This window comes from Streptomyces sp. NPDC021749 (genome assembly GCF_040640655.1).
Taxonomy (GTDB): domain Bacteria; phylum Actinomycetota; class Actinomycetes; order Streptomycetales; family Streptomycetaceae; genus Streptomyces.
In genome coordinates, this window is sequence record NZ_JBFACE010000010.1 from 56645 (window position 1) to 111974 (window position 55330).

Below are 55330 nucleotides of genomic sequence, written 5' to 3' on the forward strand. Positions count from 1 at the left end.
CCTGCGCCCGCAACGGCTTCACCCCCGCCGCCGTCCGGCACGGGCAGGGCGCGAGTTTCGTCCGCGGCCTGGTGCTGTCCGCCGGAGCGGTGGCCTTCGGCCCGTACGACACCCAGCCCGCGGACGTCCGCGACGTGGGCGCGGACGCCGGACCGGGTGTCGTATGGCGTCCGCTGGCCGGTGCCCCGCTGGCCTGGCGGCACTCCGTCGCCTGGCCGAAGGGCCGTGGCGACGCCGCCGTCGGCGCGTTCGCGGACGCGGCCACGCACGCGCTGCGCACCACCGCCGGGGCGCGGGCCGAGGCGCCCCCGCGACCGCTGCACCTTCGCCCGGCATCGGAGTACTGGCTGTGACCGACACCTCCGCCCGCATCCAGGCGGCCTTCACCGAAGCCGGCGTCACCGGCTGGCTGCACGCCCTCGACATCGACTCCGGCGCCCAACTGGGCTCCGGTGCCGACCAGTTGGTCTGCACCGCCAGCGTCCACAAACTCTGTCTGCTCGTCACCCTGCACCAGCTGGCCGCCGCGGGCGCGCTGGACCTCGGCGAACAGGTCGACTGCCCGCCGGCCGGCCGCACCGCGGGTCCCACCGGGCTGGCCGCGATGCTCGACCCCGTCCGGATGTCCCTGCGCGATGTCGCGTACCTGATGATGGCGGTGAGCGACAACGCCGCCGCCGACCTCCTGCTGGGCCGCGTCGGCCTCGACGCCGTCAACCGCGTCACGGCCCGACTCGGCCTCCCACGCACCCACGCCGTCCACACCTTCGGCGAACTCCTCGCGACCATACGCGAGGACGCCGGCCCCGGCGGCGCCGGGGCACTGACCGACCCGCACGTCATCACCCGGCTCCGGGCCCTCGATCCGGCGCGCACCAACCGCAGCACTCCGCGCGACATGACCCGCCTGCTCGGGGCCGTCTGGCGCGACGAGGCCTGCACGCCCGAGCACGGCGCCGCCATCCGCCGCGTCCTCGGCCTCCAGGTCTGGCCGCACCGCATGGCTTCCGGCTTCCCCTTCGACGACGTGCACGTGGCGGGCAAGACCGGCAGTCTGCCGACCGTGCGCAACGAGGTCGGCGTCGTCGAGTACCCCGACGGCGGCCGCTACGCCGTCGCCGTCTTCACCCGCACCGCCAACACCGCCGCCACCCTCCCCGCGGCCGACGCCGTCATCGGCACCGCCGCCCGCATCGCCGTCGATGCCTTGCGGGCCCCGTAGCGGGTCTCTCCCCTCGGCCGCTTCCCGGCCTTTGTCTGGACCTTACTTGTTCATATCCCATAACTCGCAGGTCTCCGAATCGGTCGACTTCCCGATCTTTCCGCTGGTCAGTCACTGACATCATCGACAGGGGTCGTCGTAGACCTTGTCAGTTTCCTATGGCCTTTAAAGGAGCAGGGATGGCCGCGATGGAGCAGGTGCTGGTGACCGGTATCGGTGCGATAACGCCCTTGGGCGGTGACGCGCCGTCGACCTGGGCGAGCCTGCTGGCGGGGAAGTCCGGTGTGCAGGCCCTGAACGAGGAGTGGGCCGTGGACCTGCCGGTCCACATCGCCGCCGGGCTTGCCGACGATCCGGCGGCCGCGCTGCCCCGGGCGGAGGCGCGGAAGCTGGACCGCGTGGAACAGATCGCCCTGGTCAGCTCCCGTGAGGCCTGGCAGGACGCCGGCGCCCCGGACGTCGACCCGGTACGGCTCGCCGTCGTCATCGGCACCGGGACCGGCGGCATGCTCACCACCCTCGGCCAGGACGACCTCTTCGAGACGTCCGGCGCCCGCCGGCTCTCCCCGTTCACGGTCCCCATGCTCATGCCCAACGGCCCCGCCGCCTGGGTGAGCATGGACCTCGGCGCACAGGGCGGCGCCCGCACCCCGGTCAGCGCCTGCGCCTCCGGCGCCGAAGCCCTGGCCATGGCCCTGGACCTGCTCCGCGCCGACCGGGCGGACGTGGTGGTCGCCGGCGGCGTGGAGGCCTGCCTGCACCCCTTCACCCTCGCCGCCTTCGCCCAGATGAAGGCGCTCTCCACCCAGTACGAGCATCCCGAGTCCGTCTCCCGGCCCTTCGACGCGGCCCGCAGCGGTTTCGTCATGGGCGAGGGCGGATGCCTGATGGTGCTGGAGCGCGCCGAGTTCGCCCGCGCCCGGGGGGCCCGCACCTACGGCACGCTGGCCGGTGCCGGCATCACGTCCAGCGCGGACCACATCACCGCCTCCCACACGGAGGGCCAGGTGCACGCCATCGACGCCGCACTACGGGACGCCGGGGTGAGCCCCCGGGACATCGGCCATGTGCACGCGCACGCCACCTCCACCGAGTCCGGCGATCTGGCCGAGGCGCAGGCCATCGGCCTCGCCGTCGGGGACCACGCCCCGGTCACCGCGACCAAGTCGATGACCGGTCATATGCTCGGCGCCTCCGGCGCGGTGGGTGCCCTCTCGGCGCTGCTCACCCTCCGGGACGGTGTGGCACCGGCCGTACGCAACCTCGAACGGCTCGATCCCCGGGTCGAGTTGGACGTGGTGCGGGGCGAGAACCGGACCGGCCGGTGGCATGCGGCGCTCGCCAACTCCTTCGGCTTCGGCGGCCACAACGTCAGCCTCGTCCTGACCGTTTGAGGTCGGCCGGGTGATCAGACGGTGCGGGGCGGACGGCCGCGCCGGGTGAGCACCAGGATGGCCATGTCGTCCTCGTGCGCGCCCTCCGTCCAGCGGCCGACGTCCTCCGTCAGGGTCTCCACCAGCTCCTCGGGGCCCTCGAACCGCCGGTGCAGGCGCTCCGAGGAGACCGGGTCGTAGAACGTCCCCCGGCCGTTGCGCGCCTCGGTGACGCCGTCGGTCACCAGCAGCAATGAGGCCCCCACGGGCAGCCGTACGGCATCGACCGGCACGGAGCCGGCCGGAGCGAGATCGCCCAGTCCCACACCGAGGGGCAGTTGTGGCGCGGTCGGGTCGAGCCGCACGACCCGGCCGCCGTGCAGCAGATACGGCGGAGGATGCCCGCGGTTCACCAGGTTCAGCACCTCGCCGTCGGCGGAGACCTCGGCCAGCACCGCGGTGGTGAAGCCCTCCGTCGAGATCAGCGGGCCGCTCCGGGCCGCCTCCCTGGCCAGCGCCTCGTCCATCCGCTGCGACAGCGCGGCCAGGGTGGGGGCGTACTCGGCCTCCTGGCGGAACGCTCCGATCGCCACCGACACCGCGGCGACGGCCGCGATGCCCTTGCCCCGCACATCCCCGATGATCACCCGCACTCCGAAGGGCGTCTCCTGCACCGCGTAGAGATCGCCCCCGATCCGCGCCTCGGCCTGCGCCGCCGTGTACCCCGCGGCCACGGCCACCGGCCCGACCTCCCGCGGTGGATCCGGGAGCACCGCCCGCTGGACCGCCTCCGCGACGTCCCTGGCCCGCGCCAGGTCACGCCCTTGCCGCACGATGAGCCGGTTGACCACGAGGGCCAGCACACCGACCAGGCCGACCACGGCCAGGTCGACGAGCAACGGCGTCGCCGGGCGCTCCCGTTCGACGTCCACCGCCACCGAGACCACACACGTGACGCACACGACGGCGAACGCCGAGCGGAAGGACAGCGTGGCACCCGCGATGAGCGGAGCGGCGGCCAGCAGCGGAAGCCCCGTGTACGGCTCGGGCGCGAGAAGGTCCAGCAGGACGCCGGCCATGAGGACCAGCGCCGCGAGCATCCACGGCACCTTCGTCAGCGTGGGGTGCAGGACTTTCACCGCGCCTCTCCTGCGGCCGGGCCGCGCTCGCGAACCGGAGAGAACGGGACCACTGCCCCGAGTGCGGCCGGGCAGGGCCCTCATGCCGGGCAGGGTCCCTCATTCCGGCAGGCGGCGCATCTCCTCGACGCGTAGCCCGAGGTCCTGGAAGCGGGCGAGGAGTCCGAACAGCTGGGCTTCGTCCGTGACCGTGCCGAAGAACGACGTCTGCCGGGGGACCGGTTCCGTCTCCAGCTCGGGGAACGCCTCGGTCAGGAGACGGGAGACGTCACCGGTCACACGGAATTCGTAGCGCATGGTCGTGCTGCTCCCCACGGCTGGGGCACCTACAGGAGCAGCCTGCGGCCGGCGGCGGCCGTCGCCACCACCCGGAACAGGTGGGTCCGGGCCGCCGGCCACGGCGTCAGAGCACATGCAGTTCCCTGGCCCGCTCCACCGCGTCCCGGCGCCGGGAGACGCCCAGCTTGCGGTAGACACTGCGCAGGTGGGTCTTGACCGTGTTGACGGAGAGGCTCAGCTCGGCGGCCGTCTCCTCGGCGGTCAGCATCCTCTGCACACACCCGAGCACCTCGCGCTCCCGGCTGCTGAGGGGCTGCACCGGACCGGCGACGGCCGGGCCGCCACCGGGTGCGGTGAGCCAGGCACCGGGGGCCGGTGCGGCAGCGGTGCCGTCCATGCCGCCCAGCAGGTGGCGCAGCCAGGGGCCGGCGTCCGTGAAGGGCCGGCGCAGCCGCTCGGGCCGGGCGGAGTCCAGCGCGTCGACGAGCAGCTGCCGGGCGGCCGTCCGGTCGTCCGCCAGTACGGCCGCATGGGCGCGTACCAGTTGGACGGCCACCCGGTCCGGCAGGCTCAGGTCCGGCGAGCCGCCGGCACGGTCCAGCAGCCGCCGGGCACGGTCCGGGCGCCCGGCGGCGAGATGGGCGCCGGCCAGGGCGATGAGAGGGGCCGGTCCGTCGGCGGGGACGTCGTGCACGGCGGCCACGGCGGCCCGGTGATCCCCGCGGGCCAGCGCCACGACCGCGCGGGTGAGGGCGAGCCGCTGGGCGGGCCACGGCTCGTCGGCGGCTTCCGGACGGGGAAGCGCGCCGAGGGCCGCCGCCCAGCGCCCGCAGGACAGTTCCAGGCGGGCGCGCAGCACCGCCGCCTCGGCGGCCAGCACCGGGTCGTCGGGCACGTCGGGGCAGGCGAGCGCCTGGTCGAGGCGGCGGTGCGCGCCGTCCCGGTCGCCGCGGTCGAGCGCGACCGCGGCCAGCGCCAGGCAACCGGCGCCCGAGCGGTCCTCCGGGGCGGCGCCTTGCTCGTCGGCGTGGGCCAGGGCCCGCAGCGCGTGGTCCTCCGCACCCGTCAGGGCGCCCTCGGCGCTCTCGGCCAGCGCGAGCAGACCCAGCGCCCGATGGCGTAGCGGCAGGGCCGCTCCGGTCGTGCAGGCGTCGACGGCCTCGGTGCTGAGGCGGCGAGCCTCGCCGAGACGACCCGATCCGAGGAACGCCCGGGCGAGCCCGTGCAGCCGCAGCGCCTCGATCTCGGGATGCGCCCGGACCAGCTCCGGCGGTACCTGCCGCATCAGGTCCGAGACGGCCCGGGCGGCCTCCTCGGCCGCCGCGAGCCGTGGGCCGGCACCGCCCCCGTCCTGCTGAGCGTGCTCGTCGTCCGCACCCCGCTCGTCCCGCCCGCCGTCCCCCGGCCCGCACAGCAGGCGGAGCAGGGCACGGGTGAGCTCGACCTCCGGGGCCGGCTGCGGGTCCTTTTGGCGGGGGCGCGACCCGGCCGGGCGTCGTTCGGCCCTCCCCGCTTCGGGCCCCGCTCGTCCGGCCAGGGCGAGGTGGGTGCGGCAGCCGGCGCGGTCCTGCTGCGCCAGCCGGCACGCGGCGGCCACCAGGGCCGGTTCGGCTCCCGGCACGGAGGACGGCATACCGGCGAAGGCGCCCGCCACCCGCCCGGCCTCCGGCGTGGCGAGCAGGGTTCCGACCAGCAGTTGGCGGACGGCCAGCGCGGCGGCGTAGTGCCAGTCCCCGGCCTGCGCGGCGTGCTCCAGTGCCTCCGTGACGCAGCCCGCCCCGGCCAGCCAGCGGGCGGCACGGGCATGGAGCCGCGGGGCGAGACCGGGATGCCGGATCCGCAGCTGGGTGCGGAGCACCTCCGCGAACAGGGGGTGGATCCGGCACCAGGCGGTGCCGGGCACGGGCTCGACGAAGGCGTTGTCGTGGGTGAGCCGGGCCAGGACCGCCTCGGCGTTCCCCCCACCGCCGAGGGCGTTGGCCAGCTCCGGGTGGATGCGGTCGAGCACGCTGGTGCGCAGCAGCAGTTCCGCGGTGGCGGCGGGCTGGGCGTCGAGCACCTCCGCGAGCAGATAGCCGGAGACAGCCTGCTCGGAGTGGACGAACGAGCGGGCGAAGGCGGCCGGATCGCCGGTCCGGGACATGGCCAGGGCGCACAGCCGCAGCCCGGCCGCCCATCCCTCCGTGCGCCGGGTGAGGGCCCGCACCACGTCGTCCGGCGGCCGGAGTCCGTGCCGGCGCAGCAGCACGTCCGCCTCGTGCGGGGTGAAGGCCAGATGGGCGCCCCGGATCTCGGTGAGCCGGTCCTCGGCCCGGTAGCGGTGGAGCGGCAGCAGGGGTTCGACACGGCTGGTGACGACCAGTCGCCACAGCGGCCCGGCGTGCTCCAGGAGGAACTCCAGACCGGCCGGGACGCTCCGGCCAGCCACCTTCTCGAAGCCGTCGAGGACGAGGACCACGGGTGCGGGCAGCCGCTCCGTCGCGGCGGCGAGCCGGGTCAGCAGGGAGGTGTCGGCGTCGCCGGGCGAGGAGGGCATCGCGATCCCGTCGGGCAACCGGTGCAGGGCCCGCCGCAGCGCCTCCACGACGTAGCTCCAGAAGACGCCCGGCGTGCGGTCGTACGTGTCGAGCGCCAGCCAGGCGACCGGCCCGGGCGGCCCGGCGCTCAGCGCCCAAGCGGCGGCGAGGGTGGTCTTTCCGGTGCCGGCCGGACCGGTGATCACGGTCAGCGGCCCGGCCGCGCCCGCGCTGAGCCCGTCCAGCAGCCGGTGCCTGGGGACGTGGGCCCGTGGCGCGTCGGGCACCGTCAGTTTGGCGTCGAGCAGGGGGTCGCCGGACCAGGGCAACGTCGGCCGCGGGCCGGCGTCCGGGAACGCGTGTCCGGTCGAAGGCATCCGATCACCACCGTGCGACGGGGCCCACGGCCCCGGCTGGCCCCCGTGCACCACGCCGGGCCCGGCTGCCTCGGCGAATCCGGACCCGTCCTGTCCCCTTCCGTTCTTCACGTCCTTGCACGTCCATCTTCGCCACGGCCGGCCGGTGATCGCACAGCGGGCCGCCCGGCCGATGGCCCTGGCCGGGCGGGTGACACGCCCCGTGGCCCGGCGGCCGTGGGGCACCGGGCGGCTCTAGGGTGCGATCAAGAGTCGCTCGCCCCTCATCGGGGAGCACCGGAACGCGGAGAGGTGCAGACGTGCAGCGATGGCGGGCCCTGATCGTGCTCGGGACGGCCCAGTTCCTGATGGTGCTGGACACCGCGGTGATGAACGTGTCGATCAGCCGGCTGGTCGACGACTTCGACACCGAGGTCACCGCGATCCAGGGCGTCATCACGCTCTACACCCTGGTCATGGCCGCCTTCATGATCACGGGTGGGAAGCTCGGCGACGCGTTCGGGCGCCGCCGGATCTTCACCGTGGGCCTGATCGTGTACGCGGCCGGCTCCGCCCTCACCTCGCTGGCGCCGTCGCTGTGGGTGCTGGCCCTCGGCTGGTCCGTGATCGAGGGGCTCGGCGCCACACTCGTCCTCCCGGCCCTCGCGGCGCTCGTCGCCGGCGCGTACCGGGGCCGGGAGCGGTCGGTCGCCTACGGCGTCATCGGCGGCCTGGCCGGTGCCGGCATCGCGGTGGGACCACTGCTCGGCGGGTGGGTGACCACGTACCTGACCTGGCGGCTGGTGTTCGCCGGCGAGGTCGTGGTGGTCGTCGCCATGCTGTGCCTGATCCGGTGGATCCCGGACGTCCCGCCGGGGCCGCGGACCAGGCTGGACGCGGTGGGCGTCGCGCTGTCCGCGGCCGGGCTTGCCCTCGTCGTCCTCGGGGTGCTGCAGAGCAGTTCCTGGGGATGGCTGCAACCGCGCAATCCTCCCTTCACCCTGTTCGGCTTCGCCCCGACCCTGTTCGTCCTCGCCGCCGGGGCCGCCGTGCTGTGGTTGTTCGGCTGCTGGGAGCGGCGCCGGCAGGAGCGCGGACGGATCCCGCTGGTCCGCCTGTCCCTGTTCGGCGTTCCGCCGCTGCGCTCCGGCCTGACCATGCTGCTCTGCCAGAACCTCGTCCTGCTCGGGCTGTTCTTCGTTATCCCCCTGTACCTGCAGGTCGTCCAGGGCCTGAACGCCTTCGAGACCGGACTCCGCCTGCTGCCGGTGTCGGTCACCATGCTGCTGTCGGCCATGAGCGGCCCGCTCCTCGGCCGGATCGCGGCACCCCGCACGGTGGTGCGATGCGGCCTCCTCGTGCTCGTCGTGGCGGCCGGGTGGCTCCTCGCGACGATCGAGCCCCGGATCGACAACCTCTCCTTCGGCCTGGCGATGGCCGTCCTCGGCCTGGGCATGGGGCTGCTCGCTTCCCAGCTGGGCAACATCGTGCAGTCCAGCGTCGGGGAGACCGAACGCAGCGAAGCGGGCGGCCTGCAGTACACCGCGCAGAACCTCGGGTCGTCCCTGGGCACCGCGCTCATCGGATCCCTGCTCATCGGAGCCCTGGTCAGCGCCTTCACCACGCAGATCGAAAACGACCCGAAGATCTCCGACGCGGCGCGCCACCAGGCCGGCATCGCCATGGAGGCCGGGATCAGCTTCGTGAGCACGGACCAGGTGCGCGCGGCGGCGGAACGCGCCGCGCTGCCGCCCGCCGAGACCGATGCCCTCGTCGACTCCTACGCCACCGCGCAGCTGAACAGCCTCAAGGCCGCCGTCCTGGCCGCCGCGGCCGTGCCGCTCGTCGCCTTCCCCTTCACCCGCCGGCTGCCGGCCGAGCGGCCGACCAGGGAGGCCGTCCGCTCAGCGGGCGGCTGACCCACGGCCGGCAGGAAGGGCGAGGGTGCCCAGCCGCCGCCAGTCCAGCCGCGGCCGCGCGGGAGGGACGCCCGGACGGTGGCGCGGCACCCGGACCCGTAGCGCCGCCCGCTCCGAGACACAGCGCACGGGAGTGGGCAGGGCCAGCGACTCGCCGTCGACCCCGACCATCACCTCCGGCCGGTCGGCGTCCACCACGAGCGCCTCGGCGGTCAGCGAGACCAGCCCCTGCGCGTGCCGGCCGCGCAGCAGACCGGCCGCCTGCACCGCACTGTCGACCGTCACGCTCAGCATGCCCAGCACACCACCGTCGAGCCGGTCGCGGCGGCCCAGCCCCGCCCGATCGCCGACCCGGTACGGGTTGTTGCTGACCAGCACCGCCTGGGGAGCGTCCACGCTGACCGCCCCGGCCCTGACCGACAGCCGCGGACCGTGCTGGTGGGTCAGGACATCGGGCAGCAGCCGCAGGAGGGTGCCGACCTTGTCGTCGCGGTACGCCGGGCTCTGCACGACTTCCGCGTACGCACCGAAGGACGCGTTGTTGACGAAGGCCCGCCCCCCGACCCGCCCGAGGTCCACCCGGAACTCCACCCCGTCGGTCAGCGCCTCCAGGCTGTGCGACGGGTCGTCCCGGTCGAGCCCCAGATCCAGCGCGAAGTGGTTGCGCGTCCCGGCCGGGATCACCACGAACGGCACGTCGTGCTCCGCGGCCACCGCCGCGACCAGCGCCTGCGTCCCGTCGCCGCCCGCCACTCCGAGCAGGTCGGCACCACGGGCGAGGGCGTCGCGGGCCAGCCCGGCCACGTCCCCGTGGCGGGCGGCGTCGAGCAGCAGCACCTCCGCACCCAGCGCCTCCGCCTTCTCCCGCAACCCGAAACGCCCCACCTTCCCGCCGCCGGAGCGCGGATTCATCAGCAGGCAGGCACGCTCGGGCGGCCGGACCGGCCGGCCGGGGGCCGCCCGGGCGACGGTGTCCGCGCGCAGCGCGGCCCACCCCGCGGCGGCCGCGAGCATCCACAGCGCCAACGAGACCAGCACGAGCCAGAGCAGGCGCGCCGCCACGTACGACACCAGCACCGCCACCGGCGCCAGCACGGCCAGGAGCAGCGCCACACCGCGCACCACGCCCCGGCGGGACAGCGCCCACCAGCCGGCCCCCGCCGAAACCGCCAGGCCCGCCAGCCCCATGGCCACCAGCACCAGGCTCCGGAGCCCAGCCACGGACAGCAGCAGCACCGTCGCGCCGACCCCGGCCACGACCGCCAGCCGCGCGCTCCAGCGCTGCCCCGCCCGCCCGGGCGCGCCGACACGTCTCATGCCCTCTCCCGGACTCGTGGCATCTGCCGCGCCACTCGGGGTCCTCCGGGCGCGCGGCCGGTGTACCCAGCGGCTCGCGGCCCGTTCGTCGTCCCATGGTGGCGGCCCGGTGCGGTTGCCACCGTCACCCGGAACGGGTGAGGCAGGGCGGTCGGGCGGCCCGCAGAGTGGCAGTGCCGCCGGGTGCAGGGAGGACCGGTGACGGCGGGCCGTTCCCGTGGGAGAACCGGATCGGCCCACCACCACGGCGGAGGGCGAGCCCGGCGCCACGAGACAGCGGAGGAACTGGAGCCGGATGAACGGCGGCAGACGGACCACCGACGGGTCGCAGCCGGCCCGGCCGGACGACTCGGCAACGGTGCAGGCCCAGGCGCTGTTGCCGATGATCTGGGCCGATCCCCAGCACATGCCCGAGCAACTGGCCTTCTTCGCGGTGCGCCGGTTCGGTCCGCGGGCCGCGGCCGCCATGGCCCGTCGCAAGCAGCGCAAGCCCGAGGCGGGGGACGACGAACTCGCCGCGGACGTCATCGCCCACGGCACGCGGATGACGATCGCCGACGGCGCCGTACTCGGCGGGCCCTTCGTGGTCCTCATGCCGCTGAGCTTCGTGGCGGCCCTGCTCGCCCAGGCGCAGATGCTCCTCGAACTGGCCGCGCTCGCCGGACACGACCCCACGAGCGAACGACGGGTGGCGGACCTGCTGGTCCTGCAGGACGTGTACCCCTCGACCGAGGCCGCCGAGGCCGCCCTGCCCGACGTGCCGCGCCACCCACCGGGCGGCCACGGCCGGCTGCCCCGCCGGACCCGCTGGTCACTGCTCGTCAGGATGGCGGCGATCCTCGGCATCACCGGCGGCGGCGAGAAGCCGAGCAAACTCCAGCGGGTGGTGTCGACGGCCGTGATCGGGGCGCTCTTCCTCGTGGGCATGGTGCTGCCGTTGATCTGGGTGCCGGCCCTCGCGTGGATCTACCGGCAGAACTCCTCGCGGCTCGGGGCGAAGGCCGTGCAGTACTACACCCCGGGTGCCACGGGGGACCGGGTCCGGCACCGGCGTGGGCTCACCCGCGTGCCGAGGGCGGCCGGCATCGCCGCCATCCTGCGCTTTCTCGCCCTCACCGTGGTGCCCTTCCTGGCCGCGGCCGCGGTGTTGCTGGCCGGAATACGGGTCGTCGGCGGGTTCTGGGGGACCGCCCTGCTCGTCCTCTTCGCGGTCTCCCTCCTGGCGGCGGGCGCCTGGTTCGTATGGCATCGGTCACGGCTGGCCGGGGAAGGAAGGAACGAGATATGAGGACAAAAGCATCCCATCCGACACCGGCCGAACGCGCCAGGCGCGGCAAGGCGGCGCGCGCACACGTGCCGCGCTCGTCCCACGCCGAGTTCGAGCCCCGGCCGGACCGGCCCGATCCAATCGAGGTCCTCGACCGGCAGAGCGACGGACGCGTGGCGGACCTGGTGCCGCTCCGCTACGGGCGGATGCTGGAGTCGCCCTTCGCCTTCTACCGCGGCGCCGCGGCCCTCATGGCAGCGGACCTCGGCGCCCGCCCGCACACCGGGATCGAGACCCAGCTGTGCGGCGACGCCCACCTGCAAAACTTCGGGCTGTACGCCTCGCCCGAACGCCACCTGGTCTTCGACGTCAACGACTTCGACGAGACCCTGCCCGGCCCGTGGGAGTGGGACGTCAAACGGCTGGCCGCCAGCGTGGCCGTCGCGGGCCGCGACAACGGCTTTTCGGCCGCACGGCGCCGGGACGTCGTCCGCGCCACGGTCCGCTCCTACCGGGAGGCGATGCGCGGCTTCGCCGGTATGCGCCACCTCGACGTGTGGTACGCGCAGACCGACACCGAGCAGTTGCGCACGCTGTTCGCCGACCGGCTCGGCAAGCGCGGGCGCCGCCGGCTCGCCCGGACGCTGGAGACCGCCCGCAGCCGGGACCACCTGCAGTCCTTCGAGCGGCTCACCGAGGTCGTCGACGGCACCCGGCGGATCGCCGCCGACCCGCCCCTGATCGTCCCGCTGGGCGACCTGCTGACCGGCACCCACCGCACCGAACTCGAAGGCCACCTCCGCCTCCTCATCGCACGCTACGGCCAGAGCCTCCCCGCCGACCGCCGGCACCTCCTGCGGCAGTTCCGGATGGCCGACGCCGCCCGCAAGGTCGTGGGCGTCGGCAGTGTGGGCACCCGCTGCTGGATCGTGCTGCTGCTCGGCCGGGACGACGACGATCCCCTGTTCCTGCAGGCCAAGGAGGCCGGCCCGTCGGTCCTGGCGCCCTACGCGAAACCGACCACCTACGCCAACGAGGGCCAACGCGTGGTGAGCGGACAGCAGTTGATGCAGGCCGTCAGTGACATCTTCCTCGGCTGGGAGCGCATCAGCGGCATCGACGGGCGTCAACGCGACTTCTACGTGCGGCAGTTGCACGACTGGAAGGGCAGCGCCCGGACCGAGCGGATGTCCCCCGACCGGATGCGGCTCTACGGCGAGCTGTGCGGCGCGACCCTGGCCCGCGCCCACGCCCGGTCCGGCGACCGGATCGCCATCGCCGCCTACCTGGGCGGCAAGGACGTCTTCGAACGGGCCCTGGCCGAGTTCGCCGAAACGTACGCCGACCGCAACGAGCGCGACTTCCGGGCACTCGACGAGGCCGTGCACCGCGCCCGGGTCACCGCCCGGCGGGACTGACCGTCGGCACCCGCCGGCGCGCCCTGGTCACTGGCTCTTCCACTCGGGTGGCCGGCGCTCGTCGAGCAGCCGCTCCGCCGTGCTCTCGCGGAGGGACGGGCGGCGGGCCAGGGCCCGTTCGTACCACCGGCCGTACCGGTCCGCCAGGACGACGGACGAGAGCCCGTGGAGCAGGACGCTGAGCCCGACGGTGACGGCGACCACGGTGCCCGTCGGCCGCGCCCCGGGTGTCGCTTCGGTCGCCACAAGCAGACCGAGGACGAGGGACGGCAGCCCGCGCGAACCGAACCAGGCGGTGTAGAGCACGGTGGGCGCACGCAGCCCGCTGCCCGCGAACGCGACGGCGGCGGGCAGCAGCCGGACGACGGTCAGGCTCAGCACCGCATAGCCGACGACGCGCCAGTTCAGCTGCGTGAGCGCAGGGCCGAGCAGCACCGCACCGAAGACCAGGAAGCTCAGCGCGGCCAGCAGCGCGGCCAGGTGTTCGACCGCCCCGAAGGTGTCGTCCTCGCCGGCCGGAGCGGTGCCGGGCCGTGCCGCCGGGCGCACGGCGATCGAGAAGACGAAGCCCGCCACCCAGGCGGCGACGAAGGGACTGCCCTCCATGGCCGCCGCGAGCGCGGCCGCTCCGGTGGCGAGGGCCAGCGGAAGGATGCGCCGCCACTCATGGGTGATCCCGTCCGCGGCGCGCGACCGGCGCAGCAGCCACCCACCCAGGCCACCGACTACCAGCCCCAGTGCGGGACTGAGCAGGAGCACCCGTTGCAGGATCCCCGCCACTCCCTGGTGCGCGGCGGCCGTGCCGGGCAGACCGGCCAGGAGCACGGCGAAAACCGGCAGGACCAAGCACTCGTTCAGGCCGCACTCGGCGTTGAGGCCGTGCCGCACCACCGCCGGGATGCGCGGGGCGAACACCGCGCTCTTGGCCACGGACGCATCGGTGGGCGCGAGGATCACCGCGACGAGTGCCGGTCCCCAGCCGCTCACCCCCGCCAGCAGCGGCCACGCCAACAGGGCGCCGCCCACGATCGTCAGCGGCAGTCCGACGGCGAGCAGACGGGCCGGGAAGAACCAGCCGCCGCGGAACTCCTCGGAACGGACGGTGGCGGCGTCCGAGAACAGAACCAGCGCCAGCGCCGCCTCGACGAGGGTGCGCACCGGCCCGGCGTCGTGCTCCAGGTCGAGCAGCCCGAGACCGACCGGACCGATGACCACGCCGGCCGCGGTGAACACCATCGGGGCCGATACGGAGCGTGCGGCCAGGCGCCGGGAGACCAGGGCGTACCCGCCGGTGACCGCGGCCACCACAGCGACGGCCCAGCCGCCGTTTCCGCTCACCTGTGCTCCTTCGGCTGGGCGCGGTGGCCCCGGGCCTCCGTCGCCGCGTGGGCTCCGGCGCGCCTGCTCCGCCGGCGCGTCCCGGTGGCAGGGAGCGTAACGTCGGGGCCTCGCGGATCGCCGCAACAGCGGCGGCGCCCGGCGGCCGAGTCCCCTGAGTGGAGGCGACCGCCCCCGGCATTCCGGAGCAGCGCCCCCAAGGTCACCCACGACGGGTGATGGCCGCCCCGTCCGCGCGCGGCAGGCTACGAGGGAACTCCACCGGCTCGTGCCTGCCCGCGTCGCAAGCCGGGGCCGGGCAGTACGCCCCCCGGCCGTCTCAGGGCAGGGGCCTGGTCAGCGAGGAGCCGCGCATGTCCACCTCCCCCACCCCCGGCCCGGCCGGTCCCGACGGCCCGGAAGAGGGCCGTCCCCTCGGCCCCGCCGAACGCCACGAGTACGAGCGCCTCCGGCGCGCTTCCCACGTACAGCACCGGAAGCTGCGCACCGCCGGCGCGGTCGTCCTCCTCGTCCTCGCCTTCGTGCTGGCCCCGCTCGGCGCCGTCGCCGCCTGGGCGGAATCCCAGGTCTCCGACGCCGACCGGTACGTACAGACCGTCGCCCCGCTCGCCCGCGAGCCGGCGATCCAGAACGCGGTGACCGACCGGCTGACCAACGACGTGGTCAAGAAGCTCGACGTCAAGCGGGTCACCGACGCCCTCGCCAAGTCACTCGCCGAGCGCAAGGCGCCGCCCATCGTGGTCAACCAGACCAGACGACTGGGCGGCCCGCTGGAGAACGCGGTGACCGACGTGGTCCACAAGGTGGTGTACAAGGTCGTCTCCAGCGACGAGTTCGCGAAGGTCTGGGACGCCGCCAACCTGCGCGCCCATGCGGCCGTGGTCAAGGTCCTCACGGGCGAGGGCAACAGCGCCGTCCAGGCCCGCGGCGACACCGTCGTTCTGAACATCGGGACCGTCGTGGACAAGGTCCAGCAACGGCTCGAAGACCGCGGCTTCGAGAAGGCCAAGTACATCCCCGACGTCGACCGGCAGGTCGTCCTGCTGAAGACGGACAAGCTCCAGCAGGCGCAGAACGCCATGATGGTGCTCGACATCGTCGGTGTCTGGCTGCCGGTGACGGTCCTGGTACTCGTCGTGCTGGCGGTGTGGACGGCGCCGGCCCACCGGGCGACGCTGCTGACAGCGGGCGTCGGGCTCGCCGTGATGATGCTCCTGCTCCTGGTCGGGATCGCGATCGCGCGCCGCCAGTACCTCGATTCGGTGCCTCCGAGCACCCAGACCCAGCAGGCCGCGGCGGCCGTCTTCGACACGCTGGTGCGCTTCCTGCGGAACAGCACCTGGACGGTGTTCGTCGTCGCCGTGATCACCGCGATCGCCGCCTACCTCTACGGGCCCGGCCGTCCTGCCCGCGCCGTACGCTCCGGTGCCGGCCGGGCCACGGGCGCGGGCGGAAGACGGCTCGCCCGGGTCGGCGTGCGCACCGGGGGAGTGGGCCGGTGGCTGGATGCCCACCGGGCCTGGACGACCGGGACCGTCATCGCGATCGGTGCGCTGGTCCTGGTGCTGTGGAACTACCCGACACCGGCCTCGGTCGCCCTCGTCCTCGGCATCGTGCTCGTCGTGCTCATACTGCTGGGCATCCTCGCCGCAACCGGAACTCCGCCGTCCGGCATCCCGCCGACACCAGCACCGGCCGGTGCCCCACCCGGGCCCCCACCGGACGACGCACCGCCCGGCCCGTCTACGGACGACGCACCGCCCGGCCCGTCTACGGACGACGCGCCGCCCGGCCCGCCGGTTCGCCCGTAGGGGGTGATGCCGCCGACGGCCGGCGCGCGCGAAGGTGAGGGCGTACCACTGGTGATCGGGCTGGTGATCAGGAGAGAGTGATGACTGAGTACCTGGCGTACGACTATCCGGTCCTCGGAGCCTTCTGGACCGTGATGTGGATCTTCCTGTGGATCTGGTGGCTGATGCTGCTGTTCCGCATCATCGTCGACATCTTCCGCGACCGGCGGATGAACGGCTGGGCGAAGGCTGGCTGGCTCATCTTCGTGATGGTCATCCCGTTCCTCGGCGTGCTGGTCTACGTGATCGCGCGCGGCCGGGACATGGGTGAGCGCGAGCTCCAGCACGCCCGCGCCCAGCAGGAGTCCGTGAACGCCTACATCCGGGACGTGGCGGGAGGCGGCACCGGAGGCGTGGACCAACTGGCCAAACTCTCCGAGCTCAAGAGCAAGGGCGACATCACCGAGGCGGAGTTCCAGCGCGCGAAGGAAAAGCTCCTGCACTAGCGCAGGCCCCTCCGCGGGCCGCTCGCCGCTACACCGCTCCGCGGGACGCCCGCCACATCGTGTGCTCCCGGCTGATCGCCTCCTCCGCGTCGGCCACCTCCTGCGCCCACCGTGACTCCTCGTGCACCGCGGTCAGCCGCTGGTGCACGATGCTCAGTTCGGTCGCGGCGAAGGTGTAGGCCCGGCCGAGCGACTCGTACTGCCGGACCGCGAACCACGCGGCTCCCGCGCCCAGCACCGCCGCCAGTACCCCGGGCAGGTCGAACGGGATGATCCCCAGGAGCCGCAGGACCGCGGCGAGCACGCCCAGGCCCTCGACGGTGATCAGGCCGAGCCGCCAGCGGCGGGCGAGGGTGATGTTCATGGCGGCCTTGGTTCCGTACCACTGCTGTTGATCGGCGATGCGCCCGGCGAGATAGGCCTGTTGACGGACCTCGAACGGGCTCAGCCGCAGCTCGGCCATGGCTTCGGTGGCGGCCATCGAACCGACCGGGACGATGCTGTCGCTGGGCGCCTCCCGCAGCAGCACCTCCAGGCGCTGGTGGAACCTGCGCTCCGCCGTGTCCGCGGGCAGGTCGGCCGGGAAGGGGTCGCCGGCCACCGCGTAGCGCCAGGACAGCGTCTTCGCCGACTCGGCCAACGCCCGCCCGTCGTACCAGGCCCGCTCCGGCCGTTCGGTGAGCATCCAGACCTCTACGTACACGGTCGCCAGGAACGCCAGGAGCACCATCGCCACCGCGGGGTCCGCGCTCGACACCGCGCAGGCCGCGGCGGCGATCGCCAGCAGCAGTCGCCATTTCGTGCCGGTCATGTAGCGCCGCTGCCCCGACAGCGAAGCGGCGTCGGCCGACCGGAATACCGCCGGGAAATCCTCGTCCCCGAGTGTGCGCACCTCGCCCATCCGCAGCCCGCCCCTCGCCCGCGCAGAGTGAGTCCGAAATACCAGAGAAAAGTGAAGTCTAGAGGCGATCGGGGGCGTCCGGGCGGGAACGCGGATCGTGGTCCGCGGTGGCCCGAACCCGCTTGGGCAGAGGCACCGTTGCGCATGCCTGTGCTGATGAGGATGATGCGGGCACGGCCCCGGGCGGGCCCGTGGCCGGTCTGACGGACGGGGGATCCGGAATGACTGAGAGGAACGCGCCGCAGCAGCGGGTGTACCGGAATGACGCCTTCATCTCCTATCACCATGCCTCGGACCGGGCGAAGGCCGCCCATCTGCGGCGGGGACTGCAGAATTTCGCGCGCAGCTGGCGGCAATTACGCGCACTGCGGGTCTTTCTCGACGAGGCCTCGCTGTCCGCGAATCCGGGACTGTGGCCGGAGATCGAGCGTCAGCTCGCGGAATCCGGTGCCTTCGTGCTGCTGGCCTGCCCGGGCTCGGCCGGCTCGCCGTGGGTGCAGAAGGAGATCAACTGGTGGCGCGCCGGGCGGGGGTCGCGGCAGGTGCTCCTCGTCGTCACCGGCGGGGAGCTCGTGTGGGACCAGGAGCGCGGAGACTTCGACTGGGAGCGCACCACCTGCCTGCCGCGCACCATGGCGGGCATGTTCACCGACGAACCGCGCTGGGTCGACCTGCGTTGGATGCCGGAGGACAACCCCGGCTCGCTCCGCGACCCCCGGTTCCAGCAGTGCGTGGCCGATCTGGCGGCGCCTCTGCACGGCCGCCCCAAAGAGGACCTGATCGGCGCGGACGTCGCCCAGCACCGCAAGACCCGGCGGCTGGCGCGGGGCGCGCTCGCCGTCATCACCACCCTCGCCGTGCTCGCCGGCGTGGCCTCCGTGGTCGCGGTCCTGCAACGGAACGAGGCCCGCAGTCAGGCCCGGCTGGCGACCTCCCGACAGCTCGCCGCCACGGCCCTGAACCTCAAGGACGGAAACCTGCGGCTGGCATCGCTGCTGGGCGTCGAGGCGTACCGCATGCAGCAGTCGCCCGAGGCCATCGCGACGCTGAACCAACTCGCCACCGACAGCCCGTACTTGGCGGCCATGGTGTCGAGCGCGAAGGACATCAGCGCGTTCGCCTTCAGCGGGGACGACACCGCCGTGGTCGTGGGGGACGCGGGCGGTGCGGTCACGGTCCGGCGCAGCGACGACGGCGCCGTACGCGCCCGCACGGCGCTGCCGGGCCGGATCACGGCGGCGGGCTTCAGCGAGGACGGCAAGCGCGTGGCGGTCGGCGACGAAAAGGGAAACCTGGGGGTCTACGACCTGGTGGGCAGGAAGCTGCGGCGGCTCGCGCCGATGCCGGGGGCGGTGGGCTCGGTGACGTTCGGGATGGGCGGAGACCTGGCCGTCGCGGACAAGGACGGCACGGTGACGCTCTACGAGCAGGCCCGGACGAAGTCCCGTTCGCGGAGCACCGGCCACCGCGACAGCCGGGTGGTCTTCCAGAATCAGGAAACCCATCTGCTGGTGCGCGACCTGGTGGGCGGCGGCGCGCTGTACACCGTGCCCGACCTTCACACGGTCATGGACAGCGAGGAGATGACGGTGCCGGCCGGGCAGCACGCGTCGGCCGTGTCCCTGGGCGGGCACTGCTTCGGCTACCTCAAATACGGGCGCTTCACCAACACGGGCCTCCCCAACGGGGAAGCCCCCGGAGGCCTCCCCGACACCTGCGGACGTTTTCCCACCATCCCCAACGAAGAGGCGCTGCTGCTGGCGGTGACCGACACCGAGCGGATGGCGGTCGGTACGGCGTCCGGCATCACGGTGGTCGACGGCGACGGTGACGACGGCCCGACCGCAGGGCAGCCGAACCTGATGCGCACCCTCACCGGTGTCGGGCGTCCCGGGCTGCTGGAGTTCTCGCCCACGGGCCGCAGACTCGCCTCCGCGCACGGCAGGACCGCCGCGCTGTGGAACTTCGACCAGGCGGCCCGGACCGCCCGCGCGCACGGCCTCTCCCTCGCCGACGCCGAGACCGCGGTGAAGGCCCCGCCGCTCGCGACCGGCCCGGGCGGCCGGATCGCCTGGAGCAACCCGCTGGAGGACGAGTCGCAGTCGGAGCAAGAGCACGTGCTGCACGTCTGGAGCCCGAAGGGCGGCACTCTCGCCGGTGGTGATGCCCTGTTCTACTACTGCGTCGCCTTCAGCCGCGGCGGCCGCACGCTCTACGCGGGCGACGAGCGCACGGTCCAGGAGTGGGCCGTCACCGGCAAGCGTCTGGAGAAGCGGCGCACGGTGGCGCTGGCCGGGCCGCAGGAGGGCTACCACGCGGTCCCGTTGCAGATCGCCCCGCTGGCGGACGGCACGCTGGTCGTGACCACGGGGGACGGGGCGGTCCATCTCGCCGACCCGTCGGCGCAGCACACCCGGATCGTGGTCCCGCCGGGCTCAAAGGATCCCGACGCCCCTCTGCTGTCCTCACTGAGCGCCGACGGCCGTACCGTCGCCGTGGGAACTCCCCAAGGGTCCGTCGACGTCTACGCGGTCCCCTCCGGACGCCGGGTGCAGACGGCGCGCCTGGACCATCACGAGGCGGTGCACGCCTTCGCCCTGGCCGGCACGGGCCGTTCGCTGTTCCTCGACGGTGCCGGGAGCACCTTCGCCCGCTGGGACCTGGACGATCAGCGGCTGCGCTGGCAGAGCGACGAGCCGAACGGCGGCCGGGTGGCGGTGAGCGACGACGGGCGTACCGTCGTCACCCTGGCCGACAGCGGTGCCCTGACCCGATGGGACGCCGACACCGGAGACCGGCTGGGCGGCCCCCAACTGCCCATCCCGCCCCATACGTTGTCCGGAACGGGGGGCATCGGCGAGCACACCGAGTTCCTGGTCGACGACACCGGCACGCTCTGGACCGCCACCGAAGGCGGGGAGATCCTCTCCTGGGGCTTTTCCGTGGACTCCTGGATCGACAGCCTCTGCCGGATCGCCGGCCGCAGCCTGACCGACGCCGAATGGCGCCGCTACGTGGGCACCACCCCGCCGTCCCGGCCCACCTGCGGCTGACGGCGGAAGGGGGACAGTGGCACGCAACGGCCCCTCCGAACAGCAGCCGGAGGGGCCATCGTGTCAGCGGGTTTGCCGGTGCGTCAGTGGGTGCGCACCCACCACACCACGAAACCGATCGCCGCGGTACCGCACGCGTAGGACGCGCCGCGCAGGAAGCTGGTGGCGACCAGCCTGCGGTAGCGGCGCCATACGCCTAACCGTCGGGGTGCCGGCGGGTGTGCCTCCGTAGACTGCATGGGGATCCCCTCTCTCGAAGCTGAGTGATGACGATGATTCCAGGCAGGGAGCCCCCTCAGTCGGAGGTTGGTCGCCGGACGGCTGAGCGGGCTCCCTCGCGCTGAGGACAGCTTACGAGATTGTGCGCTTGTGAAAGCTCGGGGGGTCCCCTAGTGGCGGCCCCCGCCGCGCAGCGGGGGCGAGGGCCTTGTTCGTCAGTGCGCGAAGGGCGGTTCGAAGCAACCCGACTCCGGATACGGTCCGTTGACCTGCACCTGGTAGTTGGTCTTCTGCACGAACGCGGTCACGCAGGCGTCGTTGTGCACGTGCAGGCCGATCCGGGCGCCCTCGTGCGTGACGTAGTGGTCGCCCTCGAAGCGCGGTTCCATGCCCCGCACTTCGAGCTGCCCGCCGAGCCGCTCACCCTTGGGGCCGGTCCGCTGCTCCTGGTACCCGAGCGCGAGCATCGCCGAGCGGACGCTCTTGGGGTCCCATTTCCCCTGCTTCCAGAGGCGTTTGAGGACCGGCTCGATGCGGTGGGCCTCCCGCTGCGCGTCCTTCTCGCCGGCCGGGGACATCTCGCGGGATTGCCGGCCAGCGTTGTTCTCGTTGTAGTGCGGGGCTCCGTCGTGGGCACCCGGTTCCACGTAGGGAGAGGCGCCGGGACCGGAGGGGCTGGGGCTGGAGGCCGGCCTCGCACTGGGGGAGGCGCTGGGCTCTCCGGCTGCGACGCGCTGCTGACCACAGGCCGTCAGGGGTATCGCGGCGCTCAGGAGCAGAACGGCGGCGAGGCGTCTTCGCCGTTGCGGTGTGGAAAGGAACATGCGGTCACTCTGCCACGGTCGTTGGCGCATCGGCGGGCCTGGCCCCGGGCCGGGCCGCACCTGTGCGCATGGGCCCGTTCGCGGGAAGCACGGTTACTGTGACGCCCATGACGGACTCCGCACTCACCGAATCCTCCTTCTGGGACCTCCCGCCGGACGCGGACGTCGTCCGGTCCGGCGCCTACGAGCTCACCCTCGTCCGGCCCGGAGTCCCCACGGACGCGAGCGGCCTCCCGGTGCACGACCCGGTCGCGGCCCGCCGGTTCGCCGAGTCCTTCGGCACCATCGACACGGTCCTCGAAGACCTGGGAACCGTGCCCGCGACGGATGACGCATCCGCCGGCACCCGCGCGGACCTGGAACGGGTCCGGGTCGGATGCTGGGGCGGCGTCACCGAGATCACCGACCCCGGTCTCGTGCAGTGCAACGGCAGCTATCCGGTCGAGGCGGAAGCGGAATCCCTCGCCGAGCGCTTCCCCGACGCCGTGATCATCGCCTCGTGCACGGTCGACTACGAGCTGACCTACGGTGCCTACAAGATCATCCACCCCGACGGGGTCCGGCTGTTCGCCGCCGGCTGGTACGCAACGTCCGAGGAGTACTGGGACGTCGAGGGCTCACCGGCCGACGTGGCCGCCGCCTTCGGCATCACGGCATCCGAACTGTCCGACGCCTACGTCGACCTGGACGCCGCCGCCCACGTCTTCTCCTGGGAGGGCCTGTGCCGCCTCGCCCTCCAGAAGGTCGCACCCCTCGACCACACCGGCCGGGTCACCTCCCTCTTCCGCGTGCGGCACACCGAAGACGCCACCGGCCGCATGGAAGAGATGTGGCTCGAAGAAGAAGAGTGACCCGGTGAGGCCGGGGAGGCGAAGGCACGCAGGCTGGCCGGCTCTCCTCCTTTTCCTTCTCCTTCATCCGCCGCCGACCGCCTCGGCCAACGACTCGGGCAGCCCCAGGAAGCGCAGCGCGTCGGGCAGGGCCGCTCCCTGGGCGGACGCCGATCGGGCGGCCTGTCGGTAGTAGGCCCGGGCCTCCGTCCGGTCGCCGCGGGCCTCCGCCGCGCGGCCGAGTCCGGCCAGCGCACGGACCCGGTGGCCGAGCCCCTTGATCCAGTGCGGGTCGAGCTGCGCCAAGGCCTGTGCGTACAGCTCCTCGGCCGTGGCCGGATCCCCCTCCAGGAGGGCGAGGTCGCCGAGCGCACGCCGGGTGGCCGCCATGGCCGAGGCGCTGCCGGCCTGTCGGGCGCACTCGGCGGCCCGGGTGTAATCGGCGCGCGCCGCGGTCGGGTCGGCGTCGACGCGGTGGTCGCCCCGGTTGACGAGCAGATCGGCACAGTCTTCCCAGGCACCCAACTGCTCGGCGAGGGCGAGCGCCTCCTCCGTGAGCGCGAGCGCCTCCTCGCGTGCCCCGCGCGCGCCCGCGAGGCCGGCCAGCGCGTCCAGGGCCAGCGCGGCCCCCCATCGCTCACCCAGTGCGCGGAACCCGGCCACCGCGGCACGGAACGCCGGCTCGGCCTGCTCCACCTCCCCGTTGCCGAGGAAGCCGAAGGCGGACACATAGTGCGCGACCGCGCGTACCCACGGCTCGGGGCGATCGCGTTGGGCGGAGACCAGGGCGAGGGCGGCGGGGCCGTCGCCGTCGCCGGCATTGTGCATCATCCAGAGCAGGAGAGCGGCCGGGTGGCGCCCCGGCCCGGTGCCGGACCATGCGGCCCTGAGTGCCCTTTCGGCCGGCTCCCGGTGACGGCGCCACACCTCCCGGCCCGCCGGTCCGGACGCCGCGAGCAGCACACAGATCGCGTACGCCTCGCCGTGCCCGGCCGGCGGAGCATCCCCCACGGTGTCGAGCAGTGCGGCCGCCAGCGGCGCCGCCGCGCCGGAGACACCGCGGATCCACAGGTATGTCGAGGCCGAGGCGAGCAACTCCGCGGCGGTCCCGGTCTCCCCGGCCGTCACGGCCCACTGCAGGGCCGCCAGCAGGTCGGAGTGCTCCGCCGCGAGGACCGCCAGCCACCGGAGCTGTTCGTGCCGGCGCAGCCGCGGTTCGGCGTCGCGGGCCAGCTCCAGCAGGGTCCGGGCGTGCGCCTGCCGCACCACCGCCGTTTCGCCCGCGGCGTCCAGCCGTTCCGTGGCGTACGCGCGGATCGTCGCCAGCATGCGGTAGCGGTCGCCCGACCGTTCCAGCAGCGACTTGTCGGCCAACGACTCCAGCGTTTCCTCGTCGGTGCCGCACACCCGCAGCGCGGATTCGACGCCCGCCCCCTCGGCGAACACCGCAAAGCGCCGCGCGGCCCGCCTCTCCGGCCCGGAGAGGAGATCCCAGCTCCAGGCGATCACCGAGCGCAACGTCCGGTGCCGCTCATCCACCGTCCGGGCGCCGCGCGCGGCCACGGCGAGCCGGTCGGGCAGCCGCGCCGCCAGCTCGTCGAGGCCGACCGTGCGCAGCCGGGCCGCCGCCAGCTCGATGGCCAGCGGCAGGTTGTCCAGCGCCCCGCACACCCGCCGTACGGCCTGCGGGTCGGGGACGAACCCGCGTCGCACCGCGCGCGCCCGGGCGGTGAACAGCTCCACGGCTGCCCCGTCGTCGAGCGGCCGTACGGGATGGAGGTGCTCACCGATGACGCCCAGCGCCTCCCGACTGGTCGCCAGCACCTTCAGCCGCGGACACGCCGTCAGCAGGCGCGCCGCCAACGCGGCGACCTCCTCGACCAGGTGCTCACAGTTGTCCAGGACGAGGAGGAGCACCCGGCCCGACAGCGCCGCGACCAGACGCGCCAGCGGGTCCCGGTCACCGGCCGCCACATGCAGTCCCCGCTCCCGCAGGCCGAGGGCGCGCAGCAGTGCCTGCGGGAGGAGGGCACCGTCGCGCAGCGCGCCCAGCTCCACGAAGGCGACCTGCTCGGTCTCCGCCGCGCAGACCTCCACCGCCAGCCGGGTCTTGCCCACGCCACCCGGCCCGGTCAGCGTCACCAGCCGTGCCTCGCCGAGGAGTTCGGCGATCGCCACCACCTCGCCGGCCCGGCCGACGAAGGCCGTCAGCGGGGCGGGCGGCGCGGTGGGGGAGGGGGAGGGGTCGGCACTCAGCAGTTCGTGGTGCAGCCCGACGAGTTCCGCCGACGGATCGGTGCCCAGCTCGTCGGCGAGATGCCGCCTGGTCCTCTCGAACACCACCAGGGCCTCGGCCTGCCCGCCGTCGGCGAACAGCGCCCGCATCAGCAGTCCGGCCAGCCGTTCCCGGAGCGGATGGCGATCGAGGAGTTCGCGCAACTCCGGTATGACGGCGCGGTGTTCGCCCAGGAGCAGCGCGGCCTCGATCCGGTCCTCGTGCACGGAGAGCCGCAGCTCCTCCAGCCGTGCGGCGGCGGCCCGGGCCGGCTCGCTGTCCGCGGCGTCGGCGAGCGCCGGCCCCCGCCACAGTTCCAACGCCTCGTGCAGCAGGGAGGCCGCCCGCTGTGCCTCACCCTCCCGTAGCGCCGCCCGGCCCTGCTGCGCCAGCCGTTCGAACCGCCCGGCATCGACGTCGTCCGCGGCGACGACGAGGCGATAGCCCGCTCCGGTCCGTTCGATCGCCGCCGCCTCGCCCAGGGCCGACCGCAGCCGGGAGATCTGGGACTGGAGCGCGTGCGGCGACGGTGTGCCCTGCGGCCCGGTGCCGTCGGCCAGCCGGTCGGCCGGGACGACGTCCCCGGGCCGGACGAGCAGCAGCGTGAGCAGCGCGCGCCGCGCGGGTCCGCCCAGGGAGACCTCCGCCCCGTCGTCGCCCCACATCAGCGTCCCGCCGAGGATTCCGAAGCGCATATGGGTGATTATCCACAGCGCCTGCGGGTGGTGAGCCACCCGCACCCGTCAGGCGATCGGGCCGAGATACGTACCGCCGGAGACGTCGATGGTCTGGCCGGTGACCCACCGTCCCTGCGGTCCGGCCAGGAACCCGACGACCTCGGCCACGTCCTCGGGCTCGCCGAGGCGCCCCAGCGCGGTGATCGCCTCCAGCCCGGCGACCACCTCGGGCACGGACGTGTAGGCGGCGGTCAGATCGGTCCGCACCGCGCCCGGTGCGACCGTGTTCACCGTGATCCCGCGCCGGCCGAGTTCGTTGGCCAGCGACGGGGCGAGCGACTCCAGTGCCGCTTTGGTGACGGTGTAGCCGATCTGGGTGGAGACGGCGAACCGGCTGGCCGTGGAGCCCATGTTGATGATCCGGCCGCCGTCGTTGAGCAGCGGAAGGGCCCGCTGGACGACGAAGAACGGCGCGGTGACATTGACCGCGAGCAGCCGGTCCCACTCCTCACGGGTCACCTGCGAGACCGGGTTCCCCGAGGAGATGCCCGCGTTGTTGACCAGGATGTCCAGCCCCCGCCCCGCCAGCCCGGTGGTCAGGCCCTCGAAGAGCCGGTCCACCGCACCGTCCGCACCGAACCGGGCCCGCACGGCGAAGGCCCGTCCGCCCGCCCCCGCGATCCGGGCCACGGTCTCCCGGGCCGCCTCCGCATTGCCCCCGTAGTGGACCGCGACCCACGCCCCCTCGGCGGCCAGCCGTAGCGCCACCGCGCGGCCGATGCCCCGCGACCCGCCCGTCACCAGCGCCGTCTTACCCGTCAACGCACCCGTCGTCGCAACCATCGTCAGCCCCTCACTCGGCGGCCGGTCCTCTCTGCGGAACCGGCGATGCCGCCACACTGCCGACGTGGCCTCACCGCGCACTCACCGTCCGCTCACCGGGGCTGCGGGGCGGAAGAGAACACCTCTGCTTCGGGAAAGAACACATCTGCCCAGGGGAACGCCTCTCCCCGGGGAAACATCTCTCCCCGGACACACACATGCCCGCGCCGGGCCGTTTCCTCCGGTGAAAGTGGAAGGGCTTCGGAGGAAGCGCCCCGGCGCGGGTGTTGTGGTACGGGTTTCAGCGTCCGCCCCGGGTGGCACCGTGGTCCATCGGCCACACCCCGGACGGCTTCTTCCCGTTTTAGCTGGCCATGCCGCCGCCGCCGGTGTGAATGCCACCGGAGGGGTGGTGGTGCTTCTTCTTGTGGTGCTTCTTCTTCTTGTGGTGCTTCTTCTCCACCGGCTTGGCGTGGTGGTGCTGGAAGTGCCGGTGCTCGACGTCGTGGCGGAGGACCACCAGGCGCTCACTGGCGTTGACGCAGGTGTTGCCGAAGGCCGGGTTCAGTACACCGGGGATGTTGATGGTGTTGCCACACAGGTTGACCGGAATGTGGATCGGGACCTGAATGACGTTGCCTGACAACACGCCCGGCGATCCGGCCGCAACGGCGGACGCCTCACTGTCTGCAAAAGCAGTCGACATGCCGCTCAGCGCAGTGCTTGCCGCAAGAGCGGCAATAGCAGTCACTCGCGTGAAGCGTGACATAGCAATTTCTCCCGATCGATCGCGGCGGCTCGCTACCGCCTCCTGTCACTTCCTTTCGGCAGCCGTGAGCTTCTGGTGAAGGGTTTGAGATCTTTTCACTCTTTCGATTCACTCTGGATGCGCCGCCTGGACGCCGGTGGCCAGTAATTCCCGCACCCGGCCTTGGGCGGGGTTTTTGCCGGTGCCCGACCGGTTGACGGTGAAGACGACGTCCGGGCCCGCAGCGGCGCCTTCTCCGTGAGCCTTCAGCGGACCTCCTGCGTCGAACCGGCAGATCGCCGCCCTCGTCGAACACTCGTCCCTATGCTGACGCCATGATCGATGTACCCCTTTCAGCGCTGGAAGTCGCGATGGTCCAAACGGGCACCCGGGCCGAGGAGACCCTGCGCGACACCGCCGCCTTCGCACGGGAGATGGAACGGCTGGGCTACCACCGGATCTGGTACGCCGAGCACCACCACTCCCCGGCCATCGGCGCGTTCCCGCCCGTCGTGCTCACCGCGCACGCCGCCGCCTCCACCTCGGCCATCCGGCTCGGCTCCGGTGGAGTGCTCGCACCCCACCACGCCCCCCTCATGCTGGCGGAGCAGTTCGGCACGCTGGCCGCCCTGCACCCCGACCGCATCGACCTGGGCATCGGCCGTGGCCCCGGCACGTTCGACGAGGGCATCGCCCGGGCGCTGCGCCGCGGGGCCGGGCCGACGACGGACGCCGAGTACCACGACGACGTGGCCGCGATCCTGTCCTTCCTCGTCGACGAGGTCGCACTCGACCCGCTGCCGGAACCCTGGCTGCTGTCGTCCAGCACCGCGGGTGCCGCACTCGCCGCACGCCTCGGCCTGCCGATCGCCCTCGCCCACCACATCCGGCCGGACAACACCCAAGCGGCGGTGGAGCGTTACCGGGCGGAGTTCACCCCGTCCCCCTGGTGCGAGCGCCCCCGGGTGCTGCTGTGCGTGGAGACGGTCTGCGCCGAGACGGAAGAGGAAGCCGCGTGGCGCATCGGGCCGATGAACGTCGTCAAGGCCGGCCTCCTCAAGGGCCTCAGCGAGATCCCCTTCCCCACCCCGGAGGAAGCGGCCACCCATCCCTTCACGGCACAGGAGCAACAGGCCCTGGCCGGCTTCCGCGCCCAGCAAGCCGTCGGCGCACCCGAGACCGTCATGCGCCGGCTCGCCCAACTGGCCGATGCGACCGGAGCGGACGAACTGATGCTGACCACACCGGTCTACGACCTCCGCGACCGCGTCCGTTCCTACGAACTCCTCAGGAAGTACTCCCAGGCGTGATCAGCGCTGGGCGGTGGTGCTGGCCCCGTCCAACGTCTCCCGGATGATGTCCGCGTGCCCGGCGTGCTGGGCCGTTTCCCTGATCAGATGCAGCAGGATCCGGCGCCCCGACCAGTAGACCGTCTCCGGCGGGGACCAGGGAGTCCTGGGAAGCGGCACGGTCCGGTCCAGGTCCGGCAGGGCGCGCACGGTCTCTTCGACCGTGCGTGCCGAAGCCGCATACCGTTCCAGCAACTCCGGGAGCGTCTCCGTCTCGGCCATGCGGTACTGCCCGGTGTCGAGCATGCCGTCCGGCAGCGCCCCGTCCCCCCTGGCGAGGATCTGCGCCCACACCTGCTCGCCACGGGTCATGTGGGTGATGATCCCGCCCAGCGTCAGCTCGCTCACGGTGGTGCGCTGCCTCGCCTGTGCGTCGGTGATGCCGCGCGCCGTGATCAGCAGCAGCTCACGCTGCTCGGCGAGTGCGCGCACCAGCTCACCGCGCTCGCCGGGAAGGAAAGGGGCCGGGCTTTCCGAAGGATGAGTGGTCATGGGACGAACGTAGGGGTGATGTAGGTCAGTTGCCGTCCTCGTGGTCGGTTGCCGTCCTCGTGGACGCCCAGGGGAATCCCTGGGGGAAGGGTGATGGCCGACCCCTACCTCTCATACCTGAGAGCTAGTCGGCGAATGCACTCCCCAGCGGGACGCGGGGCAAAAGGCCTGCTCCATAGCTTCTGGACCGGAAGCACGACCGGCTTCCGGTACGGAAGGATCGATCATCACCATGGCGTCCCGCCCACGCACCAGACGTCTGCTGCGCACCCTGCTCGCCGCTCTCGTCGCCTCCGCCGTGGCCGTGCCGGTTTCCGGTGCGGCGCGCCCCTCGGCCGTTCCGGCGCCGGCCCCGGTTCCGCTCGCGCCGTTGCGGGCGGCCACGGCCGGGAAGCTCGCCGGGCGGTACGCCGTCCAACGCGCGGGGATCCGGGCGGCGGAGCGGATGGCCGCCCGCCACGGCGATCTGGCACGGGCCGCCGCGCTGCGGGCCATGGCCTCGCCCGGACGGCAGTTCCTCGCCTTCGACGGTCGCGACGGGGGCCGCACCGTCGAGGTGTTCGGCGATCTGGCGCGGGCCGGACGGATCGCCGTGCTGGTACCGGGCTCGGACACCGGCCTCGACACGTATGGTCGGCTGCAGGCGGGTGCGGTGGCGCTGCAACGGCGGTTGGGCGATCGGGCGGCCGTCATCGCGTGGCTGGGTTACGAGACGCCGGGGACGATGAGTGCCGATGTGGTATCGCCGGCCCGTGCCACCGCTGCCGCGCCTCAACTCCGCTCTTTCATCGAGCAGTTGAGGTCGACGGTGGGGGGCGGAGTGCGGATCACCGTGCTGTGCCACTCCTACGGATCGGTGGTGTGCGGCCGGGCCGCGACCGGGCTGGCGGTGGCGGACATCGTGCTGTACGGCAGTCCGGGCGCCGGGGCCGACAGTGTCGCCGGGCTGCACACGCGGGCGAGGGTGTGGGCGGGGCGCGGAGACGACGACTGGGTGGCCGAGGTGCCGCACGTGCGGCTGCAACTGCCCTTCGGTGAGGTCGGACTGGGTGCCGATCCGGTCTCGCGTGGGTTCGGTGCCCGGTTGTTCGCGGCGGGCGCGGGCGGCCACAGCGACTATCTCAGGCCCGGTTCGCTGTCCCTGGCCAATCTCGCGCGGATCGTCAACGGGCAGGCGCCGGTCGGGAGGGTCCACCGTGCTGTGTGAGCCCGTCCGGCGGCTCGTCGCCGCCCAGCGCCACCTCGTCCGGCGGATCGACGCGGCGACCCCGCCCGAACGCGACCGTACCGTTGACGCGCTGCGCGCCGTCGCCATCCTCGGTGTGGTGTGCGGGCACTGGATGGGGACGGCGCTGGTCGCCGACAGCGGCACCGTGCGCGCGGTGAGCCCGCTGCACTTCCTGCCCCAACTGACCCCGGTTTCCTGGGTGTTCCAGACACTGGCGGTGTTCTTCCTGGTGGGAGGACAGGTGGGTGCGCACAGTTACGCCGCCGCCCGGGGCCGCGGCGAGTCGTACCGGCAGTGGCTCGGCGCCCGGGTGTCCCGGCTGTTCCGGCCGGTCGCGGCGGTACTGGTGGTGTGGAGCGCGGTGGCGGGTGCGCTGCTCGCCTCCGGGGTGCGGCTGGCGACCGTGCACACGCTGGGCAAGCTGGTGCTGTCGCCGCTGTGGTTCCTGCTGGTCTTCACCGGGCTGACGGCCGCGACACCGCTGGTCGCCAGGCTGCATCCGCTGTGGCCGCTCGCCGTCGTGCTGCACGTCGATCTGGTCCGGTTCGGTCTGGGCGGGCCCGGCTGGCTCGGCTGGCTCAACGTGGCCGCGGGGTGGCTGGTCCCGTACTGCCTGGGAGCGGCCTGGGCGCGCGGCGGGCTGCGGGACCGTACGACCGGGTGGGTGCTGCTCGTGGGTGGCACCGTCGGCACCGCCGGGCTCGTCGGGTGGGCCGGCTATCCGGCGTCGATGGTCGGGGTGCCGGGTGCCGCGGTCTCCAACCTCAACCCGCCCACCCTCGCGGCCGTCACCTTCGGGCTGGCCCAGTGCGGTGCGGCCCTGCTGCTGGTCGGCCCGCTGCGGCGGGCGCTGCGCCGGCCGGCGCTCTGGGCAGCGGTGGCACTGCTGAACCTCTCGGCCATGACGGTCTTCCTGTGGCACCAGACCGCGATGATGGCGGTGACGGCGATCGGCCTGCTTGCCGGTGACCCGCTGCCCGGCCTGCACACCCTGCCCGACGAGGCCGGCTGGGTGCCGGCCCGACTGGGCTGGCTGCCGGTGTTCGCGGTGGCGCTGGGGGTGTGCTGGGCGGCGTTCCACCCGTACGAGCAGGGGCGGCGCACGCGCACCAGCGGCGGGCGGGTCGTCCGCGAGCGGTCACCTGCCTCGCTGGGGGAGTGCCCACCCGCTTCGTTGGCGGAGGCCCGGCGTGTCTAAGGTGACGTCCGTGACGACGGGGGGATGGCGTGGCCGCCGGCCGCTGCGCGGCGCGCCGCTGCGGGGACTGCGGGCACTGCGGCGGCTGCCGCGTACGCTGCGCGAGGATCTGGGCACGACCCGGAGTGCGCGACTGCCGCGCCTCCCAGGTCCCAGCTGGCTGGACTGGCTGCCGGCCTTCGGGACGCTGTGGGTACTGACCGCCGCCTGCCTGGCCGTGTTCGCCGTGGACTCGCTCCACGGGCGGTACGGCATGGAGGGGGGCTACGCCCTGCTGCTCGGGGTGGGCGAAGGGGCGGGGCTCGTCGTCGCGATGTTCCGTCCGGTGCCCGCCTGGTGGGCGGTGACCGTCATCATGGTCGTCGTGGCGCGGCTCTCCGAGTCGAGCATGAACCCGGACGTGGTGTTCCCGTGGACGGTCGAGGGGGTCATCGCGCAGAGCGGGGTGTTGCTGCTGCTGGCGTTCCGGCACCGTCTCAGGGCGGCGGTCGAGGCGCTGGTGATCACCCTCGTGGTGGGGGTGGCCTGCAGTGTCTTCGCCACCCGACCGCACAACAGCGACGTCGGTCGCGCCGTACCGGCCCTGATCACCGCGGTGGTGGTCGGTGCCGCGCTGCGCGACCGCCGGGTGGCCCGGGCCGAACTCGCCGAACAGGAGGTGCTCACCGCCGAGGAGCGGGCCCGGCGCACCCTCCTGGAAGAGCGCAGCAGGATCGCCCGCGAGCTGCACGACGTGGTCGCCCACCACATGTCGGTCATCTCCATCCAGGCGCAGGTCGCCCCGCACCTGGTCGAGAATCCGTCGGCCGAGTTGCGGGAGAACCTCGCGGGCATCCGGGAGAACGCCGTCGAGGCGCTGGCCGAACTGCGTCGCGTCCTGGGCGTGTTGCGCTCCGAGGAGGCCCTCGCGCACGGGACGCGGCACGCCCCGCAGCCCAGCCTGGACCGGCTGGACGAGCTGATCGGCAAGGTGCGCGACGCCGGGGCCGAGGTCACCGCCGAGACGGTGGGCGAACCGCGCCCGCTGGCCCCGGGCGTGGAGCTGTCGGCCTACCGCATCGTGCAGGAGGCGCTGAGCAACGCGATGCGGCACGCGCCGGGCGCGGCGGTACGGGTGAGGCTCGGCCACCACGGCGCGGGCCTCACCCTGCGGATCACCAATGCAGCGCCCGCCGGGCCCGCCCCCCGGCCTCCGGGTGCCGGGCACGGACTGCTGGGGATGCGTGAACGGACCGCTATGCTCGGCGGCGAGCTGGCCACCGGCCCGACGCCCGACGGCGGTTACGACGTCACGGCGTTCCTGCCCGCCGATGCCTCCCGGCCCGCCGCCGCACCTCCGTTCCCCGCTCCCGCCCCCGCGAAGGACACCCCGTGACGACCATCCGCGTGCTGATCGCCGACGATCAGGTGATGGTCCGTCAGGGCTTCACGGTGCTGCTCAACGCGGAGCCGGGGATCGAGGTGGTCGGCCAGGCCGTGGACGGCCTCGACGCCCTCGACAAGGTCGCCGAACTCGCCCCGGACGTCGTCCTGATGGACGTCCGGATGCCCCGGCTCGACGGCATCGAGGCCACCCGCCGGATCACCGAACCGGCCGGCGCCACCGCCAAAGTCCTGGTGCTGACCACCTTCGACCTCGACGAGTACGTCTACGAGGCGTTGCGCGCCGGTGCCTCCGGGTTCCTGCTGAAGGACGCCTCGGCGGCCGAACTCGCCCACGCCGTACGGGTGGTGGCCTCCGGGGACGCGCTGCTCGCCCCGCACATCACCAAGCGGCTCATCACCGAGTTCTCCCGCGTCACCCGCACTCAGCGGGCCCCGCTCAAGGCCCGGGTCGGCGAGCTGACCGAGCGGGAGACCGAGGTGCTGTCGCTGATCGCCCAGGGCCTGTCGAACGGTGAGATCGCCGAGCGCCTGGTGGTGGCGGAACAGACGGTCAAGAGCCACGTGGGCCGCATCCTGACCAAACTGGGCCTGCGCGACCGCACCCAGGCGGCGGTGTTCGCCTACGAGACGGGGCTGGTGCGGCCGGCGGGCTATTGAGCCTGGCGACGGAGGCCCTGACGGGGAAACCGGCTTGCCGCCGGGCCGCCGGGCCGCCGTCGCGTCAAGGTCTCCGTCGCATCAAAGCCACCGTCGCGTCAAGCCCGCCGTTCCGTCACCGGGTCTTGGGCCGGTCGAACCAGACCGTGGCGAGCGTCGGCACGAGCCCCGCCCAGAACAGCACCTGCGGCAACGGCCTCTCGGCCCAGGGGACTTCGGCGATCAGCAGGGCACACAGCATCGCCCAGGCCGCCTGCCCCACCACGATGCGGGACCATCCGTGGCGGCGGATCAGCGACCGCACGTTGAGCCGGACGCCGGCCCGCCGACGCCGGTAGCGCAGCAGTGCGCCGACGAGCCAGATGGCGGTCATCGGCACGAGAAACCAGAGGCGCTGGCCGAGGTGCAGCGGCAACTCCCGCTGCACCTCGCCCTCGACGGCGAACAGGTCGATCATCGCCCCGGCCAGGCCGACACAGAGCAGGGCGAGCCACCGCACCCCACGCAGCATGCGGTACGTCGCCCGGTCCAGACCGTGTTGCATCTCGGCGGAGTCCGGTACGGCGGCGAGCGCACCGGCGTAGAGGTCGGCGGCCCGGGCGGCCGGGACCCCCGGGGCCTCCGCAGCCTTCCGGGTCTGCCGGGCCAGCGCCTCGGCGTGGGTGGGGTCGATCCGCAGGATGGCCTCGTTGAGCTGCTCGGCGAGCGTCCGGTTGCCCGAGAAGTCGGCGATCTGCTGGGCGACTTCATGGGCGTAGACCTCTTCGGGCCCCAGCCGCAGCGCCTCCTTGGCCAGGTCGGCCGCCTCGCGCAGGACCTCCGCCAGGTCCTCGCGCCGGAGTTCCGTGGCGCCGGTCGCCCGGGCGTGGCGGACCATGGACATACGGCTCACGGCGTCGGCGAGCATCGCGTAACCGAACCAGTGGTGCGGATCGGCACGGACCGCCTCGCGCAGTACGGGCTCCGCCTCGCGCCAGGACCGGTCGGGTATCCGGGTCAGTGCCCGGGCGCGCAGGATGAGGCCCCCGAAGTCCCCGGGAGCCAGTCCGAGTGCCTCGTCAGCCGCTTCGAGGGCGCGTTCCGGCTGCTGGGTGTTCAGATGGCAGTAGCCGCTCTTGATCCAGGCGCCCGTGTCGTCGGGGTTCTCGGCGAGATGCTGCGCGAGCAGGGCCAGCGCCTGGTCGTAGCGGTCGAAATCGATGAGCGCCTGGGCCTTTTCGACGGCCGGATGCAGTGTGGTCACAGTCTGCGCCTCTTCTTGAGATAGGCCACGAGATCGTCGTACATCCCGCCGTCGTTCGCGTACATCGCCACATTGCGGGCGGCCGCGAACCACGGCTCGGTCGAGGGCGTGATCTGCCCCGCCGCGGCCAACAGGTCCTTCATCCCGATCATGCGGACGGTCCCGGTACGCGCCGAGTCCAGCAAGGCGCGCTCGGCCGCCGCCTCACACACATGGGCCAGATCGGCGCCGGACAGCCCGTCCGTGGCCTTGACGAGCTTGCCGAGGTCGACGTTCTCGATGGGCCGCTCCCGCAGGTGGTAGCGGAGGATCGCCTCCCGGGCCGGCGCGTCGGGCGGCAGCACCAGCACGGTCCGGTCCAGCCGGCCGGGCCGCCGCAGGGCGATGTCCACGTCCCAGGGCACGTTGGTGGCGGCGAGTACGAAAACGCCCTCGTTCGCCTCCGCCTCCACGCCGTCCAGCTCGGTCAGCAACTGGTTGACGGTGTTGCGCATACCGGCGCTCTGGGTGCGGCTGCGCTTGCCGCCGAGCGCGTCGAGTTCGTCCAGGAAGACCACGCACGGGGCCTGGCGGCGCGCCGTCTGGAACAGCTCGTGCATATTGCGCTCGGAGTTGCCGATCCACATGTCGAGCACATCGCTGACCGATACGGACAGGAAGCTCGCCCCGAGCTCTCCGGCGACCGCCCGCGCGATGAAGGTCTTGCCGCAGCCGGGCGGCCCGTACAGCAGGAGCCCGCCGCGCTGTGATCCGGCCGACTACCGCGAGCGCCATGCGGTCGAATGCGGCATCAATCGCCTCAAGCGCCACCGGGCTGTCGCCACGAGATACGACGAACTCGCCGTCCGATACGAGGCGACCGTACTGGTCGCAGTCCTCAATGAGTGGCTGTGACCAGCAATTTCGCGATGGACTCTAGCTGTGGAAGGTGGTGGTCGCCGCCAAGGCCGCCCGGTCGGTCGCGAGCTGGTTTACCGGCGCGTTCTCGTCTGCGTAGCCGAAGGAGATCCCCACGAGCAGCTTCCCTTCGTCTACGCGGAGTTCGTCGCGGACGGTGTCCGCGTAGAAGCTGAGCAGGCCCTGAGGGCAACTGGCCACGCCATACGCGGTCATGGCCAGCAGCAGCGTCTGCAGGTAGGCGCCGACGTCGGCGGCCAGTCGCGGCCCGCCGTCACCGGTGACGAACAGAAACGCGGCGTGGGGAGCTCCGTAGAAGCCCATGCTCTCGGTGTCGTAGGCCGTGCGGGCCGGGTGGTCGTCGGGGCCGATGCCCAACGCTCCGTACAGACTGGCGCCGAGGGCGGCCCGCCGTTCCTGGTGGACGGGGGCGTACATGCCCTCGGAGTACGGGTAGTCGGCCGTGACGCGTCCCTCGGTGTGGGCCGTCCGTAGAGCGTCGGCCAGACGGTCTCGCCGTGCGCCGCTGACAATCTCGACCCGCCACGGCTGCGCGTTGGAGTTGGACGGCGCGGCGCCGGCGAGGGAGAAGACCGCGCGTAAAACGTCCTCGGGTACCGGGTCGGGCCGGAACGCGCGGATCGCGCGGCGCCCGCGAATCAGCTGCTCGGCGTACTCCCGCGTGCGTGTCCCGCCCGTCTGCGTCCCGCCGGTAAGTGTCCCGCTCGTGCGAGTCTGGGTGAAGACCGGCCCGCTCATGGAACTCTCCTCAGGATGGCTTAAGTAAACATAATCGTTTACCTGGAAGGGCACTATAACCAGCCACCCCACCTGAAGTAAACGAGAGCGTATACTTACGTCATGACCACGGTGATGACGGCATCTCGACGGCAAGGTCGCGGAGGGCGGGAGCGCATCCTGGCTGCCGCGGCCGGACTGTTCGCGGTCCAGGGGATCAACGCGACCGGCATGGAGCAGATCGCGGAGCGGGCGCCGGTGTCCAAGCGCACCCTCTACGCACACTTCCGAACCAAGGACGAGCTTGTCCTCGCCCACCTGAAGGACCTTGCTTCAAGGGGGCACACCCTGGAGGGCGTGCTGCTACGCGAGGAGGTCCCCGCCAAGGAGAGAATCCTCGCGCTGTTCGATCCGCCCCCGGCGGGCGCTGATCCAGTGCGCGGATGCCCGTTCATCGACGCTGCCGTGGAGTTCCCCGACCCGCAGAACGCGGTCCACTCCTACGCCCGCGAACAGAAACTGCTGATGGTGCGACTGGTGGCCAACCTGGTAGCGGAACTGGGCTGCCGCCAGCCCACCGTCCTCGCCGAGCAACTCGTGACCCTCGCGGACGGTGCCGCCAGCCGCGCCATGGTGCTGGGCGAGGCGGACTACGGTCGGCATGCGCGGACGGCGGCGGAGATCCTCCTGGGCAACGCGCTGCCGACCACGGACTGACGGGCCCCGCCGAGTTGCCGGTGTGCCTAGGCATGGTAAGGCCCCGTCGTTCGGCCGAGAGGCAGGCGGGATTTTCGTCACACGACCAGTACTCCAGCGGTAGATCGTGATCCTGGCGAAGCAGCAGTTGGTGTCAGCCGTCCTTGCCGAGGCCCGCCGCCGCGGTGCGACACGGCTGGCTGAGAACCTCCCGGCGGAGGCAGCCTCTCCGGAGGAACACCTACGCGGCATCTGGGCCTGGATCAGCGCACCCGAGCGCGCCCCGTTCGTCCGGCTGTTCTTCGAGGTGCACGCCGACGGCCTCGCTCACCCCGAGAACTACCCGGACCAGGCCGAGGCGATCACGGACTGGTTCCACGCCCTCGGCGCCACCTTCCGCGACATCACCACCGGCCCTGACGACACTGTTACTCCCACGCTGGTCATGGCCGTTATCCGGGGCCTCCTGTTCGATCTCACGACCACCAGGGACCGCGGCCGCACCGACCTTGCCCTGGACCGCTTCTGCGCACTCCTCCGGCATTGAATGAAGACCAACGATCACGCGGTGACCGCAGGTGCAGCGCAGACTCTGCCCGCTGGCAGGAGGCGTTCGAGGCCCTGATGGGCCGGGTCGCGGGCCGGTTCACGAGGGTCGAACCCCGTCGGCGGATAAAGCGGATGGTGCTCGGCCTGCTCTCGGATCTGCCCCGCAAGAACTGCTGGAGCATCGCCGAGTGGGCCGGGAAGGCCACCCCGGACGGCATGCAACACCTGCTGACCGGGCCAAGTGGGACGCCGACGCCGTCCGCGACGGCCTGCGCGACTACGTGACTGAGCATCTGCACGACGACCAGGCGGTACTTGTGGTCGACGAGACCGGTGATGTGAAGAAGGGCAGCCATACGGTCGGCGTCCAGCGCCAGTGCACCGGCACAGCAGGGAGAATCGAAAACTCCCAAGTCGCCGTCTACCTGGTCTACACAGGCTGTGGTGCAGGCGCGCCTCGGCCGTTCAGGCTTCCCCCGGCCCCGGCCCCGGCCCCGGCCCCGGCCCCGGCCCCGGCCCCGGCCCCGGTACGGCCCCGGCCCCGGCTACGGCATTTCGGCCCGGTGGCCCGACGCCGCCAGGAGTCAGCCGTCGGTGCGAGGGGGCTCGGGCACGGTCAGACCCGCGAGGAACCATGCCTCTATGGTCCGGTTGACGGTCACCATCGCCCGTCCGTCGGAAGTGAACGAGACGATCTGGCGGTTCGGGTCGGCCCAGAGCGTCCGTGCGGTGGAGTCGAAGAGCACCGAGCCGTTGCCCGTCGGGACGAAGGCGTACGGGCCGTGGTCGGTCCACACGGCCCGGGTACTGGAACCGGCGAGGGCCGAGTGCGTGCCGATCTCGACCGGGAACCCCGTCGGCCGGATCAGCTCACCGGCCGTGCCAGAAGGGTCGAGACTCAGCAGTTGGGCTGCGGGGGTGGCGTCGTCGGCCGCGCGGCCCACCGCGAACACGGCGGTACCGTCAGGTGCGATGGCGAGTGCGTACAGATGGCTGAGCAGGGTCGGGGCGGTGACCAGCACGGCGCCGCTGCCGACCGCGCGGACCACCACACGGCCTTCCGCCGACGCGTGCGCCAGCAGCCGGCCGTTCGCGTCCAGTGCGACCGGGCCGAACGCCTTCTCCTCGGCCGGGACGGTGAGCACCACCCGCCCCGTATCGGCCTCCATGACGGTGACCCGGCCCGCTGCGCAGGTGCCGGCGGCCACCCGGCAGCCGTCGCCGCTGAAGCCGATCCGGACGGGGTCGTCCATGCCGAGGCTCACCTCAGCGTCGTCTTCGTCGTCATCGAAGTCGTCGTCATCGAAGTCGGCCTCGTCTTCGAAGTCGTCGAGGTCGTTCTCGTCCTCGTTCCCCTCCTCGTCCTCGTCGTCGTCCGGGTGGAACGGCGATGACGAGGACACCGGAAAGGTCCACAACTCCTCACCGGTCTCGGCGGACCAGGCGTGCAGGTGGCCCTCGACAGAGGTCACCACCATGCGGCCATCCGGGCTGACCTGCATGTCGTGGGGCTCGTCGTGATAGTGGGCTCCGTTGAGGAACCAGATCAGCCGGTCCTTCTCCACGGTGTCCCAGCGGACGATGTCGCCGCCGTTGTGGTGCCACTCGGCTGCCGCGCCCAACGCGACCCAGGACAGGTCGGAGGGTGCCGCCACCGCCGTCGCTCCGTGGTAGAAGTACGCCTCGTCGAGCCCCGTCTCCTCAGCCTCCTCAGCCCCCTCCGCCTCCGCGGCGCCCGCCTCACCCTCGCCCTCGGCGACGTCAAGGTGTCCGAGGTGGCGCATTCCGGCGAGGGAGTGGTACGGGCGCACGTCGCCCGCCGTCCACTGGGCCCACCAGTCGTCGGGCATCGGGCGCTGCTGCGCGGGCCAGGCCAGCACCCTTGGCGCGACGGCGGCCAGTCCCGCTTCGTCCAACTCGGCCAGAAGCAGGCAGACTTGGTGCCAGACCTGCTTGGTCGGGCGCGCCTTCAGCAGTTCGTCAAGGGAGCTCATCGCAACGGCGTCCTACGTGGTGCGGAGGTCAGGGGAGGGGGTGGGCGTGGACGCCGTCATCGGGTGAAGCGATCACCAGGGTGCGGCCGTCGGGCGTGAGCGTGGCGGCGATCCGGGGGCCGGGGGCCTCCACCGAGAGGACGGCGGTGCCGCTGGCGAGGTTCCAGACGGTGACGCGGTTCGGGTCCACGATCGGCACGCGCGGTTCATTGCCGCACCATACGGGCCGCAGGTTGATCCGGCCGACGCGTTGACCGGTCGGCAGGACCACCGGTTCCGGCTCGTCGGCCGGGTCGTTCAGGTCGATGACCGTGGCCACCGTTTGGTCCGGGCGCGCGCCCACAACGGCAAGCGCGGCACCGTCCGGACGGAACGCCAGGCCGTTCGCCCATCGGATACCGGTACGGTGCTCCGCGTGCGCTCCACTGCCGATTTCCTGCACGACGACACCCTCGTCCTTCGTCAAGAGCGAGCGGCGGGGGCGAGAGAAGGCCAGGTGTGACCCCTCGGCGTTGAGGGCGACGGTTCCCTCGCCCTCCACCCGGTCGTCGTAGGCGAGGTCCTTGAAGGTCTCGTGGATGTCATGGCGGACACACCGGGTCGCGATGTCCCAGACCACGACGTTCCGCGTGAACGCATTGGCGGTGGCGAACGACCGTCCGCCGACCGCTACTTGGGCCAGTGGCAGGTCGCGCGATCCACCGCTCCCGGCCATGCCCAGCGGCCACCGCTCGCCGGGGTCGTCAAGTGCCCAGCGGCAGATGGAATTGCCGCTGACCATGGCGGTCAGCGCCGATCCGTCGGGGTCGAAGAGGAGGTCGTGGACGCGTCGACGATCGGGGACGGCCAGGCGGGTCACCGTCCCGCCTGCCAGCACCAGCACCTCGGCGAACTCCCGGAACCATGGCGCGGCCGTCGCGATCGCCGTCCGGCTCAGGTCCGTGGTGGCCGCGATCGCCGTGATCCGCTGGGGGACGGGCGAACGGGCGGGGAGCGGGTGCGGCGTCTCCAAGTCGTCGGGTGCAGCAAGCCGTCGGACCGACATGGCATCTCCGATCGGCCGTGTTGATCAACAAGTCGCCGAAAGTATAGGGACGGTCCCCGACACATTTCAGGCGGTCGTGGGATCCCACTGTGGAACGGATCGGTGGAACGGATCGGCGGAATGGACTGGTGGAACGGACCGATGGAAGGCACCGGCGGAACGGACCGGTGGAACGGACCGGACGAGGCGTGGGTCCGGGGGTGACCCCCTGCCGCGGATCACTAGAGTGACGAGATGCCCATGTCCGACGACCCCCGGTCCGCCCTCGACCTGCTCGATGCCCACCTGGAGTCGCTCTGGGACGGTGAGGACCTTCCGCTGCCTGAAGGTCTGCTCGGTCTTGCCGCGGGTGGGGCGAACGAGCTCGTGCGCTGGGGCCTCGACCAGCTCAGGAGCCTCCCCCGCGGGCCGCAGGACGTCTTCTGTCGCAGGGTCGGCAGCCTGCTGGCGGAGTTCCGTAGCCGTCGCTGTCCCTGGAATGCCGCAGCGCTGCGGCTGCTCGACGACACCTACACCTTCGCAGCCACCGGTCCTCGCCGGCACGAGGACTGGGCGCACGATGTCCTCGCCGTGCTGCACCGGGCGGTCCCCGATCCCCGTGGCTGGGTCCGACTGGACTGGGACCGCACCAACGTCGCCGCCCGCCACGCAGTGCCGGCGTACCCCTTCGACCCGCCGGCCGCGGCGGAGTTCCCCGACCGTCTGTACCGCCTGGAGGCGGATGCCGCGGTCGGTTTGCTCGCCGTCATGACCGAGGAGTGGCAGGGGGAACCCGCCCCCGTCCGCTCCCGCCCGGACCGGGATGCCGTGCTGGCGGACGCACGGACGCTGCTCAACAGGTATGGCCCGAACGCGGGTTACTGGACCAACGCGACCGCGGCTGCCTCGAACCCCGCCCCGGACTTCGTAGCGGCGGGCCTCCGAGGCACGAGCACGCAGGGCACTCGCTCCCAGGGCACGCGCTGCCAGGGCATTCGCTCCCAGAGCACCCGCTCCCATGGCTTCCGCACCTCCGCGTACCTCAACGGCATCGACCTGGCCGAGGACCTCGGCCTGATCGCCGTGACTGATGACGAGGTGGGCGTCTTCTGGTCGTTCGAGGCCTTCTGAGTACGGGCGACCCGCGAAACGCCTCGCGTCGAGTTCAGTAACGGATGGATCGCTCCCGCCTCCGCACCGCATACCTCCCTAGTCATGTTAGGTTTCTCCCTAGAGTAATTAGGGAGAAGCCCAGGAAGCGTTGACGGGAAGCGTCGGCGGCACCCCTTCCGGTGGCAAGTCCTGGGCGGAGAGCGGGAGGTGGAGGCTGCATGGTGCGCGCGGGGCTCAGTGGCGCCAGGCTGGCGCGGGCGGCTGCGGAGATGGCCGACGAGGTCGGGATGGACAAGGTCACGGTGTCCGCGCTCGCGCGGCACTTCGGCGTCAAGGACGCCAGCCTGTACTCGCACATCAAGAACCGGCGTGACCTGTGCGTCCGGGTGGCGCTGCTGGCGTCCGAGGAGATGACGGACCGGATCGCCGCGGCGGTGGCGGGCCGCTCCGGCAAGGCCGCGCTCGTCGCGTTCGCCAATGCCTACCGGAGCTACGCGCTGGAGCACCCCGGCCGTTACGCGGCGACCCAGATGCAGCTCGATCCGGAGGAGATCGGCGACTCCGCCGGATTGCGCCGCAGCATCGAGCTCACCTACGGCATGCTGCGCGCCTACGACCTCGCCGAGCCCGACCTGACCGACGCCGGGCGCCTGCTGCGCAGCACCTTCCACGGCTACATCCACCTGGAGTTGAGCGGCGGCTTCGGCCACCCGCGCGCCGTCCAGGAGTCCTGGTCCCGTTCCCTCGACGCACTGCACGTGCTCCTGGAGAACTGGCCGACCCGACCTGATGAGGGGGAACGACAATGACGGAGACGACCACTGGCACCCTCGACGTGCCCGGTGCCACCTTGCATTACGAACGGCGCGGCCGCGGACCGGTGCTGCTGGTGATCCCCGGCGGCGCCGCGGACGCCGGACTGTACGCGGCCATGACCGGGGATCTCGCCGCCCACTACACCGTGGTCTCCTACGACCCGCGCGGGCTGTCCCGTAGCCGCCTCGACGGTCCGCTCACCGACCAGCGGGTCGAGGTCTGGAGCGACGACGCCCACCGGGTGCTGGAACTCCTCTCGCCGGACGAGGAGGCGTCCGTCCTCGGCAGCAGTTCAGGCGCCATCGTCGCCCTCGACCTGCTCGTCCGGCATCCTGAGCGGCTCCGCCGGGTCGTCGCCCACGAACCGCCGCTGCTGGAGCTCCTTCCGGACCCGGTACCGCACCGGGCGCTGTTCGCCGAGGTGCGCGAGACGTTCCGTGCGCAGGGTGTCGGCGCCGCGATGACGCGCTTCAGCGAGGGGCTGGGGGGCCGGCAGGACGACCGGGTGACCGAACTGCCGCCGGAGATCCAGGAGATGGCGCCGCGGATGCACGCCAACCTGCCGGTCTTCCTGGAGCACATCCTGTGCCCGTTCTCGGGGAGCGTTCCCGATGTCGCCGCGCTGCAGCGCGCCGCGGACCGCCTGGTACTGGCGGTCGGCCGGGACTCGCGCCTGCAGGAACCGCTGTACGGGCCGGCCTCCCGGCTCGCCGAACTGATCGGGGGAAAGGCCGTGGAATTCCCCGGCGGGCACCTCGGCTGCACGGAGTACCCGAAGGAGTTCGCCCGGCAACTGCTGGACGTGCTCTGAAAGTGCTCCGGAAGAAGATCGGGGAAGTGTTCCGAAAAGCACCGGGCCGCACCATGCATGCATGGTGTGGCCTCGCTGTGCCGCCGGGCCGCGGCCCGAACTCCGCCCGAATCGCGCCAGGGCTGCGTCAGAACTCGTTCTGCCCGCCGTCCCGATGCGGAGGGCGGGCCGTTTCTCCGGGGCAAGTGGAAGGGCTGTCGGAGAAAACGGCCCGGGATCGCGTGACGGCGCCGGCTACTTGCTGCTGTGGTGCTTGGAGCTCTTGTGCTTGGTGCCGCCGTGGCCGTGGTGGTGCTTGTTGTCCTTCCGCTTGAAGTCGTGGTGGTGATCGTGCTTGACGACGCGGTGGACGATCAGACGCCGCTCCAGACCGTTGATGCAGGTGTTGCCGAAGGCCGGGTTCAACAGCCCCACGATGTTGACGCTGTTGCCGCAGACGTTGACCGGAATGTGGATCGGGACCTGGATGAGGTTGCCCGACACCACCCCCGGAGAACCAATAGCGCCGCCTGCCGCGTTGCTGTCGGCGAATGCAGCCGATGTACCGCCCACAGCGGTGCCTGCCGCGAGAGCAGCCAGAGCGGTCATCCGCGTGATCCGTGACATACCGAACCTTCCGATTAATGCAAGCGACCCTTTGCCGCTTCCTGACTCCCCTTTCGGCATACCTGCGCGCAAAGTGAGGCCGGGGGAGGACTTTTCACCCATTCGGGGAAGGAATGCGCACGGGGCGGTGAGGGCGATCCCGGTGTCACCAAGGGCGTTCACTCGGACGTGGAGCGGTGAGCTACGGGGGTGAGCTGGCCCGCCACCTGGCGGCCGACGGCTATGACGTCGACGCGATCGATGACGCCCCGGCAGCCCTCCGGCTCGCCGCGGCCCGGTCATCTGCATCGGCAGGGGCTCCGGCTCCGGCTCCGGCTCCGGCTCCGGGTCCGGGTCCGGCTTCGGGTCCGGGTCCGGCTTCGGCTTCGGATAGGGCAAGGGGCCGCGTGCGCTTCGTCCGATGTGACATCGAGAGCGAGGCGCTGGACGGTCTGCGCGCCTCGTACGACCTCATCACCCTGCGCCTCTCCCTTGCGTTCTTCCGTGACCGCACCCGCGTGCTGAACCGGCTGCGTGAGCGCCTGAACCCCGGCGGCGTGATGGTCGTCATCACTCCCGTCGCCGAGTCCTCGCCCGACGGCACACGCGACATCGCGCCGCATGAACTGGACGAAGCGGAGATCGCGTTGCTGACCGCCGGCTGGGACACCGTCGCACGCCGGGACGCCGAAGGGCTCGCCGTCCTCGCGCTGCGCACCCCGGTCCGCAGCGCGGTGGCGTACCGCAACAAGGGCCGGCCGTCCCCGCACGCGCTGACGGGGGCAGGCGTGGTGGTCACCGACGCGGCGGGCCGGGTGCTCCTGGGCCACTCCGTCCGCGGCGGCTGGGAGCTTCCGGGCGGGAAGAACGATGCGGAGGAGTCGTTCACCGAAGCCGCCGTCCGGGAGTTGGCGGAGGAGACCGGGCTGCGGGCCGGGCCCGGCGACGCGCGGTTGCTGGCGATCCTGATGGACTCCGCCCACGGCATCCCGCGCCTCACCGCCGCCGTACGGGTCACCGCCTTCACCGGCGAGCCGGTGGTACGCGAGCCCCATCTGATCCGCCGCTGGGAGTGGCACGAGATCAACGATCTGCCGGCCCTGGCGTCCTGGCTGTTCACGCCGAGCGCGCACGTACTGGACACGGTCTGGCCCGGTCTCCTGCCCGACCTGCCGCCCGTTCACCGCCACCCAGTGGTGCGGTGATCGCCCCGGGCGTGCGACAGAATCGCCGTATGACGGACCGACACCTCAGCATTGCCTGCGCCGGCGAACCGCTGGCCGAACTCGCCCTTCGCCTGCGGGAGGTGGAGACCGGAGGCTGGACCGAGGACGGCGCCCGCGCACTCGTCGAGAGCCTGGGACGGCGGTGGGACGAGGTCATGGTCCAGGCGTCGGCGGGCGACGCGAAGACCGCCGAGGGGAGGGCGGGAAGCCACGCGCAAGCGGATGACGCGACGAGGGGGGAGGCGAAGCCCGGCGGCCTGAGATTGCGTGCCGTCGGGCCGGCTGAGGAGCGGTATGTCGAGAAGGAGACATATCTCGAACTCGTGGCGAGCGTGGGGACGGCCTCACCCGCACCCGCACCGGGGTCCACACCGGAGTGCGCGTCCAACGCCGTGTGGCAGGCGCAGAGTTTCCGCGCCGCGAAGGACGAGCTGACCGATGCGCTCGGCGAGCCGTCGGCCCTCGGCTCGTACGGTTCCATGGGCGCGTACCACGCCCCCACTCCGGCCTGGGGTGCGCCGTTCCTGCGCTGGCGCGGGAAGCGGGACAGCCTCGAACTGCGGGCGGGCAGCCGAGGGCCGGAACTCGTCCTCGCACCCACCTCCCCGTTCGAGAACTGGCTGTGGAGTCTCGGCCACGGCGAAGAGCACGCGATCAGCGGTTACTTCGGCAGCCGGCCGGGACCCGCCAATGCCGGGCTGAGCCTGCCCGGGCGCTGGGCGGTACGGAGTTGGGAGACGCTGACGGGCGCGCTGGCGGCCTTCTTCACCACGCTGCCCGCCGAGTTCACCGCACTCGGCATCGCCCGGGTCATCCCGGTCTACGGCCGGGTCGGCGGCTCCGCACCGCTCCTGTTCGACATCGATGCCGACCGCCGCCTGATGCTGGCCTCGTACGCGGAGCATGACATCGACCCGGCATCGTTCGGCTGGGGCACCGTTGCCGAGCATCCCCTGAGCCGGGACACCTGGCAGAACGACTACGACCCGAGGTGGCGCTTCGACGCGGGCGGCCCCGGGGAGCCGCGGGGCCGCGCACTGGCGGAGATGGTCGTGGCGACGGCACGTGCGGAGGGCCTGGCGTCGCCGGCTGATCTGCTGATCGGCAGCGAGGGCGAGGACATCGGTCCGTATGCGGTGCGGTTCTACGGTCTGGGGCTGGCCTCCGTCTGATCGCCGGGCACGGGGTTCGCGCCGTGGCTCCCGCACCGGTTCCTGCGCCGGTTCCCGCACCGTCGCCCCGCGGCCCGGCGGTGAGGTCCGCGTGGGTCGCGGAGCCGGCGGAGTTCAGGAGCGGCGGTTGTGGGTGCCCGGCGTGTAGCCGAAGGAGCGGCGGAAGACGTCGATGAAGGCGCTGGTGGAGGACCAGCCGCAGCGGTGGGCGACGGTGGTGACCGGGGTGTCGTCGGCCAGCATCCGCAGGGCGTGGTAGAGGCGTGACTGGGTGCGCCACTGCGGAAAGGTCATGCCGCATTCCGAGCGGAAGAGGCGGCTGAGGGTGCGTTCGCCGGCGCCCGTCGCGCGGGCGAGGGCGGCCAGGGTGCGCGGTTCCGCGGGATTGTCGTGCAGGATCGCGCAGACGGCCGCCAGCCGCGGGTCGGTGGGGGAGGGCAGGTGAACGGGCTGCTGCGGAGAGGCGCGCAGCTGGTCGCGCAGGACCGCGCACAGGCGGCGGCGTTCCGGGCCGGTGTCGTCGGGCGCGGCGGTGTAGGCGCGGATCAGTTCGCGCAGCAGCGGGCTGACGGTCAGGACCGTGGGGGCGTCCAGGCCGAGCGGGTTGTCGGTGGCGGGCAGGCCGACCAGGTGCAGGTCGAGGTGGCCGTGTGCCCGGTGGGCGTGCAGGGTTCCCGCGGGGACCCAGATGGCGCGGGTCCCGGGCGCGAACCAGGTGCCGGCGCCGGTGGTGACGGCGACGACCCCGGAGCCCGCGTAGACGATCTGGTGGTCGTCGTGGTGGTGCGCGTCGATGATTTCTCCGGCGGCCAGCGTCTGGACCCGGGTACAGGCTTCCGGCAGATGGCGGATGTTCGGCATGGGTTGGCAATTTATCGGAAGCGCGACATGCCGGGGTGTCGCGACGATCGACGAGTGACCACGACCCACCACCACACCACCGCCCCGCGCACCAGACCCCTCACCCTCCTGTCCTTGGGCCACGCCTGCGTGGACGTCTACCAGGGAGCGGTCGCCGCGCTGGTGCCGTTCTTCGTCTCCGAACGTGCCTACACCTATGCCGCGGCCTCCGGCATCGTGCTGGCCGCCTCGCTGCTGTCATCGGTGATACAGCCGCTGTTCGGTGCGCTCACCGACAGGTGGGCCCTGCCGTGGCTGCTGCCGGTGAGCACCCTGGTGGGCGGCGTCGGCGTCGCCCTGAGCGGCATCGTCGGCTCCTACGCCCTCACCCTGGCCGTGGTGGCCGTCTCCGGCATCGGCGTGGCCGCCTATCACCCCGAGGCGGCGCGCGTCGCCCGCCACGCGAGCCGCGGCAGTCACACCGCGATGGGCTGGTTCTCCCTCGGCGGCAACCTCGGCTTCGCTGCCGCCCCGTTGATGGTCTCCGCCGTCATCACCACGGGCGGCCTGTGCGCCTCCCCGCTGCTGGTCGCCCCCGCCCTCGCCGGTGCCGCACTGGGCACGGCCGCCCTCCGGACGATGCGGGCCCGGGGCGCGGAGGCGACGACGGCAGCCGGTGCGGCCGGCCTTGCGGAGGAGACGGCAACCGGCCTGCCGCAGGCGGCGGTTGCCGACCGGAACGCCACCGACGGCAGTCCGGAGGACGTGGCCGGCGGCCGTGCCGAAAGGGGGGCGGCCGACAACCGTGACGACTGGGCGTCCTTCGGCAAACTGTCCGGGGCCATCGTGTGCCGCTCGATCGTCTTCGTCGGCCTGAGCGCCTTCATCTCGCTCTACGTGCGTCAGCGCACCGGCGGAGGCGAAGTCGCCGGTACCTCCGCGTTGTTCGTGCTCTACCTCGGTGGCGCGGTCGGCACGGTGGCCGGCGGAAAGCTCGCTGGACGCTACGGCCGCATCCGGGTCGTCCAGTGGTCCTACGCCCTGACCGTCCTCGCCGTGGCCGGCGTCGTCTTCGTCCCCGGTCCGCTGCTCTACGTACTGGTCGCCCTCACCTCGGCCGGCCTGTACGTGCCCTTCTCCCTGCACGTCACCCTCGGCCAGGACTACCTGCCCCGGCGCGTGGGCACGGCCAGCGGTGTCACCCTGGGCCTGACCGTCAGCATCGGCGGCATCGCCAGCCCCCTCCTCGGCGCGGTCGCCGACGCCACCTCCCTCCAGACCGCCCTGAGCCCGCTCATCGCCCTGCCCGCCCTCGGCTGGCTCCTCCTCCGCACCTTGCACGAGCCCGCGATGCCCGAGGGGATCACTGGGGCGTCGCCCGCCGGGACGGCAGGCCCAACAGCGGTTGCAGAAGACCGAGTTCGGTCGTAGCCGGGTGGGTGGAGAGGGGGTCGGCCTCCGCCTTTGCAGGAGGCCGACCCCCGGCCCTGTGGCATGCGAGCGAGTGAGCGCTTTTCGGTCCATGGTGCGCCCTGTTCGATCCCGGCGAAAACAGCGCGCCATCGTGGGGCGGCGGCATCATGGGCGCATGACCGCCGTCTCGCGCGCCCGATCGTTCGACAAGGCCGCTGCCCGTTACGCGACGAGCCGTCCTTCGTACCCGCCGGTCCTCTTCGATGTCATCGAGGAACTCATCGGACGCCCCCTCGCAGGGGCCCGGGTCGCCGATGTCGGGGCGGGCACGGGTATTGCCACGGCGCTGCTGTGCGCGCGTGGTGCCGAGATGGTGGGCGTGGAGCCCGGCGAGCAGATGGTGGCGCAGTTCCGCGGTGTCCTGCCCGACGTGCCGATCGTTCGCGGCGACGGCAATGCGCTGCCGCTGGCCGACGGCTCCCGCGATCTGATCACGTATGCACAGGCCTGGCAGTGGACCGATACCGCCCGCTCCGTCCCGGAGGCACTGCGCGTGCTGTCGCCGGGTGGCGCGCTCGCGGTGTGCTGGAACACCCACGCCCTCGATGTGCCGTGGCTCGCGGCGCAGCACGAGCGGATCGCGCGGCACTGCGGAGTGGAACCCCCTGCGGGAACGCGTCTGAGCGACAGCGAGGCCACCCGGCTCGCGGGCCTTGCGGGCCTGGATGTCGCGCGCCGCCGGTTGCGGTGGAGCCGTGCCGTTCCCCTCGACACCCACCTGGCCACTATCAGCAGCCGTTCCGCATTCCTCGTCCTCCACGAAAACCGCAACCGGACCTTTCTCGCGGACGAACGCAGCCGATTGCGCGGCATCTTTCCCGATGAGGTGGTGACGGAGACCTACGTGGTCGACCTGCTGCTGGCCCGGCGTTCCTGATTCCCTCTTCGGGGACTCTCCGCATTCGGACGATCACGCACTCGTTGCCGATGGCGATAACGAAGGGGGGCGGGACGGCGATGGCGAGGGGGGAAATCCGTCGCCTGACCAACATGTGCACAGCCGCCTTAGAGTGGAAATCGGACGCTTTCAACGGAGGTGCGTTCGATGTCGACAGGCACGCTTCTTGCGATCATTATCCCCGCCGTGGTGGTCATCGCTCTTCTCGCGGTGATGGCCTCGCGCTTCGTCAGGCGTCGCCGACTCCGCGATCGTTTCGGGCCCGAATACGAGCGAACCGTCGGGGACGCCGACGGTCGTATGGCCGGTGAGCGTGAGCTCAGGGCCAGGGAGCGGCGGCATGATTCTCTGGAGATCAAGCCCCTGCAGAGCGGCACCCGCGACCGCTACAGCCGTGAATGGAACGGCGTTCAGGCGGAATTCGTCGATCGGCCCGAGGACGCCGTGCACGACGCCGACCGCCTCGTGACCTCGTTGATGCATGAGCGGGGCTATCCGACGGAGAACTTCGAGCAGCGCCTCAAGGACCTTTCGGTCGAACACGGCCGGACATTGGAGCACTACCGGGCTGCACACGAAGTCGAAACGCTCAGCACCCAGCACCGGGCGACCACCGAGCAACTACGAGGAGCGATGGTGCATTATCGCGCCCTCTTCGAGGATTTGCTGTCCGACGGTGGCCAAGCCCGCCACGCCAGAGCCTGATGAGGCCATGAGGGAGCAGAAAATGGAACGCGAACGCGATCAGGGCACGGGAGCCAGGGGCCTGTCCACCGAAGACCTTGCTGCCCAGCCCCCTGTGTCCCCGCCCGCTCCAGCGTCCGCGCCCCCGCCGGCGCCGGACGAATCGACGGGACCGGCGAGCGCTGTTCCCACCGCGCCCGGCGAGAGCGTCCCCATTCCGGGGAAGGCCGCGGAAGCGGAGGAGGCCGGGCGGGGCATGCCGGCATCGGGCGCGCCCCCGGACGAGGAGGCCGCTCCGCAACTTCTCGCCCCGGACGACGCGGAAGGCTTCCGCGGGCGCTGGCAGGAAATCCAGGGAACGTTCGTGGACGATCCGCGCCAGGCCGTACACGCCGCCGACGCGCTGGTGGCCGAGGTCATGCAGACACTGGCCACGACGTTCGCCGAGCACAAGCAGACGCTGGAAGAGCAGTGGAAGCAGGGCGAGAAAGTGGACACCGAAGGTCTGCGGGTTGCCCTGCGCCAGTACCGCTCGTTCTTCCACCGGCTTCTCGCCGAATAGCCTCTCGCCCCGGGCCTTCCGCTCAGGCGCCGGCGCCGCCGACGAGTTGGCTGACCAGCCCGTTGACCTGTTCGCGGGGGTCCGGTGCGCCGGCCCAGCCGGTCATCAGGAGGTGGTGAACGGACCCGACGAGGGCCAGCGCCACCGCGTGGCTGTCGGTGGCGTCCGGGAGACGTCCGAGCTGCCGCTCGGCATCCAGGTATTCCGCGATCGAGTCCTGGATCGCCGCGAAGCCCGGGGCGCCTTCCGCCAGTGCCTGACGGACCGTCAGTGAGGCGGTGGGGCGGGTCATGGCGAGGCCGGCGACCGTCGGGTTCACGGACGCCAGCAGCGCGAGAGCGACCTTCCGGAGGTTCTCGGCCACGGTGGCGGTGCCTGCCTGATCGGGGAGTTGCCCGGCCTGCCGGGCGATGCGCGCGAACCGGTCCAGGACCAGCGCGGCGATGAACTCGTCCAGTCCGGAGAAATGGGCGTGCAGCAGTCCCTTGGCGCAGCCCGCCTCGGTGGTGATGGCCCTGCTGGTCAGGGCGGCGGGGCCGGCGCCGGCCAGGACGCGTTCCGCGGCGTCGAACAGCCGGTCGCGCACGTCGGGAATCGCTACTCCACGGGGTGACATGAACCTCTCCTGATGCGACGGGAACGCCCCACTCCGCCAAGGGGCCGCCGGAAGGCGGTCACGGGAAGGGGATTGCCCGTATGGGCGCTTGCCCATACTGTTGTCCCCTACTGTTTGGGCGCACGCCCATTCTACTCCGGCCGCGGCACCGCGCCCGGCCCAGGGCCCACCCCCGGCAGCAGGAGGTACGCATGTCACGCATCGTCAACACCGAACAGGCCGCGGCCTGGAACGGTTACGAGGGCGCCTACTGGGCCGAGCACCAGGACCGCTGGGACGCGGTGAACGGGGGCTTCAACGAGCCGCTGCTCACCGCCGCCGCGATCGACGAGGGGGACCGCGTCCTGGATGTCGGCTGTGGAACCGGGCAGACGACGAGACTGGCCGCACACCGGTCCCGTACCGGCCGGGTCCTGGGCCTCGATCTGTCGGGGCCGATGCTGGCGCGGGCCCGGGACACCGCCGCGCGCGAAGGACTCGGCAACGTCGGCTTCGAAGCGGGCGACGCCCAGGTCCACGCCTTCACACCGGAGACATTCGACGTGGTCATCAGCCGCTTCGGGGTGATGTTCTTCGCCGACCCCGTGGCCGCCTTCACCAACCTGCGGCGCGCCGTGCGGCCCGGCGGTCGGATGGCCGTCCTCTGCAGTGCCGACCCCGGGGACAACGAGTGGCTCCAGGCGATCGCCGCACTGCGGGACCTCCTCCCCGTCGGGGACTTCGGTGCGCCGGGAGCTCCCGGCATGTTCTCCCTGGCGGACCCGGCCCGTATCCGGGAGGTGCTGTCCGCCGCCGGGTGGCAGCAGGTCACCGCGGAGCGGGTGCAGGCGCAGGGGCTGTGGGGCCGGGACGCGGACGATGCGGCCGCCTTCCTGCTGGACTCCGGCCCGGGGCGCCACCTGACCGGCCAAGCCTCCCCGGCGCTTCAGGACCGCGTGCGGCAGAAGCTCACGGACGTGCTGCGCGCCCACGAGGAGAACGGCGCGGTACGACTTTGCACCACTGCCTGGATGGTCACCGCCCGTCGGCCGTGACCCGGCCCCGGTGAGGGCCCGGCCGGAGGGCCTAACCCCAGAGGGCTCCCGCGAGTGCCGCGCCGGCGAAGGCGGCGCCGAGGCCCACCGCCACGCTCGCCAGGACGTTGGCCAGGGCGAAGAACCGGGCGCCGTCCTCCGCCAGCCGCAGGGTCTCGTACGAGAAGGTGGAGTACGTCGTCAGGGCCCCGCAGAAGCCGGTGCCGATCAGCAACTGCGCCTGGGCGGAGGCGGCCCCGGCGGCGACCGCTCCCGTGACGAGGCCCAGGATCAGCGAACCGACGACGTTCACGGTGAACGTGCCCCACGGGAAGAGGGTGTCGTGCCGGGTCTGCACGGCGCGGTCGGTGAGGTAGCGCAGCGGGGCCCCGACCATCGCACCGGCTATCACGAGCAGCCAGTTCACCGCCCCTGCCCCTTCTCGCTGCGCCCGGTGTAACGGATGACTTCGCACTCGTCGAGGATGACCAGCCCTTCGCTGACGAGCTCGTCCAGTTGCGGGAGGAAGGCGCGGACCCGGTCCTCGGTGTCGACGATCACGACGGCCACCGGCAGGTCCTCGCTCAACGACAGCAGCCGGGTGGTGTGGATCAGGGACGAGGCGCCGAAGCCTTCGATGCCGCGGAAGACGGACGCGCCGGCCAGGCCGGCCCGGTGGGCGCGGTGGACGATCTCGGTGAAGAGCGGCCTGTGGTGCCAGGTGTCGTTCTCCCCGATGAAGACGGTGACGCGCAGGGCGGGACCGGTGAGCCTCACTGCTGCCTCCACTGGACGATGCGGCGGGTCAGGGTGGCCGCGCTCCAGACGGCGGCCAGTGCGGCGGCCAGGGTGAGCGCCAGGTAGGCGAGCCCGGCACCGGGCTTGCCCCGGGCCAGCAGCTGCTGGATGTCCACGGCGTAGGTGGAGAACGTCGTGAAGCCGCCGAGGACACCGGTGCCGAAGAACGGACGGACCAGCCGGTGGGCTGCCCACACATCGGTGATCACCACCATGAAGATACCGATGACCGCGCAGCCGACGGCATTGACGACCAGTGTCGTCCAGGGGAAAGCGCCGGGTGCCGTGGGCCACAGGAGAGCGGCCCCGTAGCGCGCCGACGCGCCCACGCCGCCGCCCAGCGCCACGACCGCCACGACCGGTCCCTGGCGCAATGGGAGTCCCTTGCGGCGGGTGGGCTCGCGGAGGTCGACGTCAGGGTCGACGGGTTCGTTCAGCATGGTGGGTCGGGCCTTCGGCACGTACGTCTCCTACTCGCCGGGCATGGGTGGGAACGCCCACGCGCGTCACAAGTAGGGACCGTTGGCGGCAGCATCGCCGCGGTTGGGGAACGGCGGGCCCCACCGCCGCAACGGTGAGCACGGGGTCACCGTCGCCGGCCAGCTTACCTTCCGGCCGGTGCGGAGGCGCGGGCGGTGGGGGATCGGTGCCGTCCGGACGGCTGCCCCGGCTACCGGGGGAAGAGCTGGTAGGAGAGCGTGTAGTACGCGTCGTCCTCGGTGAACTTCATCTCCCCGACGCCGGAGAGCGGGACCTGCTCGCCGAGGAGGTCGTCGTCACCGACGTCATCGCTCTCGTACAACCGGACCCGGGCGACGTCGCCCTCGTAGGGGAAGGTCCGGTTGATGTGGATCTTGTCGTCCTCCGCCATGCGGGCCGAGTAGACCTTCTTCCCGTTGATCGTGAGGTAGATGTCGTCCTTACCGTTCCAGTCCTCCTGCTTGACGCATTCGAGCTGGAAGAACTTCACGGAAGCCATGGGCCGTTCCTCTCGCGTCGGTGGTGTGACGTGATGCGGAGGATCCTGCCAAGACCGGATCAACGGACACTGAACGGACGCATTGAGCGCGCGGGCGGGTCAGGCGGTGGCGCTCATGCGGGCGAAGACGACGACGTTGCCGAGGTACTCGTGGCGGGCCCGGTCGTAACCGCCGCCGCAGGTGAGGATGCGGAGTTCGGGCCGTGTGGAGGCGCCGTAGACCTTTTCGTCAGGGAAGTCGGTGCCGCTGAAAACCTCCACCGCATAGACCGTGAAGACCGCCGTGCGACCGTCCTTGCGGACCACGCGGATGGTGTCGCCCTTCGTCAACGCACCGAGCGCGTAGAAGACCGCGGGCCCCGTCTTGGTGTCCACATGTCCCGTGATCAAGGCGGTTCCCGTGTCGCCGGGCGTCACACCGTCCTTGTACCAGCCGGCCAGGTTGCGGTCGTCGGGAGGCGGAACGTCGAGACGCCGGTCGCGGTTCAGTCCGAGCCTCATCAACGGCGCGTCGACACCGGTGCGCGGGATGCGTACGCGCAGCGGCTCCGACACCGGGAGCGGCGAGGGCCCCGGCGGGTTCCCGGCTTCGGCGTCCGGTTGCCGGGTCAGCGTTTCGGCCCGCGAAGGTTGGGGCGGCGGGGCGGAGCGATGGCTGTGCCAACCCCACACCAGGCAAGCGATACCGGCGAGGGCCAGCAGGAGGGCCAGGGTGCGGGCGGTGCGAGGGGGGAGAGACGCTGGCGCGATGCGTTTCACGAGATGTCTTCCGGGGTGTCTTCCGAGATGCCTTTGCGGGATGTCTTTGCGGGATGTCTTTCGGGGTGGGGAACGGTGGGGGAGGGAGCATCCGGGGCTACGGGGCGGAGCCCTGCCCCCTCCGGCTTGTCGGTGGCAGGTGCCACGGACAGCCGGTGGGGGCAGAGCTCCCGGGACCCGGGACTCCGGGTCAGCCGAGCTTCTCGTCGTCGCGGCGACGCAGCATCCACACCCCGGCCGCCCCCGCGACCAGCACCGCGGACGAGGTGAGGGCCAGGTCCGAGGGACCCGACGCGGCACTCATGGTCCCGGAACCGGCCTTCACCTTGCCGTGCGGCATCGCCTTCGGCATGGACTTCGGCATGGTCTTCTGGCGGGGCTTGGCCGGCTTGGACTTCCCGCAGGTCCGGTTCGCCATGGAGGACGCGTCGTCGTACTTCCTCTTGAGCCTGTCCAGGTGGTCGCGCTGCGACCGGTCCGGGTGCCCGCCCTGGTTGGTGAGGTCCCTGAGCTCCCTGTCGTAGGAGTCGTACGAGGACCTGGCCTTCTTGGCCATGTTCATCGCGCCGGAGCACGAGCCCTTGGCCGTCTCGGCATGACCGGCCGGGCTGCCCAGGGCCAGCACACCGCCGACGACCACGACACCGCACAGAGCGGATATGGAACGCATGAGTTCCTCCAAGAGGGATGAGACTGCGGGAAGGCGTTCTCCCACCTTCAGGACATGCGTTCTTCCGTCCGTCCG

General features: G+C 72.2%; 50 protein-coding genes and 5 pseudogenes (1 of these 55 only partly in view). 29 read left to right on the top strand and 26 right to left on the bottom strand.

From position 1 onward, the window contains the following. From AB0G35_RS12610 to AB0G35_RS12620, 3 genes are all read left to right on the top strand, one after another. On the top strand, positions 1-353 hold the 3' portion of the coding sequence (locus AB0G35_RS12610; protein ID WP_360947663.1) for a LysR family transcriptional regulator. Its footprint begins 628 nt before the window's first position; only the last 353 of its 981 coding nucleotides appear in the window; its start codon lies off the left edge, out of view; the stop codon is at positions 351-353. Beyond that, entirely contained in the window at positions 344-1222 is an 879-nt protein-coding gene (locus tag AB0G35_RS12615) for a serine hydrolase (RefSeq protein WP_360947899.1), read from the top strand. Before AB0G35_RS12610 ends, AB0G35_RS12615 begins: the two co-directional genes overlap by 10 nt. A gap of 179 nt (positions 1223-1401) precedes the next feature. Beyond that, a complete protein-coding gene (locus tag AB0G35_RS12620; protein ID WP_360947665.1) occupies positions 1402-2616 on the top strand; it encodes a beta-ketoacyl-[acyl-carrier-protein] synthase family protein in 1215 nt (404 codons plus the stop codon). A gap of 14 nt (positions 2617-2630) precedes the next feature. On the opposite strand, the gene AB0G35_RS12625 is transcribed toward AB0G35_RS12620, so the two are convergent. The 3 genes from AB0G35_RS12625 to AB0G35_RS12635 form a co-directional block, all read right to left on the bottom strand. Beyond that, positions 2631-3713 carry a PP2C family protein-serine/threonine phosphatase gene (locus AB0G35_RS12625; RefSeq protein ID WP_360947901.1) on the bottom strand — a complete coding sequence of 361 codons (1083 nt, stop codon included), beginning with the start codon at positions 3711-3713 and terminating at the stop codon, positions 2631-2633. Positions 3714-3833: 120 nt separating this feature from the next. Beyond that, positions 3834-4031 carry a hypothetical protein gene (locus tag AB0G35_RS12630; RefSeq protein ID WP_360947903.1) on the bottom strand — a complete coding sequence of 66 codons (198 nt, stop codon included), beginning with the start codon at positions 4029-4031 and terminating at the stop codon, positions 3834-3836. Positions 4032-4137: 106 nt separating this feature from the next. Next, positions 4138-6906, bottom strand: coding sequence for a LuxR C-terminal-related transcriptional regulator (locus AB0G35_RS12635; RefSeq protein WP_360947667.1), 2769 nt, complete (start codon positions 6904-6906; stop codon positions 4138-4140). A 299-nt stretch (positions 6907-7205) separates the two neighbouring features. Here AB0G35_RS12635 and AB0G35_RS12640 point away from each other — a divergent pair, with 299 nt between their 5' ends. Next, the gene (locus tag AB0G35_RS12640) at positions 7206-8804 is read left to right on the top strand and encodes an MFS transporter (protein WP_360947669.1); all 1599 of its coding nucleotides are present in this window, start codon (positions 7206-7208) and stop codon (positions 8802-8804) included. Here the strand turns inward: AB0G35_RS12640 and AB0G35_RS12645 are convergent. Next, on the bottom strand, positions 8790-10121 hold the full coding sequence (locus AB0G35_RS12645) for a diacylglycerol kinase family protein (RefSeq protein ID WP_360947671.1): 1332 nt from the start codon (positions 10119-10121) through the stop codon (positions 8790-8792). The two genes, AB0G35_RS12640 and AB0G35_RS12645, sit on opposite strands and share 15 nt — an antisense overlap. A gap of 295 nt (positions 10122-10416) precedes the next feature. Between AB0G35_RS12645 and AB0G35_RS12650 the strand changes: the two genes are divergently transcribed. Together AB0G35_RS12650 and AB0G35_RS12655 are read left to right on the top strand one after the other, a co-directional pair. Beyond that, the gene (locus tag AB0G35_RS12650; RefSeq protein WP_360947673.1) at positions 10417-11409 is read left to right on the top strand and encodes a hypothetical protein; all 993 of its coding nucleotides are present in this window, start codon (positions 10417-10419) and stop codon (positions 11407-11409) included. Then, positions 11406-12806 (top strand): DUF2252 domain-containing protein, encoded by a 1401-nt coding sequence (locus tag AB0G35_RS12655; protein WP_360947675.1) that lies wholly within the window; start codon positions 11406-11408, stop codon positions 12804-12806. The genes AB0G35_RS12650 and AB0G35_RS12655 overlap by 4 nt, the downstream gene beginning before the upstream one ends. A gap of 27 nt (positions 12807-12833) precedes the next feature. On the opposite strand, the gene AB0G35_RS12660 is transcribed toward AB0G35_RS12655, so the two are convergent. Next, positions 12834-14144: a cation:proton antiporter gene (locus AB0G35_RS12660; RefSeq protein ID WP_360947677.1), complete on the bottom strand. Its 1311-nt coding sequence runs from the start codon at positions 14142-14144 to the stop codon at positions 12834-12836. A gap of 353 nt (positions 14145-14497) precedes the next feature. Between AB0G35_RS12660 and AB0G35_RS12665 the strand changes: the two genes are divergently transcribed. Next, positions 14498-15955, top strand: a complete 1458-nt coding sequence (locus AB0G35_RS12665; RefSeq protein ID WP_360947679.1) for a hypothetical protein — start codon at positions 14498-14500, stop codon at positions 15953-15955. 80 nt (positions 15956-16035) lie between these two features. Beyond that, entirely contained in the window at positions 16036-16440 is a 405-nt protein-coding gene (locus AB0G35_RS12670; protein WP_360947681.1) for an SHOCT domain-containing protein, read from the top strand. 28 nt (positions 16441-16468) lie between these two features. On the opposite strand, the gene AB0G35_RS12675 is transcribed toward AB0G35_RS12670, so the two are convergent. Then, positions 16469-17341, bottom strand: coding sequence for a DUF4231 domain-containing protein (locus AB0G35_RS12675; protein ID WP_360947683.1), 873 nt, complete (start codon positions 17339-17341; stop codon positions 16469-16471). Between the two features lie 221 nt (positions 17342-17562). On the opposite strand from AB0G35_RS12675, the gene AB0G35_RS12680 reads away from it, so the two are divergent. Beyond that, positions 17563-20394: a TIR domain-containing protein gene (locus tag AB0G35_RS12680; protein ID WP_360947685.1), complete on the top strand. Its 2832-nt coding sequence runs from the start codon at positions 17563-17565 to the stop codon at positions 20392-20394. Between the two features lie 83 nt (positions 20395-20477). On the opposite strand, the gene AB0G35_RS12685 is transcribed toward AB0G35_RS12680, so the two are convergent. Beyond that, entirely contained in the window at positions 20478-20633 is a 156-nt protein-coding gene (locus tag AB0G35_RS12685) for a hypothetical protein (RefSeq protein ID WP_360947687.1), read from the bottom strand. 195 nt (positions 20634-20828) lie between these two features. Beyond that, positions 20829-21260, bottom strand: a complete 432-nt coding sequence (locus AB0G35_RS12690) for a hypothetical protein (RefSeq protein ID WP_360947689.1) — start codon at positions 21258-21260, stop codon at positions 20829-20831. A 284-nt stretch (positions 21261-21544) separates the two neighbouring features. Between AB0G35_RS12690 and AB0G35_RS12695 the strand changes: the two genes are divergently transcribed. Continuing rightward, a complete protein-coding gene (locus AB0G35_RS12695) occupies positions 21545-22288 on the top strand; it encodes a DUF6333 family protein (protein WP_360947691.1) in 744 nt (247 codons plus the stop codon). Between the two features lie 63 nt (positions 22289-22351). On the opposite strand, the gene AB0G35_RS12700 is transcribed toward AB0G35_RS12695, so the two are convergent. The 3 genes and pseudogenes from AB0G35_RS12700 to AB0G35_RS12710 all read right to left on the bottom strand — a co-directional run. Next, a complete protein-coding gene (locus tag AB0G35_RS12700; protein WP_360947693.1) occupies positions 22352-25237 on the bottom strand; it encodes a BTAD domain-containing putative transcriptional regulator in 2886 nt (961 codons plus the stop codon). A gap of 48 nt (positions 25238-25285) precedes the next feature. After that, positions 25286-26062 (bottom strand): SDR family oxidoreductase, encoded by a 777-nt coding sequence (locus AB0G35_RS12705; protein ID WP_360947695.1) that lies wholly within the window; start codon positions 26060-26062, stop codon positions 25286-25288. Positions 26063-26576: 514 nt separating this feature from the next. Beyond that, positions 26577-26810, bottom strand: a pseudogene (locus tag AB0G35_RS12710) (chaplin); the annotation flags it as partial. A 314-nt stretch (positions 26811-27124) separates the two neighbouring features. On the opposite strand from AB0G35_RS12710, the gene AB0G35_RS12715 reads away from it, so the two are divergent. Continuing rightward, positions 27125-28099, top strand: a complete 975-nt coding sequence (locus tag AB0G35_RS12715; RefSeq protein WP_360947697.1) for an MsnO8 family LLM class oxidoreductase — start codon at positions 27125-27127, stop codon at positions 28097-28099. On the opposite strand, the gene AB0G35_RS12720 is transcribed toward AB0G35_RS12715, so the two are convergent. Then, the gene (locus tag AB0G35_RS12720; RefSeq protein WP_360947699.1) at positions 28100-28630 is read right to left on the bottom strand and encodes a DinB family protein; all 531 of its coding nucleotides are present in this window, start codon (positions 28628-28630) and stop codon (positions 28100-28102) included. A 232-nt stretch (positions 28631-28862) separates the two neighbouring features. Between AB0G35_RS12720 and AB0G35_RS12725 the strand changes: the two genes are divergently transcribed. The 4 genes from AB0G35_RS12725 to AB0G35_RS12740 are packed head-to-tail and all read left to right on the top strand — an operon-like array spanning position 28863 to position 33099. Further along, positions 28863-29837, top strand: coding sequence for an alpha/beta hydrolase (locus AB0G35_RS12725; RefSeq protein WP_360947701.1), 975 nt, complete (start codon positions 28863-28865; stop codon positions 29835-29837). Then, positions 29827-31056, top strand: a complete 1230-nt coding sequence (locus AB0G35_RS12730; protein ID WP_360947703.1) for an acyltransferase — start codon at positions 29827-29829, stop codon at positions 31054-31056. Before AB0G35_RS12725 ends, AB0G35_RS12730 begins: the two co-directional genes overlap by 11 nt. Before the next feature lie 10 nt (positions 31057-31066). After that, positions 31067-32431, top strand: coding sequence for a sensor histidine kinase (locus tag AB0G35_RS12735; RefSeq protein WP_360947705.1), 1365 nt, complete (start codon positions 31067-31069; stop codon positions 32429-32431). After that, positions 32428-33099 carry a response regulator transcription factor gene (locus tag AB0G35_RS12740; protein ID WP_360947707.1) on the top strand — a complete coding sequence of 224 codons (672 nt, stop codon included), beginning with the start codon at positions 32428-32430 and terminating at the stop codon, positions 33097-33099. The genes AB0G35_RS12735 and AB0G35_RS12740 overlap by 4 nt, the downstream gene beginning before the upstream one ends. 115 nt (positions 33100-33214) lie before the next feature. Here the strand turns inward: AB0G35_RS12740 and AB0G35_RS12745 are convergent, their stop codons facing one another. Then, positions 33215-34342 (bottom strand): tetratricopeptide repeat protein, encoded by a 1128-nt coding sequence (locus AB0G35_RS12745; protein WP_360947709.1) that lies wholly within the window; start codon positions 34340-34342, stop codon positions 33215-33217. After that, positions 34339-35085: pseudogene (locus tag AB0G35_RS12750) on the bottom strand (ATP-binding protein); the annotation flags it as partial. The gene AB0G35_RS12745 and the pseudogene AB0G35_RS12750, both read right to left, overlap by 4 nt. Before the next feature lie 4 nt (positions 35086-35089). Between AB0G35_RS12750 and AB0G35_RS12755 the strand changes: the two are divergent. Next, a pseudogene (locus tag AB0G35_RS12755) lies at positions 35090-35236 on the top strand (IS5/IS1182 family transposase); the annotation flags it as partial. A 21-nt stretch (positions 35237-35257) separates the two neighbouring features. Here the strand turns inward: AB0G35_RS12755 and AB0G35_RS12760 are convergent. Beyond that, positions 35258-35998: a nitroreductase gene (locus tag AB0G35_RS12760; protein WP_360947711.1), complete on the bottom strand. Its 741-nt coding sequence runs from the start codon at positions 35996-35998 to the stop codon at positions 35258-35260. Positions 35999-36100: 102 nt separating this feature from the next. Between AB0G35_RS12760 and AB0G35_RS12765 the strand changes: the two genes are divergently transcribed. The 3 genes and pseudogenes from AB0G35_RS12765 to AB0G35_RS12775 all read left to right on the top strand — a co-directional run. Beyond that, entirely contained in the window at positions 36101-36694 is a 594-nt protein-coding gene (locus tag AB0G35_RS12765; RefSeq protein ID WP_360947713.1) for a helix-turn-helix domain-containing protein, read from the top strand. A gap of 106 nt (positions 36695-36800) precedes the next feature. Further along, positions 36801-37220: a hypothetical protein gene (locus AB0G35_RS12770; RefSeq protein ID WP_360947715.1), complete on the top strand. Its 420-nt coding sequence runs from the start codon at positions 36801-36803 to the stop codon at positions 37218-37220. 77 nt (positions 37221-37297) lie between these two features. Beyond that, positions 37298-37656, top strand: a pseudogene (locus AB0G35_RS12775) (transposase); the annotation flags it as partial. A 150-nt stretch (positions 37657-37806) separates the two neighbouring features. Here AB0G35_RS12775 and AB0G35_RS12780 read toward each other — a convergent pair. Continuing rightward, complete coding sequence (locus AB0G35_RS12780) at positions 37807-39216, bottom strand: PQQ-binding-like beta-propeller repeat protein (protein ID WP_360947717.1); 1410 nt, start codon at positions 39214-39216, stop codon at positions 37807-37809. A gap of 28 nt (positions 39217-39244) precedes the next feature. Next, complete coding sequence (locus tag AB0G35_RS12785; protein WP_360947719.1) at positions 39245-40261, bottom strand: hypothetical protein; 1017 nt, start codon at positions 40259-40261, stop codon at positions 39245-39247. A gap of 234 nt (positions 40262-40495) precedes the next feature. Between AB0G35_RS12785 and AB0G35_RS12790 the strand changes: the two genes are divergently transcribed. The 3 genes from AB0G35_RS12790 to AB0G35_RS12800 all read left to right on the top strand — a co-directional run bounded on the left by AB0G35_RS12790 (position 40496) and on the right by AB0G35_RS12800 (position 42980). Continuing rightward, the gene (locus AB0G35_RS12790; RefSeq protein ID WP_360947721.1) at positions 40496-41371 is read left to right on the top strand and encodes a hypothetical protein; all 876 of its coding nucleotides are present in this window, start codon (positions 40496-40498) and stop codon (positions 41369-41371) included. Positions 41372-41571: 200 nt separating this feature from the next. Continuing rightward, entirely contained in the window at positions 41572-42162 is a 591-nt protein-coding gene (locus AB0G35_RS12795; protein ID WP_360947723.1) for a WHG domain-containing protein, read from the top strand. Beyond that, entirely contained in the window at positions 42159-42980 is an 822-nt protein-coding gene (locus AB0G35_RS12800) for an alpha/beta hydrolase (protein ID WP_360947725.1), read from the top strand. Before AB0G35_RS12795 ends, AB0G35_RS12800 begins: the two co-directional genes overlap by 4 nt. Before the next feature lie 372 nt (positions 42981-43352). Here AB0G35_RS12800 and AB0G35_RS12805 read toward each other — a convergent pair. Next, positions 43353-43586, bottom strand: a pseudogene (locus AB0G35_RS12805) (chaplin); the annotation flags it as partial. Between the two features lie 176 nt (positions 43587-43762). Between AB0G35_RS12805 and AB0G35_RS12810 the strand changes: the two are divergent. Next, complete coding sequence (locus tag AB0G35_RS12810; protein ID WP_360947727.1) at positions 43763-44770, top strand: NUDIX domain-containing protein; 1008 nt, start codon at positions 43763-43765, stop codon at positions 44768-44770. Positions 44771-44799: 29 nt separating this feature from the next. After that, the gene (locus AB0G35_RS12815) at positions 44800-45963 is read left to right on the top strand and encodes a hypothetical protein (RefSeq protein WP_360947729.1); all 1164 of its coding nucleotides are present in this window, start codon (positions 44800-44802) and stop codon (positions 45961-45963) included. 114 nt (positions 45964-46077) lie between these two features. On the opposite strand, the gene AB0G35_RS12820 is transcribed toward AB0G35_RS12815, so the two are convergent. Then, the gene (locus tag AB0G35_RS12820; protein ID WP_360947731.1) at positions 46078-46824 is read right to left on the bottom strand and encodes a helix-turn-helix transcriptional regulator; all 747 of its coding nucleotides are present in this window, start codon (positions 46822-46824) and stop codon (positions 46078-46080) included. Between the two features lie 54 nt (positions 46825-46878). Between AB0G35_RS12820 and AB0G35_RS12825 the strand changes: the two genes are divergently transcribed. From AB0G35_RS12825 to AB0G35_RS12840, 4 genes are all read left to right on the top strand, one after another. Then, entirely contained in the window at positions 46879-48234 is a 1356-nt protein-coding gene (locus AB0G35_RS12825; RefSeq protein WP_360947733.1) for an MFS transporter, read from the top strand. A 157-nt stretch (positions 48235-48391) separates the two neighbouring features. Beyond that, a complete protein-coding gene (locus AB0G35_RS12830) occupies positions 48392-49153 on the top strand; it encodes a class I SAM-dependent methyltransferase (protein ID WP_360947735.1) in 762 nt (253 codons plus the stop codon). Positions 49154-49321: 168 nt separating this feature from the next. Then, positions 49322-49879, top strand: a complete 558-nt coding sequence (locus tag AB0G35_RS12835) for a hypothetical protein (protein WP_360947737.1) — start codon at positions 49322-49324, stop codon at positions 49877-49879. Between the two features lie 22 nt (positions 49880-49901). After that, a complete protein-coding gene (locus AB0G35_RS12840; protein ID WP_360947739.1) occupies positions 49902-50420 on the top strand; it encodes a hypothetical protein in 519 nt (172 codons plus the stop codon). Between the two features lie 22 nt (positions 50421-50442). On the opposite strand, the gene AB0G35_RS12845 is transcribed toward AB0G35_RS12840, so the two are convergent. Beyond that, positions 50443-51036, bottom strand: coding sequence for a TetR/AcrR family transcriptional regulator (locus AB0G35_RS12845; protein ID WP_360947741.1), 594 nt, complete (start codon positions 51034-51036; stop codon positions 50443-50445). 191 nt (positions 51037-51227) lie between these two features. On the opposite strand from AB0G35_RS12845, the gene AB0G35_RS12850 reads away from it, so the two are divergent. Continuing rightward, positions 51228-52070 carry a class I SAM-dependent methyltransferase gene (locus AB0G35_RS12850; protein ID WP_360947743.1) on the top strand — a complete coding sequence of 281 codons (843 nt, stop codon included), beginning with the start codon at positions 51228-51230 and terminating at the stop codon, positions 52068-52070. Positions 52071-52101: 31 nt separating this feature from the next. Here AB0G35_RS12850 and crcB (AB0G35_RS12855) read toward each other — a convergent pair whose 3' ends face one another. The 6 genes from crcB (AB0G35_RS12855) to AB0G35_RS12880 form a co-directional block, all read right to left on the bottom strand. After that, on the bottom strand, positions 52102-52476 hold the full coding sequence (crcB, locus tag AB0G35_RS12855; protein ID WP_360947745.1) for a fluoride efflux transporter CrcB: 375 nt from the start codon (positions 52474-52476) through the stop codon (positions 52102-52104). Further along, complete coding sequence (locus AB0G35_RS12860) at positions 52473-52826, bottom strand: DUF190 domain-containing protein (RefSeq protein WP_360947747.1); 354 nt, start codon at positions 52824-52826, stop codon at positions 52473-52475. The genes crcB (AB0G35_RS12855) and AB0G35_RS12860 overlap by 4 nt, the downstream gene beginning before the upstream one ends. Continuing rightward, positions 52823-53287, bottom strand: coding sequence for a fluoride efflux transporter CrcB (gene crcB, locus AB0G35_RS12865; protein WP_360947905.1), 465 nt, complete (start codon positions 53285-53287; stop codon positions 52823-52825). Before crcB (AB0G35_RS12865) ends, AB0G35_RS12860 begins: the two co-directional genes overlap by 4 nt. A 230-nt stretch (positions 53288-53517) precedes the next feature. Beyond that, complete coding sequence (locus AB0G35_RS12870; RefSeq protein ID WP_360947749.1) at positions 53518-53826, bottom strand: hypothetical protein; 309 nt, start codon at positions 53824-53826, stop codon at positions 53518-53520. 99 nt (positions 53827-53925) lie between these two features. Continuing rightward, positions 53926-54525 (bottom strand): class F sortase, encoded by a 600-nt coding sequence (locus AB0G35_RS12875; protein WP_360947907.1) that lies wholly within the window; start codon positions 54523-54525, stop codon positions 53926-53928. Between the two features lie 250 nt (positions 54526-54775). After that, positions 54776-55255 carry a hypothetical protein gene (locus AB0G35_RS12880; RefSeq protein WP_360947751.1) on the bottom strand — a complete coding sequence of 160 codons (480 nt, stop codon included), beginning with the start codon at positions 55253-55255 and terminating at the stop codon, positions 54776-54778. Positions 55256-55330: the final 75 nt, after the last annotated feature.

Excerpts from the sequence above, each read along its gene's own strand:
- AB0G35_RS12620 (WP_360947665.1), top strand. The coding sequence starts at position 1,402 with ATGGCCGCGATGGAGCAGGTGCTGGTGACCGGTATCGGTGCGATAACG.
- AB0G35_RS12630 (WP_360947903.1), bottom strand. The coding sequence starts at position 4,031 with ATGCGCTACGAATTCCGTGTGACCGGTGACGTCTCCCGTCTCCTGACC.
- AB0G35_RS12635 (WP_360947667.1), bottom strand. The coding sequence starts at position 6,906 with ATGCCTTCGACCGGACACGCGTTCCCGGACGCCGGCCCGCGGCCGACG.
- AB0G35_RS12645 (WP_360947671.1), bottom strand. The coding sequence starts at position 10,121 with ATGAGACGTGTCGGCGCGCCCGGGCGGGCGGGGCAGCGCTGGAGCGCG.
- AB0G35_RS12650 (WP_360947673.1), top strand. The coding sequence starts at position 10,417 with ATGAACGGCGGCAGACGGACCACCGACGGGTCGCAGCCGGCCCGGCCG.
- AB0G35_RS12655 (WP_360947675.1), top strand. The coding sequence starts at position 11,406 with ATGAGGACAAAAGCATCCCATCCGACACCGGCCGAACGCGCCAGGCGC.
- AB0G35_RS12665 (WP_360947679.1), top strand. The coding sequence starts at position 14,498 with ATGTCCACCTCCCCCACCCCCGGCCCGGCCGGTCCCGACGGCCCGGAA.
- AB0G35_RS12670 (WP_360947681.1), top strand. The coding sequence starts at position 16,036 with ATGACTGAGTACCTGGCGTACGACTATCCGGTCCTCGGAGCCTTCTGG.
- AB0G35_RS12675 (WP_360947683.1), bottom strand. The coding sequence starts at position 17,341 with ATGGGCGAGGTGCGCACACTCGGGGACGAGGATTTCCCGGCGGTATTC.
- AB0G35_RS12680 (WP_360947685.1), top strand. The coding sequence starts at position 17,563 with ATGACTGAGAGGAACGCGCCGCAGCAGCGGGTGTACCGGAATGACGCC.
- AB0G35_RS12685 (WP_360947687.1), bottom strand. The coding sequence starts at position 20,633 with ATGCAGTCTACGGAGGCACACCCGCCGGCACCCCGACGGTTAGGCGTA.
- AB0G35_RS12695 (WP_360947691.1), top strand. The coding sequence starts at position 21,545 with ATGACGGACTCCGCACTCACCGAATCCTCCTTCTGGGACCTCCCGCCG.
- AB0G35_RS12700 (WP_360947693.1), bottom strand. The coding sequence starts at position 25,237 with ATGCGCTTCGGAATCCTCGGCGGGACGCTGATGTGGGGCGACGACGGG.
- AB0G35_RS12705 (WP_360947695.1), bottom strand. The coding sequence starts at position 26,062 with ATGGTTGCGACGACGGGTGCGTTGACGGGTAAGACGGCGCTGGTGACG.
- AB0G35_RS12715 (WP_360947697.1), top strand. The coding sequence starts at position 27,125 with ATGATCGATGTACCCCTTTCAGCGCTGGAAGTCGCGATGGTCCAAACG.
- AB0G35_RS12720 (WP_360947699.1), bottom strand. The coding sequence starts at position 28,630 with ATGACCACTCATCCTTCGGAAAGCCCGGCCCCTTTCCTTCCCGGCGAG.
- AB0G35_RS12725 (WP_360947701.1), top strand. The coding sequence starts at position 28,863 with ATGGCGTCCCGCCCACGCACCAGACGTCTGCTGCGCACCCTGCTCGCC.
- AB0G35_RS12760 (WP_360947711.1), bottom strand. The coding sequence starts at position 35,998 with ATGAGCGGGCCGGTCTTCACCCAGACTCGCACGAGCGGGACACTTACC.
- AB0G35_RS12765 (WP_360947713.1), top strand. The coding sequence starts at position 36,101 with ATGACCACGGTGATGACGGCATCTCGACGGCAAGGTCGCGGAGGGCGG.
- AB0G35_RS12780 (WP_360947717.1), bottom strand. The coding sequence starts at position 39,216 with ATGAGCTCCCTTGACGAACTGCTGAAGGCGCGCCCGACCAAGCAGGTC.
- AB0G35_RS12785 (WP_360947719.1), bottom strand. The coding sequence starts at position 40,261 with ATGTCGGTCCGACGGCTTGCTGCACCCGACGACTTGGAGACGCCGCAC.
- AB0G35_RS12790 (WP_360947721.1), top strand. The coding sequence starts at position 40,496 with ATGCCCATGTCCGACGACCCCCGGTCCGCCCTCGACCTGCTCGATGCC.
- AB0G35_RS12795 (WP_360947723.1), top strand. The coding sequence starts at position 41,572 with ATGGTGCGCGCGGGGCTCAGTGGCGCCAGGCTGGCGCGGGCGGCTGCG.
- AB0G35_RS12800 (WP_360947725.1), top strand. The coding sequence starts at position 42,159 with ATGACGGAGACGACCACTGGCACCCTCGACGTGCCCGGTGCCACCTTG.
- AB0G35_RS12815 (WP_360947729.1), top strand. The coding sequence starts at position 44,800 with ATGACGGACCGACACCTCAGCATTGCCTGCGCCGGCGAACCGCTGGCC.
- AB0G35_RS12820 (WP_360947731.1), bottom strand. The coding sequence starts at position 46,824 with ATGCCGAACATCCGCCATCTGCCGGAAGCCTGTACCCGGGTCCAGACG.
- AB0G35_RS12830 (WP_360947735.1), top strand. The coding sequence starts at position 48,392 with ATGACCGCCGTCTCGCGCGCCCGATCGTTCGACAAGGCCGCTGCCCGT.
- AB0G35_RS12835 (WP_360947737.1), top strand. The coding sequence starts at position 49,322 with ATGTCGACAGGCACGCTTCTTGCGATCATTATCCCCGCCGTGGTGGTC.
- AB0G35_RS12840 (WP_360947739.1), top strand. The coding sequence starts at position 49,902 with ATGGAACGCGAACGCGATCAGGGCACGGGAGCCAGGGGCCTGTCCACC.
- AB0G35_RS12845 (WP_360947741.1), bottom strand. The coding sequence starts at position 51,036 with ATGTCACCCCGTGGAGTAGCGATTCCCGACGTGCGCGACCGGCTGTTC.
- AB0G35_RS12850 (WP_360947743.1), top strand. The coding sequence starts at position 51,228 with ATGTCACGCATCGTCAACACCGAACAGGCCGCGGCCTGGAACGGTTAC.
- crcB (WP_360947905.1), bottom strand. The coding sequence starts at position 53,287 with ATGCTGAACGAACCCGTCGACCCTGACGTCGACCTCCGCGAGCCCACC.
- AB0G35_RS12870 (WP_360947749.1), bottom strand. The coding sequence starts at position 53,826 with ATGGCTTCCGTGAAGTTCTTCCAGCTCGAATGCGTCAAGCAGGAGGAC.
- AB0G35_RS12880 (WP_360947751.1), bottom strand. The coding sequence starts at position 55,255 with ATGCGTTCCATATCCGCTCTGTGCGGTGTCGTGGTCGTCGGCGGTGTG.